Source organism: Kangiella taiwanensis (assembly GCF_020005165.1).
GTDB classification, from domain to species: Bacteria; Pseudomonadota; Gammaproteobacteria; order Enterobacterales; family Kangiellaceae; genus Kangiella; species Kangiella taiwanensis.
This window is the reverse complement of sequence record NZ_JAHCLT010000003.1, coordinates 519,042-576,712: the sequence shown is the minus strand read 5'-3', so window position 1 is coordinate 576,712 and position 57,671 is coordinate 519,042. Positions and strand designations below refer to the sequence as shown.

39 protein-coding genes, 3 tRNA genes and 1 riboswitch (2 of these 43 cut by a window edge) are annotated in these 57,671 nt (G+C 44.5%); of the genes, 33 read left to right on the top strand and 9 right to left on the bottom strand.

The genetic code is table 11. From position 1 onward, the window contains the following. From KFK88_RS11735 to KFK88_RS11715, 5 genes are all read left to right on the top strand, one after another. Positions 1-457 carry the 3' portion of a restriction endonuclease subunit S gene (locus KFK88_RS11735; protein WP_223579958.1) on the top strand. It extends 734 nt beyond the left edge of the window, so 457 of the gene's 1,191 nt are visible here — the last part of the coding sequence; its start codon lies beyond the left edge, outside the window; its stop codon occupies positions 455-457. Positions 458-466: 9 nt separating this feature from the next. After that, positions 467-2,257, top strand: coding sequence for an anti-phage dCTP deaminase (locus tag KFK88_RS11730; RefSeq protein WP_223579957.1), 1,791 nt, complete (start codon positions 467-469; stop codon positions 2,255-2,257). After that, positions 2,257-5,517: a type I restriction endonuclease subunit R gene (locus tag KFK88_RS11725; RefSeq protein ID WP_223579956.1), complete on the top strand. Its 3,261-nt coding sequence runs from the start codon at positions 2,257-2,259 to the stop codon at positions 5,515-5,517. The genes KFK88_RS11730 and KFK88_RS11725 overlap by 1 nt, the downstream gene beginning before the upstream one ends. Before the next feature lie 11 nt (positions 5,518-5,528). Then, entirely contained in the window at positions 5,529-6,260 is a 732-nt protein-coding gene (locus KFK88_RS11720) for a M48 family metallopeptidase (RefSeq protein ID WP_223579955.1), read from the top strand. A gap of 139 nt (positions 6,261-6,399) precedes the next feature. Continuing rightward, positions 6,400-7,728 carry a M24 family metallopeptidase gene (locus KFK88_RS11715; RefSeq protein ID WP_396326659.1) on the top strand — a complete coding sequence of 443 codons (1,329 nt, stop codon included), beginning with the start codon at positions 6,400-6,402 and terminating at the stop codon, positions 7,726-7,728. Between the two features lie 73 nt (positions 7,729-7,801). On the opposite strand, the gene KFK88_RS11710 is transcribed toward KFK88_RS11715, so the two are convergent. The 3 genes from KFK88_RS11710 to KFK88_RS11700 form a co-directional block, all read right to left on the bottom strand. Further along, positions 7,802-8,278 carry a hypothetical protein gene (locus KFK88_RS11710; protein WP_223579949.1) on the bottom strand — a complete coding sequence of 159 codons (477 nt, stop codon included), beginning with the start codon at positions 8,276-8,278 and terminating at the stop codon, positions 7,802-7,804. Next, positions 8,250-11,105 carry a dienelactone hydrolase family protein gene (locus tag KFK88_RS11705; protein ID WP_223579946.1) on the bottom strand — a complete coding sequence of 952 codons (2,856 nt, stop codon included), beginning with the start codon at positions 11,103-11,105 and terminating at the stop codon, positions 8,250-8,252. The genes KFK88_RS11710 and KFK88_RS11705 overlap by 29 nt, the downstream gene beginning before the upstream one ends. Before the next feature lie 466 nt (positions 11,106-11,571). Further along, the gene (locus tag KFK88_RS11700) at positions 11,572-12,087 is read right to left on the bottom strand and encodes a type VI secretion protein (protein ID WP_223579943.1); all 516 of its coding nucleotides are present in this window, start codon (positions 12,085-12,087) and stop codon (positions 11,572-11,574) included. A gap of 116 nt (positions 12,088-12,203) precedes the next feature. Here KFK88_RS11700 and uvrY point away from each other — a divergent pair, with 116 nt between their 5' ends. From uvrY to KFK88_RS11635, 13 genes are all read left to right on the top strand, one after another. Then, complete coding sequence (uvrY, locus tag KFK88_RS11695) at positions 12,204-12,842, top strand: UvrY/SirA/GacA family response regulator transcription factor (protein ID WP_223579941.1); 639 nt, start codon at positions 12,204-12,206, stop codon at positions 12,840-12,842. A gap of 15 nt (positions 12,843-12,857) precedes the next feature. Beyond that, positions 12,858-14,693 (top strand): excinuclease ABC subunit UvrC, encoded by a 1,836-nt coding sequence (gene uvrC / locus KFK88_RS11690; RefSeq protein ID WP_223579938.1) that lies wholly within the window; start codon positions 12,858-12,860, stop codon positions 14,691-14,693. Positions 14,694-14,767: 74 nt separating this feature from the next. Next, positions 14,768-15,334 (top strand): CDP-diacylglycerol--glycerol-3-phosphate 3-phosphatidyltransferase, encoded by a 567-nt coding sequence (pgsA, locus tag KFK88_RS11685; protein ID WP_223579936.1) that lies wholly within the window; start codon positions 14,768-14,770, stop codon positions 15,332-15,334. 150 nt (positions 15,335-15,484) lie between these two features. Further along, positions 15,485-15,560: transfer RNA gene (locus tag KFK88_RS11680), tRNA-Gly, on the top strand. 62 nt (positions 15,561-15,622) lie between these two features. Then, positions 15,623-15,696, top strand: a tRNA-Cys gene (locus tag KFK88_RS11675). 25 nt (positions 15,697-15,721) lie between these two features. Then, positions 15,722-15,808: transfer RNA gene (locus tag KFK88_RS11670), tRNA-Leu, on the top strand. Positions 15,809-16,244: 436 nt separating this feature from the next. Then, the gene (locus tag KFK88_RS11665; RefSeq protein WP_223579933.1) at positions 16,245-19,958 is read left to right on the top strand and encodes a S8 family peptidase; all 3,714 of its coding nucleotides are present in this window, start codon (positions 16,245-16,247) and stop codon (positions 19,956-19,958) included. A 135-nt stretch (positions 19,959-20,093) separates the two neighbouring features. Then, a complete protein-coding gene (locus tag KFK88_RS11660) occupies positions 20,094-23,285 on the top strand; it encodes a ligand-binding sensor domain-containing protein (RefSeq protein WP_223579931.1) in 3,192 nt (1,063 codons plus the stop codon). Next, positions 23,282-23,938 carry a response regulator gene (locus KFK88_RS11655; protein WP_223579927.1) on the top strand — a complete coding sequence of 219 codons (657 nt, stop codon included), beginning with the start codon at positions 23,282-23,284 and terminating at the stop codon, positions 23,936-23,938. The genes KFK88_RS11660 and KFK88_RS11655 overlap by 4 nt, the downstream gene beginning before the upstream one ends. 238 nt (positions 23,939-24,176) lie before the next feature. After that, on the top strand, positions 24,177-24,722 hold the full coding sequence (locus KFK88_RS11650) for a hypothetical protein (RefSeq protein WP_223579925.1): 546 nt from the start codon (positions 24,177-24,179) through the stop codon (positions 24,720-24,722). 104 nt (positions 24,723-24,826) lie between these two features. Further along, entirely contained in the window at positions 24,827-25,543 is a 717-nt protein-coding gene (locus KFK88_RS11645) for a response regulator transcription factor (protein ID WP_223579922.1), read from the top strand. 50 nt (positions 25,544-25,593) lie between these two features. Beyond that, positions 25,594-27,786: a tetratricopeptide repeat protein gene (locus tag KFK88_RS11640; RefSeq protein ID WP_223579919.1), complete on the top strand. Its 2,193-nt coding sequence runs from the start codon at positions 25,594-25,596 to the stop codon at positions 27,784-27,786. Between the two features lie 290 nt (positions 27,787-28,076). Next, positions 28,077-31,550 carry a S8 family serine peptidase gene (locus tag KFK88_RS11635; RefSeq protein ID WP_223579916.1) on the top strand — a complete coding sequence of 1,158 codons (3,474 nt, stop codon included), beginning with the start codon at positions 28,077-28,079 and terminating at the stop codon, positions 31,548-31,550. A gap of 59 nt (positions 31,551-31,609) precedes the next feature. Here the strand turns inward: KFK88_RS11635 and KFK88_RS11630 are convergent, their stop codons facing one another. After that, on the bottom strand, positions 31,610-31,900 hold the full coding sequence (locus KFK88_RS11630; RefSeq protein ID WP_223579913.1) for a hypothetical protein: 291 nt from the start codon (positions 31,898-31,900) through the stop codon (positions 31,610-31,612). A 21-nt stretch (positions 31,901-31,921) separates the two neighbouring features. After that, complete coding sequence (gene metH / locus KFK88_RS11625) at positions 31,922-35,617, bottom strand: methionine synthase (RefSeq protein WP_223579911.1); 3,696 nt, start codon at positions 35,615-35,617, stop codon at positions 31,922-31,924. Positions 35,618-35,819: 202 nt separating this feature from the next. Next, positions 35,820-36,013, top strand: a riboswitch (cobalamin riboswitch). 72 nt (positions 36,014-36,085) lie between these two features. Between metH and KFK88_RS11620 the strand changes: the two genes are divergently transcribed. The 3 genes from KFK88_RS11620 to KFK88_RS11610 are packed head-to-tail and all read left to right on the top strand — an operon-like array spanning position 36,086 to position 39,222. Beyond that, positions 36,086-38,077, top strand: a complete 1,992-nt coding sequence (locus KFK88_RS11620; protein WP_223579908.1) for a TonB-dependent receptor — start codon at positions 36,086-36,088, stop codon at positions 38,075-38,077. 19 nt (positions 38,078-38,096) lie between these two features. Further along, the gene (locus KFK88_RS11615; RefSeq protein ID WP_223579905.1) at positions 38,097-38,663 is read left to right on the top strand and encodes a cob(I)yrinic acid a,c-diamide adenosyltransferase; all 567 of its coding nucleotides are present in this window, start codon (positions 38,097-38,099) and stop codon (positions 38,661-38,663) included. Positions 38,664-38,682: 19 nt separating this feature from the next. After that, positions 38,683-39,222, top strand: a complete 540-nt coding sequence (locus KFK88_RS11610; RefSeq protein WP_223579902.1) for a DUF6580 family putative transport protein — start codon at positions 38,683-38,685, stop codon at positions 39,220-39,222. Position 39,223: 1 nt separating this feature from the next. Here the strand turns inward: KFK88_RS11610 and KFK88_RS11605 are convergent, their stop codons facing one another. Then, positions 39,224-39,616 carry a hypothetical protein gene (locus KFK88_RS11605; RefSeq protein ID WP_223579899.1) on the bottom strand — a complete coding sequence of 131 codons (393 nt, stop codon included), beginning with the start codon at positions 39,614-39,616 and terminating at the stop codon, positions 39,224-39,226. Between the two features lie 99 nt (positions 39,617-39,715). Between KFK88_RS11605 and KFK88_RS11600 the strand changes: the two genes are divergently transcribed. Genes KFK88_RS11600 through KFK88_RS11590 form a run of 3 tightly spaced genes read left to right on the top strand, consistent with a single transcriptional unit; the run spans position 39,716 to position 45,916 of the window. Further along, a complete protein-coding gene (locus KFK88_RS11600; RefSeq protein ID WP_223579896.1) occupies positions 39,716-41,554 on the top strand; it encodes a M61 family metallopeptidase in 1,839 nt (612 codons plus the stop codon). A gap of 3 nt (positions 41,555-41,557) precedes the next feature. Further along, positions 41,558-42,376 carry an exodeoxyribonuclease III gene (gene xthA, locus KFK88_RS11595; RefSeq protein WP_223579893.1) on the top strand — a complete coding sequence of 273 codons (819 nt, stop codon included), beginning with the start codon at positions 41,558-41,560 and terminating at the stop codon, positions 42,374-42,376. Between the two features lie 9 nt (positions 42,377-42,385). Further along, on the top strand, positions 42,386-45,916 hold the full coding sequence (locus KFK88_RS11590; RefSeq protein WP_223579891.1) for an AsmA family protein: 3,531 nt from the start codon (positions 42,386-42,388) through the stop codon (positions 45,914-45,916). On the opposite strand, the gene KFK88_RS11585 is transcribed toward KFK88_RS11590, so the two are convergent. Next, positions 45,913-46,764 carry a 6-pyruvoyl trahydropterin synthase family protein gene (locus KFK88_RS11585; protein WP_223579888.1) on the bottom strand — a complete coding sequence of 284 codons (852 nt, stop codon included), beginning with the start codon at positions 46,762-46,764 and terminating at the stop codon, positions 45,913-45,915. The two genes, KFK88_RS11590 and KFK88_RS11585, sit on opposite strands and share 4 nt — an antisense overlap. Before the next feature lie 83 nt (positions 46,765-46,847). On the opposite strand from KFK88_RS11585, the gene KFK88_RS11580 reads away from it, so the two are divergent. The 9 genes from KFK88_RS11580 (at position 46,848) to KFK88_RS11540 (ending at position 55,631) form a co-directional block, all read left to right on the top strand. Next, positions 46,848-47,858, top strand: a complete 1,011-nt coding sequence (locus tag KFK88_RS11580) for an adenosine kinase (RefSeq protein ID WP_223579885.1) — start codon at positions 46,848-46,850, stop codon at positions 47,856-47,858. A gap of 18 nt (positions 47,859-47,876) precedes the next feature. Then, a complete protein-coding gene (locus KFK88_RS11575; RefSeq protein WP_223579882.1) occupies positions 47,877-48,356 on the top strand; it encodes a SixA phosphatase family protein in 480 nt (159 codons plus the stop codon). A gap of 68 nt (positions 48,357-48,424) precedes the next feature. Continuing rightward, positions 48,425-49,222 (top strand): lysophospholipid acyltransferase family protein, encoded by a 798-nt coding sequence (locus KFK88_RS11570; RefSeq protein WP_223579879.1) that lies wholly within the window; start codon positions 48,425-48,427, stop codon positions 49,220-49,222. Further along, complete coding sequence (gene prmB / locus KFK88_RS11565; protein WP_223579875.1) at positions 49,219-50,133, top strand: 50S ribosomal protein L3 N(5)-glutamine methyltransferase; 915 nt, start codon at positions 49,219-49,221, stop codon at positions 50,131-50,133. The genes KFK88_RS11570 and prmB overlap by 4 nt, the downstream gene beginning before the upstream one ends. 3 nt (positions 50,134-50,136) lie before the next feature. Beyond that, positions 50,137-50,715 carry an elongation factor P hydroxylase gene (locus KFK88_RS11560; RefSeq protein ID WP_223579872.1) on the top strand — a complete coding sequence of 193 codons (579 nt, stop codon included), beginning with the start codon at positions 50,137-50,139 and terminating at the stop codon, positions 50,713-50,715. Next, a complete protein-coding gene (locus tag KFK88_RS11555; protein ID WP_223579869.1) occupies positions 50,703-51,854 on the top strand; it encodes an ATP-NAD kinase family protein in 1,152 nt (383 codons plus the stop codon). Before KFK88_RS11560 ends, KFK88_RS11555 begins: the two co-directional genes overlap by 13 nt. Before the next feature lie 561 nt (positions 51,855-52,415). Next, positions 52,416-52,997 carry an NAD(P)H-dependent oxidoreductase gene (locus KFK88_RS11550; protein WP_223579866.1) on the top strand — a complete coding sequence of 194 codons (582 nt, stop codon included), beginning with the start codon at positions 52,416-52,418 and terminating at the stop codon, positions 52,995-52,997. A 1-nt stretch (position 52,998) separates the two neighbouring features. Beyond that, positions 52,999-54,915, top strand: coding sequence for a monovalent cation:proton antiporter-2 (CPA2) family protein (locus KFK88_RS11545; protein WP_223579863.1), 1,917 nt, complete (start codon positions 52,999-53,001; stop codon positions 54,913-54,915). Between the two features lie 2 nt (positions 54,916-54,917). Continuing rightward, positions 54,918-55,631 carry an ABC transporter permease gene (locus KFK88_RS11540; RefSeq protein WP_223579860.1) on the top strand — a complete coding sequence of 238 codons (714 nt, stop codon included), beginning with the start codon at positions 54,918-54,920 and terminating at the stop codon, positions 55,629-55,631. Here the strand turns inward: KFK88_RS11540 and mnmD are convergent. Beyond that, on the bottom strand, positions 55,628-57,526 hold the full coding sequence (gene mnmD, locus KFK88_RS11535; protein WP_223579857.1) for a tRNA (5-methylaminomethyl-2-thiouridine)(34)-methyltransferase MnmD: 1,899 nt from the start codon (positions 57,524-57,526) through the stop codon (positions 55,628-55,630). The two genes, KFK88_RS11540 and mnmD, sit on opposite strands and share 4 nt — an antisense overlap. Before the next feature lie 6 nt (positions 57,527-57,532). Beyond that, positions 57,533-57,671 carry the final stretch of a GTP cyclohydrolase I FolE gene (gene folE, locus KFK88_RS11530; RefSeq protein ID WP_223579854.1) on the bottom strand. It continues 419 nt past the right edge of the window, so the window shows 139 of its 558 coding nt (coding positions 420-558); its start codon lies off the right edge, out of view — the gene reads right to left on this strand; the stop codon is at positions 57,533-57,535.

The following is a 57,671-nucleotide window of genomic DNA, read 5'->3' as shown; positions in this document are numbered from 1 at the left end:
ATATGTATATGAAACAAAGAGGAAAATTACCGAACTAGGGGTAAAGTTCAGCTCAGCCAAATTGCTACCAAAAGGTAGTCTGTTGATCTGCACAAGGGCCACAATTGGAGCGATGGCTATTTCTAAGAATGAAATAACCACTAATCAGGGTTTTAAGAACTTGATACCTAATGAAATGTTTATTGTAGAGTTTTTATACTATTTGTTTACGTTTAAAGTAAATGAGTTTAAGAGAAAAGCATCAGGATCAACTTTCCTAGAGCTTTCTATGAAAGACTTCGATAAAACAGAGTTCTTTTGTCCTGAAATTAGAGAGCAAGTAGCTATTGGCAAGGCGCTATCCGCAACAGATAAAGAGTTGGAGTTTTTGAATAATAAAATCAAGCACTTGAAACAAGAGAAAAAAGCGCTAATGCAACAGCTTTTAACTGGAAAAAGAAGAGTAAAAATAGATTAAGGAGGGAACATGAGTTTGAAATTTACTGGAAATTTTGAAGAGTTACAGGAAAAGCTAAGCAAGTTATCTGGTGAGTGGGATGGGAGCCAGCCTAACAAAAAAGTTCTAAAGCTTGATGGAGGTATTCTTAACTGGTACCAATCCACTGGAACTATACAGTTTCAAGGAAAAGATCCAGGAAAACAGAGGTTATCTAAAGAAGTGCCTATTCTATTGTACCCACAGGAAGTAGAGGATCAGCCTGAAAAGTTAGAAGAATCAGAATACATCCAAGAAGAAAAAGAATGTTTGAGAAGTAATATCAATAGTGCTGAGTCTATTGAGAAAAAGCTTCTTACTACTGGTGTAAATGAGAGTGAGCTAGTTTTAGGGGTAGTAAGTGCTGTAGGAACAGAGGTAAATAGAGTTACTGAACCATTAAAGGATAGGTTAAAGGGATTTGGGTATCACGTTGAAGAAATTAGGGTCTCATCGATTCTTACGCCTTTAAGTGGAACCGATGAGTATGAGCGTATAAGGCATTATATGTCTGAGGGTGACTCCTCTCGAGAAACTAGTGGTGATAATGCAATATTAGCAGCTGGTGTTTCAAAAGAAATTTCAAAGAGTCGCAATCCAGACAGGGGCAAAACGGCTTACATTGTCAATTCATTAAAGCATCCAAGGGAAGTTGAGTTCCTTAGGAAAATTTATGGGAATGGGTTTTATTTAATTGGTATTCATGCAGATGAAAAGAGAAGGCACAAGTTTCTTACTGAAGATAAAGGATGTACCCAAGAACAGGCTCAAGAGCTCATTATAATTGATGAAGATGAAAGTTTACCTCATGGTCAAAAAACAAGAGATACCTATCACCTAGCTGATTTCTTTTTAAACTTAGGAAGTAATAATGATCATGTTAAATATGGATTACAAAGATTCCTTGAATTAATATTTTCACACCCTTACAAAAATCCAACCTTTGACGAGTTTGCGATGTTTATGGCTTTTAATAGTTCCGTAAGATCTGGAGACTTATCAAGACAGGTAGGAGCTGTAATAAGCAAAGAAAAGCAAATAATAGCTACAGGTGCAAACGATGTACCTAAATCAGGAGGTGGCTTATATTGGGCAGAAGCCGATGAAGAAAGTGGTGAGGTAAAAGACCACCCTGATGGTAAAGACTATACAAGGGAGGCTGATTCAAATAAGCAGGCTCAGTCTGAAATCATAGATGGAATTGTTCAAAAACTTACTCACAACAAATTAGTCAGCGATGAAAATAAAGATGAACTAAGAAAGCTGCTATTGGATAGTAAAATATCTGACTTAACGGAGTTTGGGCGTATTGCCCATGCCGAGATGGATGCTCTGCTTTCTTGTAGTAGAGCTGGTATACCTACAGAGGGTACTACGTTGTATTGTACAACATTCCCTTGTCATAACTGCGCAAAGCATATTATAGCAAGTGGTGTAACTAGAGTTGTGTACGTCGAGCCATATCCTAAAAGCCGTGCGTTAGAGTTTCACTCCGAATCCATTGAGTTACGCTCCGAACTTGAATCTCTCTCACAAACTAATAATTTGGTTTCTTTTGAACCTTTTATTGGAATTGGGCCTAGACGATTTTTAGATCTATTTTCAATGAGCTTGGGTTCAGGCTCAAAGCTGCGTAGGAAAGAAAAGGATGGAAGTGTCGTAGAATGGAGCAAAGACAACGCACCAATTAGAACCCCATTAATTCCAAAATCCTATATAGATATAGAGAAGGCTGCTATTGAGTTATGGGAATCGTATAAAAATGATGGGAAGCCTTTCTAATGCTGAAACTCCAAGAAGAATACAGCGCTAAGATCCCTGCGCTAACATTGTTGGCAAACTTAGGCTGGACGTTTATAAGTCCAGAGGAAGCCCTTAGGCTTCGAGGTGGTAGCTATAACGAGGTGGTGTTAGTTGATGTGCTTCGGGAGGAGTTGAAGAAGCGTCAGTTTGAGTTTCATGGCGAGAAATACTTCCTCAGCGACAGTAGCGTAGATACTGTTATCGCTAATCTACAGCCTCAATTAAATGAGGGACTGGTTAAAGCGAACGAGAAGATTTATAACGCTTTAGTTTATGGGGTTTCTGTTACTGAGATTATCAAGGGCAAAAAAGCTCATCCAACGGTTTCAGTTATCGACTGGGATAACATAGATAATAATAGCTTTTTATTCACCGACGAATTTAGTGTCACGCGAAACGGTGGAGTTGGTACTAGAAGGCCCGATATTGTCTGTTTCGTTAATGGACTACCTTTAGTGGTAATTGAGGCTAAACGTCCTGATGGGCATGCGAGTAAAGGGCCTACGGTTAGAGAAGGTATTGAACAGTCCATTGGTAATCAGCATCCTGATGAAATTCCTCACTTATTCGCTTATAGCCAATTATTACTGAGTATTAGTGGTGTTGATGGACGTTATGGTACTTGCGGCACACCTTTCAAGTTCTGGGCGGCTTGGCGAGAGGAAGATTTTGCGGATGAACAGTTAGATTCGTTAAAAAATACAAAGCTCACTAAAAGTAGTCATAAAGCGATATTCGAATGTCGAGAAAAGCAATACCAGGATTGGTATGATGATTTAATTGCTGGTGGTGATTTGGCGGTCACCAAGCAAGATCGACTACTCATCAGTTTGTTAACGCCAGAGCGTTTATTAGAACTAACTCGTTACTTTGTCTTGTTCGATAGCAAAATCGGTAAAATCGTTGCACGTTATCAGCAGTTCTTTGGCACTAAAAAGCTAATGGAGCGAGTCGAGCAGAAAAACGACGATGGTTCACGTCGCGGTGGTGTTATTTGGCACACCACAGGTTCGGGTAAGTCCTTAACCATGGTGTTCTTGTCGAAAGCGTTACTTCTCAATGAACGCCTGAAGAAATGCCGGGTAGTTGTTATAACCGATAGAAAAGATCTTGAAACCCAGTTAAGCAATACCTTCTCTTCGAGTGGTGAGGTCGATAGCAAAAAAGATAAGAAAGATTCGCTGGCGACTTCTGGCAGAATGTTGGCAAAACAGATTGGGCAAGGTACGCAGCGAATTATCTTCTCGCTGATTCAGAAGTTTAACTCTGCTGCCAAATTACCTGAATGTCATAACGACAGCTCGGATATTATCGTTCTCATCGACGAGGGACACCGAAGTCAAGATGGTGAAAACCATATTCGTATGCGCCAAGCGCTTCCAAGCGCTTCCTTCATTGCCTTTACTGGTACACCGCTGCTAAAAGACGATAAGACGACCAGTAAGTTTGGTTCCATTATCCATGCTTATACCATGCAGCGTGCCGTTGAGGATAAAACAGTTACGCCGCTACTTTATGAAGAGCGTGTGCCTGATTTAGACGTCAACGAGCGGGCGATTGATGCTTGGTTTGAACGCTTAACGGGTGGGCTGAATGAAGAAGAAGTTGCTGACTTAAAGCGTAAGTACGCCAAGAAAGGTGAAGTTTATCGTTCAGAAGACCGCATAAAGCTGATTGCGGCAGATATTGCGGTGCATTTGACGCAGAACCTTGAGGACGATCAAAAAGCTCAGCTTGCTTGCGACAGTAAGGATTCAGCCGTTAAGTATAAAAAGTACCTCGATGAGTTGGGTTTGTTTGAAAGTGCGATTGTAATGTCGGCGCCCGATATGCGTGAGGGGCATAAAAATATTGAGGATGTCCCGGAAGTTATACAGTGGTGGAAAGATAACATCGGCAATCAGGATGAAGAGAAGTACACCAAGGATATTGTTAAGCGTTTTGATGAAGACCCTGCGCTAAAGCTACTCATTGTGGTGGATAAGCTACTAACCGGCTTTGATGAGCCTAAAAATACGGTGCTTTATATTGATAAGCCTTTAAAAGAGCATAACCTCATTCAGGCCATTGCTCGTGTAAATCGCCTGCATCCTAGTAAAAAGCATGGGTACTTGATTGATTATAGAGGCATTCTCGCTGAGTTGGATACAGCTATCGGTAAATATCAGGATTTAGCAGCTCGAACTCAGGGCGGTTATGATATTAACGATATCGAGGGGCTCTATTCCCACATGAATACCGAGTACCGAAAGTTGCCACAGTTGCATAAAAAAGTCTGGAGCTTCTTCGACTCAGTTAAGAATCGCGGTGATACAGAGCAATTCCGACAAGTATTATTGCCCAAAACAAAAGAAGTCAATGGTGAACTTGTTGATAGCAACCAGCGAGTTCGTGACGAGTTCTTTGATGCATTAAAAGAGTTCTCATCATGTTTAAAAGTCGCTTTACAGTCTGCAAACTTCTTTGAAGACAAGAGTTTTAGCGATGAAGATCGCCAAGAATATAAGAAAACCCTTAAAACTATGACAGGCATTCGCCAATCCGTACAAAATGCGATTGGTGAAAGTGTCGACTATAGTGAGTATGCGGACAGTATTCGTAAGTTAATGGATAAACACGTTGTTGGTGTAGAAGTTCGAGAGTCTGAAGGAGTTTATGAAGTTGGCAAGATGGGGCTCGGCGAGAAGGTCGACGATTGGTCAGAGGAAAAGACTCGAAACGAAACTGATATTATTAAAACTCGTGTTACTAAAACCATTGAACAGGATTTAAGAGACGATCCGTACGCTCAGGAAGCCTTCTCTAAGCTTCTAAGAGAATTGATTGAGCAGACAGAAAGCCAGTTTGATCATCCTATGAAACAATACATGCTTTTTAAAGAGTTTGAGGAAAAGGTTGAGGAGCGTGATGTTGAGGGAATACCTAGTGAGCTTAAAGATCATAAACAAGCTCAAGCTTTCTTTGGTGTATTTAAGAAAGAGCTCCCAGAAACCTTTAGAACGATCCATGAAGACGACTTACAGTCTTGGATAGACTTTGCCTTCGAGTGCGATAAAGCTGTAGACACAGCGGTTCACGAAAACTCCTTGAACCCACAAGATATGGAAAGTGCTATCCAGAAGAAGCTACTGCCTTCGACAATGAAAATGTGTAAAGAGGCTGGTGCTGGGTTTGATCACGCAAAAGCTATCGTTAGCTCTATCCAGCATATAGTTAGAGATGGAACGGGTCAGGGGTAATGGGTATTGCTGTGAGTAAAAAAGTTCTGAGCTTTTATTATGGTGAAGAAGCTATAGTCTTTGAGCGGTTGGAAAAGCAAAAGCCAAGCCCTAAGGTAAGCATTAAAGTGGACTCAGACTGTAAGGTGCGAGTATATGCAGCCAAGGACGTTTCTGATAGTGATGTTATCCACGCCACCAAGAAGCGCGGTAAGTGGATTCATAGCAAGTTAAAGGAGTTTAAAGCACTTGATAAAGAACACAGCCCAAGAGAGTACGTGAGTGGAGAATCGCACTTCTACTTAGGTCGTAGGTATATGCTCAAGGTACATCAAGATAAAAACTATCAACCGAGAGTTAGGTTATTCAGAGGAACCTTAGAGGTCTTTTGCAAAGATAAGTCGCCTGAAAATGTGAAAGCACTAGTCGATAACTGGTACAAAGAAAAAGCCAAACAAGTGTTTGCAGAACAAATAAGCCGAGTAGTACAAAAAACACCGTGGGTCACCGAACCAACACCATTTACTGTTAGAGCCATGAAGAAACAGTGGGGAAGTTGTAGCCCCAAAGGTCGACTGCTACTCAATACCCACCTCGTCAAAGCATCCAAAGAGTGCATCGACTACGTTATTCTCCATGAACTCTGCCACTTAGTAGAGCACAACCACAGCAAACGGTTCTACAAGCTGATGGAGCAAGTGATGCCGAATTGGAAAATTAATAAAAAATCTTTGGATATGGCGTCTTTTTTGGGTACCTTGTAGAGTAGAGTGTGCAAGTTTGCTTAGAAAAGCAAACTCAGCAGGCCACTACTACTTTTCATATTTTCTTTATGTTGTGAGTAGTTTATTGCGAGATTTAATCTTTTCGCGGCGTGATTTATCATATCAATAACAAGAGAACATTATGATTCAGCGATTGGTTTTATTCTGTAGTTTCATTTTTAGTGCGCTAGTTTTTGCTCAGGCGTCTGCTGTGGCAGAGGAGGCTGTTAATCCGTGGCCAGAGGTTCGCAAGGAGCGGATCAATATGTTATTGCCTCGTGCGTTGGAGGCGGCGGATGTTGATGCGTGGGTGATTTTGTGTCGTGAGAACAATAATGATCCTTTAGCGGATCATGTTGGGTGTGAGAATGCTGGGGCGCCTGCGGCTTATGTGTTTTATCGTTTAAGCGATGAGAAAGGTGGCAGCGAGTTCCATTCGTTGGTGTTTTCGCCGTCGAGCGAGGCTACGGCGCTTGCTGAGTTAGAGATTCATGACAAGGTTGTGTCTGTACCGCGAGGTGAGTCTGCGTTAAAGCAGGCGGCTGAGTTTATTCAGGAGCATGATTTTCAGCGTATTGCAGTGAACTCATCGGTGAATAATGCGCAGGCAGACGGGTTGAGTTATACGCAGCGCTTGGCGCTAAAAGATGCTTTGGGAGATAAGTTTGCGCAACGTCTAGTGTCTTCAGAAGAGTTGGTATACGAGTGGTTAGCGATTAAGTTGCCGCAGGAAGTGGACATTATACGCGAGGCGGCTCGTTTGACTGCTGAGTGGCAAATCGAGGCATATAAACAGGTAGTTCCGGGCAAGACGACGGATGCTGATGTGGCGCGCTTTTTGAAAGCTAAGATGGAGGAGCATGGCGTGACCGACGCTTGGGCGCCGGATCAAAACCCGAACGTGAACTCTGGTCCCGATCGTGGGCACTCACACGCGACCGATAAAGTGATTATGCCGGGTGACGTGATTCAGACGGACTTTGGGATTAAGGTTCATGGTCGCTGGGTCAGCGATATTCAGCGTTTTGCCTATGTGCTGAAGCCGGGCGAAACAAAGCCTCCAGAGGATATTCAGCATTATTGGGAAAGTGCTCGCGCTGGTGGTCGTGCTGCTTTTGAAGCTATGAAACCAGGGGTTCGTGGGATCGATGTGGATGCGGCGCAAAGCGTATTAATGAAGCAGAATGGCTCTGAACACGTAATGTGGAGTACAGGGCATCCTGTGGGTTATGTGGCACATGACACTGGGCCTAACCTAGGTGGTTCACGTGGTGCGACAGTACGTCCAGCAGCGAAGAAGACATTGAAAGCGGGGATGGTGTTCGCCTTTGACGGCTTTCATGCGTGGAAGCGTGATGATGGAACCACTAAAACGATTTCAGTGGAGGAGATGGCGGTGATTACTGAAGATGGTGCTGAATACCTGATACCACCTCAAGAAGAGCTGATTCTAATTCCAAGTGAATAACGTTTTTTATCCTTTATCGTATCTGCAAAAAAAAGCCCGCGAACTGCGGGCTTTTTAGTGGTTGCTTGTTTGCCTACTTTTTAAGTTCTAGCTGATAGGCGTGGCGCATTTTTTCGGCTTTTGCGCTTTTGGGCTTATCCGGCCAGATCATGTCGATTGAGTTTGTGCCTTTTTGTAGTGCACCTTTGTCTACGAAGGCGTAGAAAGTGGTGTCTTGATGTGGCTCAAACTTGGTCAGTACGGCTTTGCCGTTGACGGTAATCGTCGGTGAGCTGGAGAGTGATAAGTTTACTGGGTTTTGGGTCACCACTTTTATCACGACTTGGTCCTGCTCTAGGCTTTTCAGCGAGCTTTTGCCGAAGATACTGGCTTGCTGTTTGCTGTTCAGCGTTACTATTTCAGCTGTTTTAACATCAATAGTATGTTTGCCTTGGGTTGCCATTTTGTTGTACTCGACGTTGCTACCAGCAGCGAAGCTAGTGGCACCTACTAAGCTTAGGGCAACCCCCGCGATTAAGCTTTTAGCGTGAGAATTCAATATCGTCCACATAGATTTCTCCTTGTGATGGATGGTTAAATTTGAATCGAATAAGGTCGATGTCAGTTAGGTCGACATTCGAGTTATTCACGATAAACGAGTGTAGTGGAATTCTGACCGTAGTCATGACGTTATGGTCGGTTCCTGGGCGATCATAAGGTACAGGTATTTGGTCGAAATTCGCGGCGTGTGTTGAGCGCTGGTTTGAGCCACTGACGAGTTCTACACGGAAGTCTTGTGTTCCTGATACTGGGTTTGAGCCTGCATTGGTCATGCCGACACGGAACGATAGGACTTCATAGCCTGAGACGTCTTGTTGTGCAGCTGGAATGGCGTATTCCATGGTTGCGGAGCTTGAGCCCCAGCCAACTTGTAGCGCTTGTGTGCTGTGAACCGATGGTCCGTTTACCGACGCCTTGCTGACTGCTGTGGAACTTGTGGTGTTGTCTGAACCATCTTCAACCTTTTGGTGAATTTTTTCATGGTGGAAATGGTAGTTGTTAACACCTGCGGTTGATGGGAAGGTTAGGTTCCCGCGCAACATATCTTGGTAAACCGATTCGCCTTTTAGGTGGATCAGGTTAAAGGCGGCTAAATAGGCTTCGCCAATACGCTGTTGCTGTGCAGCAGGTATAAACTGTGGTCTCGATGGCGAGGCATCATCGCCATGTGAAGCCCAAACCGTATTGAAGAAGTTATGGTTTGCACCATACAGATGGAAACCACTTTTTACGGTGTTATCGCTAATCGTACTGCCTGCGCGATCATAAATGCGCTGGCCCCGAATATCCGAAACATCACCGTCGGCAGCTGGTAACATTACAAAGTAAGGAACATCGCCTAATGTGTACAGTGGGTTGCCTGGGTCGTATTGATCCGTTGGCGCGATTGAAGACACGGCGACAATATTGAAGCCTGTGTTTTGCACGTAGGCCGAAACCGAGGCTTCACCACCACGCGAATGACCACTGACGGCAATTTTCGTCATGTCTACATGGTTGCTGAACAAACCTGTGCTTGGATCGGGATAACCGGGGAAGGTTGCTGCATCGTCCATGTGCGACCACAGCTCAATGTGACGTAAGATTAACTCACCGCGCTCAGGAATCCATTGAGGTACCCATCCGCTTAAATCAAAAGCGTCGATAGAGACTGCAATGACGCCATTACTGGCCAGGGTTTCGAGTAAGCGCATGTAACCTTCGTGGTTTGGAGTGCGCTGTCCGACTGGGCAGTTGACGTGATGAGGGTGCGCTACCGATACTTCACAGACCCGGTGGTTACCGTGCTGAATAAAGAAGATCGGGTGCTGGCCTGCGGCAACGGGAGTGTTGGTTCCAGCGACGGTCGCTGGGTAGCGAACGATTGCGCGTAAGTCGACGTCTGAAGCGCCGCCCATAGTGGCGAAGTAATCATCGAAGCTGTATTCGAACTCACCGATAGCGTAGCTGCCAAGATCATAGGGATCGTCTGCAACCACAAAGCCCACTTGTGTCGAGCCGTCTAAGAAGTCGGTGCTGCTGTCGTAGTTGTTGTCGGTGACAAAGTCTCCTGGATTCATGGCGACAGTTGAGCCAAAATCCACCACGACATCATATTCACCCTCGTTCAGTGGCGCGTGCCAGATGATGGTGTCAGTGCCGTTGATACAGCCCGATTTAACACGCATGATTTCAATGCCGCCAGACACATCCACTAAATTGGTTGAGCCACCCATGCCGGGATCCCACTGTGGCGTTGTTCTATGGTCAACCACGTAATAGGCTGCATAATTACCGCCAGCGTGACTCGGTTGTACGTAAGTCGGATCGACGGCACCCCAGACGTCATCGTTTTCATCGGCAAACGAATCGGCAAATTCAAAGTAGGGGAAACCGCTATTGAGTTTACGGCCTGCGATGTCCATCAATGGGCCACCCGGAGGGTAGTAAAGATATAGGACAAAAGCGGTATCTTGACCATAAGAAATACGGTCGCGGATATCCAACCGATCGTAATCTAGCTCACGATCTTCGCGCTGAACCACGATATCGTAAGCGCCACGACGCTGTAGCTCGCGATCCCAGCTGCGTACGGTAAAGCGGCCGTTGCTATCAGCTTCAACCCACTCAGCGGCTGCTGCGCTGAATTCGCCCGTAATATCATTAACTTGATCGCCAACTGTCCAGCGACGCTGGTTCGGCACTAGCGATACGCGAAGCTTTTCGCCTGGCTCGAAGTTTCTGCCTGAAATATACAGATCTTCTTTTTGGCTGTGCATACTGTTGTGTAGGCAGGCTTCTCCGTCAGAAGGGTAAACAGTAGGGTGTTTCGCTTTGACGATAGGAAGCTGCATGGTTTGAATCGGCTTGCTCACGCCCAGTTTCATTGGTGGTACGCGGCCCGACTCGTCGCGTTCAACTTCGTGCAAACTTACCGCCAAGCGACGTCCCGCTAAGCGTTCTTGTGCTTCGTCGAAACTGCGGAAGGCGTAAGGTTGTTCAAGTTCTTGTTTAGAGCGGTATGAGCAACCGATAACACCGCTGTGGTACCACAAAATGAAGTTAGGGATTTCACCGCGAGCGTTGGTGCTGACGCGGGCGAAACTGACCGCTTCTTCATAGTTTTCGACATATTCGGTATCGATACCGAGTCGAACTTCATAGATGCGGTTTTTCTCTAAACCTGAAGCGGCGAGGGTGAGTGAAGAACCTGTTTCTAGGTATTCTTGGACATTGCCGTTATCATCGACCGGCGCTAGGCCATCATATTGTCGATGGGGGTACTTTTCTGCGGCTTGTAGGCCACCAGCGAAAAGTGCCACGCATAAGGGCATTACCCACTTGCTATATAGTGACATCGTTAAAACTCCTTCTTAATGTTTTCCATGTTTTCCTTCCATGTGTTCTCTACATAGAAGTCAGACGTATACTCTTCAAAGCATAGGCCTTCGCTTTAGATTACTCCTTTGTGGATTTGGTGCTATAGGTAAATAAGGATATTTCTGTGCGAAAAATCTGCAAATACGATGCAAATTTGCAATTCGAGCAGATGTTCAAGCAAACAAATGAGTTATCGATGTTGCTCTAGCAGAGACAATTTGTCGGATACAGCAAAGTGTCGGATACCGATAGTGGGATCTTACGATTATAGTCAAGAGTATATTTCTTTATTGGTTATGTTTGCCTGCTCTTGGGCGAAACGTTTATCTTGGTTAGGAGATCGATTCAAGGTGATTAAAGCAGTTTTGCATTGATGTTCGAGCGCAACAGTATTTAGAGAATAAAAAAAGCCCGCGAATTGCGGGCTTTTGCGTCTAAAAGACATTATTTTTTGCGTTTTACGCGGAATGTCTTATTGAGGTCTTCGACCCCAAGGCGATAACCGCCAAAAATGTTCTTTTCGATAGTGATTTCAGGGTCTTCAATCATATGGTAAGCACTACGGTAATCAATAATTTCCCAAACTTGACCGTTTTCTAGCGTTACCGGAACGCCTTTTTCCCAAACTTTATAGAGGCCAATCGCGCGAGAACGGATTTTATCTACTTTCTCTTTTTCTTGGTATGGCTTATTTTTCAGCTGCTCTGAACCAAACTTTTCCTCAGCAGTAGGCTCAGGCGTTTCGGCCACAGTGGGTTCTGTCTCCTGAGGGGCTGGTTTAGCAGGTTTTGGTGTTTCTTGAGAGCGTTGTTCTTTTTGCTTTTTGAGGAAGTTGTCATAACACTCAAGACGCTTGTTATTATCAGTAATGGCAGCACAGTCTTCGGCTGTAGAAGCGGCTTGTAAATGTGAACTAATAATTAAAAGTGAGCTGAGTAACATTATGCGTTTAATAATCATACAATCTTCCAAACTTATCTTGATCTTGCTTGCTATCTTAACCTAATTTCATAATAATTGAACCGCTAAATTGAAGTTCTATCTAGGATTTTTTTGATAAAGAGTAGGGGGGTTGTGTGATAAAAGTTTTGCTAGTCGATGATCATGATTTAGTTCGTACGGGACTGAGTCGTCTTCTGTCAGATGCAGAAGGTATTGAAGTAGTCGGCGATGCAAAATCAGGTGAAGAAGCTATCACACAGCAAAAAGAACATCAGCCACACGTGGTGTTGATGGATGCTAATATGCCGGGAATTGGTGGCCTAGAAGCCACTCGCCGTATGTTGCGCTTTGATCCTGATCTCAAAGTTATCGCCCTCACGGTGCATGGTGACGAGCCTTATCCGAGCCAGTTTATTAGTGCTGGAGCCATGGGTTACTTAACTAAGGGCACCGACATTGAGGAAATGGTAAAAGCCATTCACTCGGTTAACCGCGGTAAGTTGTATTTGGCGGCTGAGGTCGCGCAGCAAATGGCGATCAGTCAGTTCAAAAATCACGATGATAATCCTTTTTCTAAGCTTTCTGAGCGTGAGATGCAGATCATGCTCATGATCACTCGCGGTGAGAAGGTTCAAAATATTTCAGACACTCTGCACCTTAGCCCAAAGACGGTTAACAGTTACCGCTACCGCTTGTTTGAGAAGTTGGGCGTTGAGAATGATGTTGGTTTGACCCACTTAGCATTACGCTATAAAGTCATCGAGTCTCAGTAACTCTTCACTGTATTCATGTCGGAAAAAGACTCCGCAAGCACTATAAAGCCTCAGATTAAACAAATACTGGCTCACCTCAGCAAAAAGCCTGGGGTGTATCAAATGTTGGATAAAGAGGGTGAGACGCTGTATGTCGGTAAAGCTAAAAATCTCAGCAATCGCGTCAAAAGCTACTTTACCAAGCAGCATCAATCGCCCAAGACAGAGCTACTAGTCACCTATATTGAAGACATCCATACGACGGTAACCGAAACGGAAACCGAAGCTCTATTACTCGAAAACAACCTTATTAAGAAGTATAAACCTCGGTTTAATGTGATTTTCCGCGACGATAAGTCGTACCCGTTTGTATTTCTTTCGTCTGGTGATTATCCTCGCTTGGCTTATCATCGAGGCGCAAAAAAAGAGAAAGGCGATTATTTTGGGCCATTCCCAAGTACCTCCGCGGTACGCCAAAGTTTATCGTTGATGCAGAAAGTATTCCAGATTCGGCAGTGTGAAGACAGTTATTTCGCTAACCGCTCCAGACCTTGCTTACAGTATCAGATCAAACGTTGTACCGCGCCTTGTGTGAACTATATATCGAAAGAAGACTACGCTAAAGACGTCGAGAATATTCGTCTGTTCTATCGCGGAAAGAGCGATCAGGTGATCAGTCGTTTACAAAAGAAGATGGACAAGGCGAGCGAAAACTTGGAGTTTGAGTTAGCCGCGCGTTACCGGGATCAGATCAAGCAGATGCGTCACGTCATGCAGCAGCAGGTCATTAGTGGTACCGCATCAGACTTGGATATGGTGGGTGTGGCTTATGCCTCTGGCACTTGCTGCATACTGTTGGTGTTTATTCGAAATGGCATGATTGTTGGCAATAAAACCTATTACCCCAAAGTTCCCAAGCACAGTGACTTAGATGAAATCATCAGCTCTTTCCTGACCTTCTATTACTTATCGGGCGCAGAAGTCCCGAAGCAGGTATTCCTTGAGAAAATGCCGGAAGATAGTAAGGCCATCAGCGAGGCTTTGTCACAGCATAAACAATCCAAAGTCAGTCTCAAGGTGGCGAGCCGAGGGCAGACGAAAGAGTGGCAAGAGTTTGCTAATAAGAACGCTCAGCACTCGTTAAGAGCAAAACTCAACAGCAAATCGAATTTCACAAAGCGTTTGTTGGAACTGCAAAAAGCCCTTCAGCTTGAGTCAATGCCAAAGCATGTGGAATGCTTTGATATTAGTCATACTCAAGGTAATCAAACCGTGGGTTCTTGCGTGGTATTTGACGAAAATGGCCCTAAAAAGTCAGATTATCGTATATTCAATATTTCTGGCGTTGAGCCGGGCGATGATTATGCCGCGATGGAGCAGGTGCTGACACGTCGATATAAGCGCTTAAAAGACGAAGAAAAGTCATTGCCGGACTTGGTGATTGTTGACGGTGGTAAAGGGCAACTGGCGAAGGCTGAAGATGTTTTTAATCAGCTTGATATTACGAATGTACCGTTAATTGGAGTGTCGAAAGGTTCGGATCGTAAAGTGGGCATGGAGCAGATATGGTTTCCTGGCCAACACCGCCCTTTGTTATTGGATGAAGATTCGAAAGCGTTGCACTTTATTCAGCATATTCGTGATGAATCACACCGTTTTGCGATCACCAAACACCGCCATCAGCGTAAGAAGTCTGGTACTAAGTCGCTACTCGAAGAAATTCCGGGCGTGGGTGCAAAACGCCGTCAGTCATTATTAAGACACTTTGGTGGTTGGCAGGAGATAGAGAAGGCTAGCGCTAAAGATATCGCTAAAGCTCCGGGTATTAGCTTGTCGATAGCGCAGAAAATCTACGATTATTTACACAGTTAGCAACATTTTTATAATTTCTTAGGGTACAATGATTGCCATCTAAAGAGCCTAAGAATAACCGTACTGGGAACTCTATGTGGAACATACCCAACATCATTACCTTTTTTAGAATTTTACTGATACCACTTTTTGTCATTTTCTTCTTTATAGATGGTGTGGCCGCACGCTGGATCACGCTAGCCATTTTCTGCACGGCCGCATGGACCGACTGGTTAGATGGCTTTCTGGCGCGGAAAATGAAGATTGAATCGCCTTTTGGCGCATTCCTTGATCCGGTCGCAGACAAACTGATGGTCGCTATCACCTTGATTTTACTAATAGGACGTGAAGGCTCTCCATGGCTAGCGATTCCAGGCATGATTATCATCGGTCGCGAGATTACCGTCTCGGCCTTGAGAGAGTGGATGGCTGAGTTGGGTAACAGAGCGGTAGTCGGTGTATCAGTTATTGGCAAAATTAAGACCATGTGCCAATTATTGGCGATTTTCTTGCTACTGATTGCTTCTCCAGCGATATTCGGGCTACCTAAAGTATTTGGCTATGTCTTTATGTGGGTTGCTGCATTATTAACCCTGTGGTCAATGCTGGTGTATCTCAAGGCGGCTTGGCCGTACTTGACAAGTGAGAAGAATGACGCATAATAACCCTCTCTTACGGATAGCACCTTGATTTTGGTCGAAAAAACGACACTTTGTTTAAGCCTTAATCAATCGTAAGAAAAGTGCAAAAAAAGTGATTTTTATTGTTGACACAAAATGAATTCACAGTAAAATGCACGCCATCAAAACGACGCGGGAATAGCTCAGCTGGTAGAGCACAACCTTGCCAAGGTTGGGGTCGCGAGTTCGAATCTCGTTTCCCGCTCCAAATTCTTAAAAACCTCGGTGCTAAATTAGTCCGAGGTTTTTTATATCAGAGAAGTCGGTTTTGGCTGAGTGGTAGAGTGGCTATACAGCGGATTGCAAATCCGTGGACGTCGGTTCGACTCCGGCCTCAGCCTCCATAATTTCTCTCTGATACAGTCATCTGCCCAGGTGGCGAAATTGGTAGACGCAAGGGACTTAAAATCCCTCGGTGGCGACACCGTGCCGGTTCGATTCCGGCCCTGGGCACCATTCTTTAATCTTCTTTAAAAAGACTCTAAAGAATCCTAAAGCCTTGCTTCTGCAAGGCTTTTTTCGTTGTAGGGCCTGTAATTACGTTTAGTGAGTTCTAAAAAGACGGAACCCCTCCAGTTCGTGCAGCTGTCCATAATTTTTACAAAAGCATGAAGGCCTGATGACGTTCTGATGAAATATCAGGGTTTTCCCTATAGTTTGAAATTCTTGCTCTGTGCTACTTTGCTTGGTATGAGAAAAGCTAATACGAATTCATCTAGATTATTAGCAATAGAGATTGAAGCTTTTCCATAAGTCACAAGGTAATGATGCGTCATTGTAAGCTTTGGCATGTTGGTTTACTACAAAAACATAATCAGGGCCAACACTAGCCTAATACAGCTGATGAACTTCATTACCTAGGTAGGTTTTCAAGTGAGAGTAGGAATCGTTTATGAAATTAAGATCATTTTTGCCCAGCGTTACTGCGGTAACTCTGGCTGTATCGATGAGTTATACAGCCACTTCACAAGCTGTGGTACAAAGCGGACCAAATGGTGAGCCGGTTAACACGGTTGATGCGACGGTCGGTGCGAAAGCGCTAGCCTTTACATTAATCACAGGCGATGTTGCGCATGCAACCGTGAATAATCGTGGCGAGATGCTAGGTGCTCGTTTGGCCAAGGCTGACGGCACAGAGGTTGTGTCGAGTACACTACAAGTTGGCCCGAATTTATACCTTATTCCAGCAGAAGCACAACCTTTAGTTGATGCTGGAAAATTGGATAAAGAGTTGTTCAATTTAACACGTTTGTACCAAAGTGGTTATGACGACGAGCGTGCCGAGCAACTTTCTGTCATCGTTGAATATGAAGACGGCGTTGCGCCTGTTCAACTTAGAAACTCTCGCATGACACACCGTTTTGATGTGATTGATAGTGCCACCATGTCGATTGATAAGGACGGTATTGGTGAATCATACAGTGACTTGACTAGTGACAATCGCATCAAGTCTGTATGGCTTGATAAGGTTTATCAGTCTATGGATGTCGGTTTACCTTCACCAACGGTTCCTTTAACGGGAGCGCTCTCTGCATATCAGGCGGGTTTTGATGGCACTGGCGTAACAGTCGCGGTGTTGGATACTGGTTATGACTTTGCTCACCCTGATTTGAATGGTCAAGTTATTGATGTTCAATCTTTTGTCTGGGGTTCTGAAGGTCAAGATTTGGATGGTCACGGCACACACGTAGCGGGCTCGATCGCTGGTACTGGTGTTGCTTCTGAAGGTATGTACACCGGTGTTGCACCAGGCGCAAAGCTACTGGTGGGTAAAGTATTAAACGACAATGGCTCTGGCTCAATGAGTGGTATTCTGCAGGGTATGATCTGGGCTGTAGAAAGTGGCGCTAACGTTGTGAACATGTCTCTCGGAGCCTCTGGTGGTTCTGATTGTGTTGGGCCTACTGTCGATATGTTAGAAGTATTGAGTGAGCAAGCGTTATTTGTGGTGGCCGCAGGCAATAGTTACGTTCGCCAAACCGTGTCCACTCCTGGGTGTTCACCAAAGGCTTTGACCGTTGGCGCTATTGACCGAAATGGTAATACCGCTGAATTTTCAAGTCGTGGTCCGTCGATAGATGGTAAAACTGCAAAGCCTGATATTGCATCTCAAGGCGTTGACGTAGTGTCTGCTTCTACGGGTGGTATCAGTGGTAATGAGTACCGTTTATTGTCAGGTACTTCAATGGCTACACCTCATGTTGCAGGTGGCGCAGCCGTGGTTCTACAGGCAAATCCTGAGCTATCACCAGCAGAGCTCAAGGCAATGTTAACATCCTCAGTATTTGATACTGATGCACCAATTATGGAGCAGGGTGCTGGTCCAATGGATGTTGCACGTGCCGTTTCGCAAAACATTATTGGTCAGCCTAATTTAAGCTTGGGTAATTTTTATAGCCCTTACGAATATGATGTTGTGGAAAAGCAGATAACGCTTAGCAATATTAGTGATAGCGATATCACCTTGCATCTAAAGTTGAAAATGATAGGCGATGACGGTGATACGAATGTTCCTGCTAAGTTGGTTAAACTGAACACCAGAAAAGTTGTGGTGCCAGCCCACGGAGAAGCTAATGTTCCTGTTACGGTAGATGCCTCTGCTGCGCTTCGTAATAGTGCATATGGAACGATTACAGGTCGTCTGGTGGGTACATCAAACCAAGGCGATAAAGTTACGGTTCCTGTATCGGTTTGGTTTGAAGAGCCGAAGTCTGAGTTAACCATTACAGCTTTTGACCGCTTTGGTAATCCAGCTGAGTCGCCATCAACCGTGACGTTGCTTAATCATGAAGACCAAGTTGTGAACCGCTTTGGCTACACTAACGGGGAAGTTCGCTTAAATGTGCCTTCTGGTCGTTTTAGCATCGTATCAAGCATCATGACGCGTGATGAGCCAACCAATCAAGGTTTGGTTGAGTCGGTATCGTTCATGGCAGACTTAGATCGTAAAATTGATGGCAGTACTGAGGTTGTGCTTGATGCTCGTAATGCCAGTGAGATCGAGTTTGAGGCTGGCAACCCGATTGATATGCAAGGTTTCAGTGGTGGTTTCACTTACGATATGAGTGCAAATGATAGGCTTAAAGCTGGAGCGTTCGATTACGCGCCAAAATATGTTGAGGCCGTTTATGGCTGGTCTCATGGTTACGATGAAAACTTCAATTTTGCTGTAACCACTCGCGCGACCACTCCGATGCCAGAGTTAGCGACCAGTAACGGTACTGCTATCGAATATTTGTCGCCAAGTTTAGCTCGGATGTTTAATGGCGAAGGCAGCCTTGAGGTTGTTTATGCTGGAGACGGAAGCTCGCAAGCGTTCAGTGAAGTGGATGTAGAGGGCAAAATTGCGCTAATCGACATTAGCACTTTGTTGGGCCAACAAGCTGTATATGCTAGGAATGCTGGTGTTGCCGGTTTGATTGCTAACTTCCCTAACTCGGTGGGCCGACATAACTCTAGCTCCAGTAGCTATGATTTCCCTATCATTACGGTTACTGCGGATGTGGGCGAAGTTCTAAAGCAAGAAATGTCAGAAGGACCACTGGAGTTGCATTGGTCAGGTACTGCACCTGAAAGCTCTCCATACGCTTACTCATTAGCGCATCAGTCGAGTGGCAAAATCAAAACTGGTAAAGTAAAAGTTGATGAAAGCGATTTAGCTTCTATCACTGCCCAGTATTTCTCACAGGGTGATGAGCGCATTATTTATGCTGACGTTTACGCTCACGTGCCAGGCGCATCAGGTTTCTATTCGACAGGTACTTCACAAACTATTTTGGCACCTATCGAGCGTGTTGAGTACTTCACGCCTGAGACATTGGGTTGGACCAACAAAGTTATGCCAATGCGTGTTAATGGTGGCGGTAGCTTTGATGGCCCAAGAGTGTTTAGTCGTGGACAATCCGAAGAAACTACTTGGTATAAAGGTCCGTTTGGTTCAAGCCAGTTGACGAATAATACTGTGCTGGCAAATCGTTTTAACAACGAGATGAAGTTCAGTATTCCACACTTTGGTGATGCTGCTGGTCATGATAGTGTTGCTGCAAGTGGATTACGTGACCGTATTCTTAGCCGTATTCATGTCAATGGTGAAAGAGTTTCACCACAAGCAAACGGTATGGTGGCGCTACCTGATGCTCCTGCGCTTGTGACCATTGACTCTGGTTTTACAAGAATGGCGGAAGTTGGGACGGCTAATCAGCGTATTGGTGTTGCCCATGTCACGACATGGAACTTCATGACTGACAGCTCTATGCAAGGTCCTCAACCTGTTATCGTACCGAGCATTGATATTCCTTTAGACATGGATAACACAGTAGCGGCGGGCGAGCCTATAACATTCTCAATTGAAGGTTTGGTTGATGGTCTTGGCAGTGTGCCGCTATCATCTGTACACGTTGAGTATGGGTACGGAACTCACCGCAATACAAATTGGCCACGTATCGAGTGGCAGTCAGTAGATGCTACTCAGTCTGGTGACAATTGGTCTGTAACGATTCCAAACGATTCAGAAGCAGGTCAGTATGTTCACTTGCGTGTAATTCTGTCGGATTACAATGGCTCAACAGTGGATCAAACAATGGTTCGAGCCTATTTACTTAAATAATACCGGTATTTTGATATCGATATGAAAGGCGGCCCCAAGGCCGCCTTTTTTGCGTTGTAGCATAATCTCTGGACTTAATTGATTTTATGCAGTGACTTCACTTATATTCAAAGTAACCCCTTTTTGCGAGAAACCATGATTAAGATCCTGCGCATATCTGCTATGACTACCGTTGCTCTAGTGTATCTTTGTATTAATACACTGAGAGCAGAAGTCACTTACTACCCCTTGGGGCAGGGCCGTGGCTTGGAGGCGGAAGTCGTCTCGAGTTTATTAGTTGATACACAAGGTTTCTTGTGGGTGGGCTCAAGAGAGGGGGTATTTCGCTACGATGGTTACTCTGCTACCCACTTCAAACCTGACATTCATACCCCGAATACCATCAGCGATACAGATATTCGAAACCTTTATGAGGATAGTAAAGGTAATATTTGGGTATCGACGAATACCGCGGGTTTAAATTATTACAACCCTAACACTAGACAGTTCAAAACATATCGCCACACCTCTAATGATCCGTCTACGCTGAGTAACGATAGCGTTTATGACATTGTTGAAATGGATGATGGCAGCTACTGGGTTGGCACCGATATTGGTCTTAATCAATTACACTTTTCTAGCGGAGACTTTGACCGCCACTACTTTGTAAAGGGGCAACCTAACACCATAAGTAACGACTATATCTACAACCTCTTTATTGATAGAGACCATAATTTATGGATCACCACGGTCGGTGGTGGAATTAATGTCAAAGAAAAAGACTCCGATACCTTTGTTCGTCACCGCCTCAGCGGGCTTACAGGGGATAGTTTCAATGATGAAGTGTTTGCAATTAAGCAGGCTAAAGATGGTAGCTTTTGGTTAGGCACGCGCAGAGGTTTAATAAATTACAACCCTAGCACGCGCGAAGCAAGAATGGTCGGTTTAAGAGAAGGTGAAGAGCATCCTGCTATTGTTTCATTAGAGTGGACTGCTCGCGGAGAGTTATTAATAGGGACCATGAGCCGAGGTGTGTTGCGCTATAACCCAGAGTCAAACCGTTATGATGCTTTTAACTCAAACCCGTTAGGAAGCAGCGGCCAGCTACCGACTTTACCCGTGTTGGCGCTGGAGTACCATAAAGGAAAGCTATTTGTCGGTACTTGGGGGGGCGGTGTTTATGTCGCACGCTTGGGGCAGCTTCCTTTTCACTTTCTGGGGAATGGTGACAGCGATGATTACCGATTGAGTAATCATAATGTGACTGCTTTGTACTCCGATAACTCACATCAGATGGTTGGCACTTTTGGTGGTGGTGCTCAAATGTTGGATGTCGAAACAGGGTTGGTATCAAAGCAACTAGCTTCCAATCAAATCTTTGCAGCTGAAGGTATATTGTCTATTACCAAGCATAAAGACTGGGTTTATGCAGGGTCATCAACAGGGTTATGGCAAATTCAAAAGGATGGTGTCGGTCGTTATTATCAACACTCGGTTGAAGACGAAACGAGTATTGGTAAAGGCTATATTAATAGTTTAGTTGCTACTGATGATGGTGTTTGGATCGGAACAGGCGCTGAAGGCCTCTATTGGAAAGAGCATACCCAAGATGCCTTTAAGTCGTACAGTCACAGGACAGATGACCCCAATTCATTGAGTGGTTATTACATTACAACGATCTTAAAAACCGATGATAACATCTTGTGGGTTGGCACTCGCTCTAGTGGACTCAACCGGTGCCAAATCTCTCCTTGGAGTTGTCAACGCTTTGGTCGTCACAATAAAGAACAGCACGGGTTATTGAGCGATAACATCACGCACCTCTATCAAGGACATGATGGCGATCTCTGGGTTGCAACAAATGGCGGTGGGGCGTATCAACTAATCGATGAGCATAGTGTAAAGTTTAAAGGATGGGGAGAGGCTGATGGACTAGCATCTAACGTCATCATGAGTATCCAGCAAGACATCAACGGGTTGTATTGGCTAGCCAGCCGTGAAGGGATTAGCCAGCTCGATAGTCGAACTGGTGACGTCAGAAACTATAAAGCTGAATCAGGCCTTTTGATTACTCACTTTAACCGAACCACGGCGTCGCAAAATCAACAGTATTTGTTTTTCGGTGGGATAGGTGGAGTCCTTGCGATACCCAAAGGTACGCCATTTATCATGCCGCCTGAGCCAACAGTAAAAATTACCAGTGTAGACACCTTGCGAAGTAGTGCTGACAGTGGGCAGTCTGACACATTGTTATCCCATCGCTTGGATAAGCAGGAGGTTGATTACGGGGATGTATTCTCAGTTGAGTTTACAGTTTTAGATTACTCCGAAAAGCCGCATAACTATAAGTACCGCATGAACGCTGAAGAAGACTGGATTGATCTTGGTGGGCGACGCGAAGTGACATTCTATAACTTAGCTCCCGGCAGTTATGAGCTTCAGGTGAGAGGGCAGGATGTATTTGGCGTATGGGGAGAAACTGAACCTCTTAAGATTGATGTCATACCGCCTTTTTGGATGGAGAATTGGTTTAAGTTATTGGTTCTAGCTGTAGTGACTGTATTTATTATTAGTATGCATCGCTTAAGGCTAAATAAATTAAAGGCTCGGAACCGTGAGTTGGTCGCGCTACAGGTACAGAAAGAAAAGGCATTACAGGATATACGTGAAAAAGAGCACGAGTTAAAGATTGCATTTAAAGGCTTGAGGAACCTGACCAACCGTATTGAAACCGCCAAAGAAGAAGAGCGGCAACATATTTCTCGTGAGTTGCATGATGAACTCGGACAAACGTTAACGGCGACAAAGATTAACCTACAAGTCATTGACACTCTGCAGGATCAAGCGGCTATAAAAGAGCGGCTTGAGCAAAGCATTTCAGTCGTTGATAGCATGATTGAGCAGGTAAGGAATGTGTCTTTGTCATTAAGGCCACCTTTGTTGGATGAGGCTGGGCTTGTACCAGCACTGGAGTATTACTTGGAAGTCATAGCGGAGCGTACTGGGCTTACGATTAAGCTTGATGCCGCGCAGGATGTTTCTGGTAACTCGCATGATGTTCGAGTGGTAGTTTTTCGGATTATTCAGGAAGCGATCAGTAATGTGCTACGCCATGCAAATGCTTCTGTACTGCATATCAAGTTAGCAATAGCAAACGAGCATATTTGTGTGTACATCAAGGATGACGGAAAGGGTTATGATATTGATGCAGTTAATGAGCGAATTAAACACGGTGAGCACTTGGGCTTACTTGGTATGATGGAGCGAGTAAAGGGAGCTAAGGGGGAAATTAAGCTCTACTCTGAGTTAGGGAAGGGCAGCACAATTGAAGCGAGAATTCCACGGTGAAGCAAATAGAAAAATTAATACTGGCAGACGACCACACCTTAGTAAGAGAAGGCATTAAAACGCTAGTGCAGGCAATGCCTGAAGTGGGTGAAATTTTTGAAACGGGTGATGGTCTTGACGTGGTGAACTTAGCTAGACAGTTATCACCAACATTAATCGTGTTAGACATTACGTTGCCTAGTTTAAATGGCCTTGAAGTCGTAGAGCGAGTTAAGCAACAAAATAACGATATAAAAATTTTAATGCTGTCGATGCATGCTGGCCCAGAGTATGTTGCACGAGCCTGGAAGGCTGGTGCTGATGGGTATTTAATTAAAGACTCTGCATTCGAAGAGCTGGCAACAGCGATTAAGGCAGTGATGAATAATGTGCGTTACTTGAGCCAAGGTATTGATGACGAAGTTGTTCAACGCTTTATTAAGGAAAAAGCTGGCTTACACAACGAGCTGGATGTGTTAACACCTCGCCAGCGACAAATATTACAGCTGATCGCAGAAGGAAGCAGCACCAAAGACATTGCAGATAAATTGTGTGTCAGTGTGAAAACTGTAGAAAGTCACCGAGCTCAATTAATGGATCGGCTTGGGATTCACGATGTACCAGGGTTGGTTCGCTTTGCCATTCGGATTGGCTTGATTCATAACGAAAGCTAGCGTCTTGTTTATCAAGATTTTCTGCTAATATCTTCAAAAATCAGGGAAACCCTGATTTAGTCTAGTGCAAGCCCTACCTATAATGACTCAATGTTGGATGACACTGGTGGCTACTGCAGAGCGTATGAACAATAAGAAAACAAAAGCTCGATGTCTGTGCGTTTCCAAATTCTTTTCTCTTACCATGTTGCTTCTTTTGCTGTCAGTAATAAATGCTGTTGAGGCCAGTCAGTTTAGAATGCAGAGTCTCAAACAATTGATTGAGCAGGCCCATATTATTATCTACGGGACAGTTGAGTCAGTAACCGATGGTATTTCAAGTAATGGCACCCCTTTTACAGAAATCACGGTCAGGATGAATAGTAGCGTTACCGATAATGTCAGCATGCTTCCAAAATATTCATTCCGCCAGTTCGGTTTTATTAATCCGCGTAAAAAATCAGGTGAACATAGCCTGTTTGCAATTGAGCCGCAGGGGTTACCTCGATGGTATCAGGGCGAAACGGTTATCGCCTTTTTGTACTCTCCAGACCCTAAAACAGGATTTCAGGCAACGGTTGGGCAAGAGCAAGGGAAAATGTTAGTCGTGGAAGGTAAGTTACAGGCTAATATCACCATGACGTCTTTGTTGGACAATGTCAGCATGGATTCCACCAAGTTTACCCTAAACGATAGTGCGACATTTGACTCGAGAGGCTCTTTGGATGCGGAAGTCTTTATGCGGATGATTCGACGTTTTGTTTCAAAGAGCGGGGTTAAAGAAGGTGGGCAAGGCAAGCTGTGAAATAGTCGAAATATTAAGGTAATGTGAGATTATTGTATTTTTCGTACTTGTAATTATACATTATGATACAATCAGTGCTGTTTAGGACAAACATGTAGTGATTTATGAAACTGAATGATTGGATCTTAATTGTTGATGATGACGTTGAGTTGACCGAATTACTCGCAGCATTCCTTGAGAAAAACGGCTTTACGGTTAAATCTGAATCGAATGGTGTGGATGCGGTTACTCGTATTATTGAAGAGCAGCCAAAGCTGGTGGTGTTGGATATCATGCTGCCTGATCTTGATGGCCTGTCAGTGTGCCGGGAAGTGCGAAATCACTATGAAGGGCCGATACTGATGTTAACAGCGCTTGAAGATGATGTCGACGAAGTCACTGGGCTTGAAATTGGTGCTGATGATTACCTAGCAAAGCCGGTCCGCTCAAGGGTGTTATTGGCTCGTGTTAGAGCTTTGTTGCGCCGATACAATCTTTTGTCAAAGTACCAAGAAGAGTCGGAGTCTGCAAACAATGATTACCGTCTCCAAGTCAACGGCTTAATGATTGATAAAGTCGCTCGCAGTGCAACGATTGATAATGCACCGCTAGAGTTGACCACTTCGGAATTTGAGTTGTTATGGATTTTGGCTGAAAACGCTGGTGACGTCGTCACGCGCGACTTTATTTCACAACAGTTTAAAGAAATGGGGTATGACAGCACGACGCGTACCATTGATTTGCGCATCTCGCACTTAAGGCGCAAGATAGGTGATGATCCCCGAGTGCCTAACTTAATTAAGACCATTAGAGGAAAAGGCTACCAGTTAGCTTTGAAGTGATGACGCGCCATACACGATATAACAGTAAGCTATTCACTAAGGTGAGATTGGTGTTATGTTGTTTGTTTACCTTCTTTTGTTTTCCCGCTTTTGCTTCTGAGCAAACTTCTCAAACGGATCAAGAATTACTGACTCAATTGGAACAAGCTAAGCCTCAAGACAAAGTTGAGGTTTTGCTTCAATTGGCTGTTAATAATCGCAGTCAAACCCCCCATGACACACTTCGATATGGCGAACAGGCTCTGGAGCTTTTAGAAAAGTACCCTCACCGAGATAATGAAATTTTGATTTTATCCAACATGGGTTGGTCCTACATGATTGTGGGGGATTACGATAAAGGCGTTGTGTTAGCCGAGCGTGCTGTGGAGTTAGCGGAAGGTGGGGGTGATGATAAAGCGCTGATAGTGCCCCTTAATATCGCGGGTTTACTGTACTGGAGGCAGGGACGATATGAGGAAGCGTTGCAGTTTTATTACCGAGCTTTGGATGTGATTAAGGGCAGTGACGATTTGAAGGGACAAGCCGCAACTCTGAATAATATCGGTTTGATACATATAGAGCAGGGCTCAAGCCCTAAAGCATTTGATTATTTTAATCAGGCTAAAGAGCTGTTTGAGAAGGCTGGTAAGCGCCACGCCATGACCACGGCAATGAATAATATTGCAGGGATACATTCCGCACAAAGTAATTACAGCCAAGCGTTGGAAGTTCAGCTTGAGGTTCTTAGAGTTAGGGAAGAACTGGGCGATGAGCCTGGCATCGCTGAAATGTTATTAAATATCGGTATTACATACGATCTCATCGGGGATTATGAAAAGGCGCATGATTACTTTTCTCGTGCAATACGATACTTCGAGCCCTTGGGGGATAGTCGAGCTATCGCCCAAACCTTGAATGCAACTGGGTTAGCCTACTTCCACCAAAAAGAGCATGAGAAGGCGGCTTGGCATTATGAAAAAGCGTTAAGCTATGCAAAGAGCACCAGTGACCGTTTAGTCGAAGCGGGAGTGCTCCTGTCTCTAGCTCAGCTTCACCTTGCCTTGGAAGAGGTTGCCCCCGCACAGTCTTATCTAGACCAAGCCCTAGAGCTAACAGAAGAATTAGGTTTAAGGCAGTCAGAAGCACAGGCTCGCTATCATCAAGCTGAGATTTACTTGTTGCAGGGACTCTACGAAGAGGCGCTAAGGGAAGTTCTGCAAAGCATACAAATCTCCGAGGAGACAAAAAATAAAGCAGAAGAAAGTAAGTCTTACGAATTGTTATCACGAATCTATCAAGCGAGGGAGCAGTATCAATTAGCATTACAAGCTTTCCGAAAACATAAAGCGATAAATGATCAGGTGTTCAGCGAAGAAACTAGGGATAAATTATTGCAAGCGCAAAGTTTGTTTGAAGCTGAAAAGCGGAATAAGCAGATAGAAATCCTCGAAAGAGATAAAGCGTTGCAGAAAACCAAAATTGAGCAACAGAGGTTTGAAAGGAATGTCTGGATAGCCAGCTTGTTGTTTACTCTAATTGTGATTTTGCTGTTATATAGCCGCTTCAGTCAACGTAAAGTCAATAAAGCATTATCGAATCATCTCGGCATACAACGTAGTTTGATGCAGGCTATAGCGCATGAATTTCGAGCGCCTCTGGCTAAGGTGCAGCTTGCGGCAGACATGCTGGAAGAAAGTGATGATGTTAATGATAAGAAGTTGTTTAGCACTATTCATAAAGGAACCTCACAGCTGGACTCCCTTTTGAAGGAAATCATCGAGCTCTTGAAAATGGAAAGCCTCAAAGAGTTGGAGCCGGTAGAGCCGACTCTGTTGGATGATCTTATTCATGATCAAGTGCTTGCTTACCAGCCCTTGTATCCTGAAAAATCCATAAAACTCCTATCAAGTGGGGGAGAGCAACAGTTTGAACTCCCGCAAAAACACTTCACATGGATATTAAGTAACTTGCTCAGTAACGCAGCCCATTACAGTTTGTCACAAGTTGAAATTCATTACAGCAGTTCACACTCCGTCTTAAAAGTATCAGTGGATGATGATGGCATAGGCATTCCTAAAAATGACCGTGATAAAGTCTTCGAACCTTTCGTTCGCTTAGATCCTAGCCGAACACGTTCAACTGGCGGCACTGGTTTAGGTTTGGCGATTGTTCAACGATTAGCCCATCTGTATAACGCCAAAGTTTCTATTTCAGACAGCCCCCTAGGTGGCTCTCGTTTCACCTTACAGTGGCCACTCAAGTAGTTTTGTAAAATTAAAAATACAATAAGTTCTTTTCATTATCCTTGAATAAAAACAAAGTCTAATATAAGCAGGATGCAAGATAAGTTATTGTTTTTGAATATTTATTTAATGGCTTTTATCGATCTTCATAGCTTTTCTCTGATCAGTTTAACTCATGTTTTGTATGTTTTAGTATTAATTATATTTTACAAAACCATGCAAATATGTTTTATTAGTTACAAATGTATAAAAATATATACATTTGTAACTTGATAAATGGGGTAAACATCGCATTGCGCGAGGAGTTAACTATGAAATTTAAACCAAATAAGGTGGTTGCCGCCTTACTTTCTACAACGTTAATCACTGGATTATCCGTAGAAACTGCTGAAGCAGCAAAAGCAAAAAGTAAACAATTACCTGAGTACGATCCAAGTTCGATTATTGTGAAGTTTAAGTCGAATGTTGATCAAAAAAGCAGAAAACAGCTTAGCCAAGCTTTTGGCGCGAGCTTTAAAGATAAAAACGGCGACGGCGTTGATGATCGTTTCCGTCATATTGCCAAAGGTCGTCTGTCAAAGTTTAACTTGAAAGATGGCCAAGATCCTGTGGCGATGATTGAGCAGCTAAAGCATCACCCAGATGTAGAGTATGCAGAATTAAACCAGATTTATTATCCATCAGTACTACCTAACGACCCTCAGTACAGCAGTCTATGGGGCATGCAGAAGATCAGTGCTGAACAAGGTTGGGAAATGGAGATGGGCTCAAAAGATATCGTTGTGGGCGTTATCGATACGGGCTTTGACTATAACCACCCTGATTTACAAGCAAACATCTGGGTTAACCCAAATGAAATTGCCGGTAACGGTGTTGATGATGATGGTAACGGTTACATTGACGACGTTCATGGTATTTCGGCCATTAACGACAACGGTGATCCACAAGATACTGGCTTGCACGGAACACACGTCGCAGGAACGATTGGCGCCGTGGGTAATAATGGTGTCGGTGTAACAGGCGTTAGCTGGAATACCAGTATGGTCGGTTGCTCTTTCCTTGGTTCGCAAGGCGGGACACTAGCTGATGGGATTCAATGTATTGACTACATGGTTGATTTAAAAACTCGCGGCGTCAACATTCGAGTATTAAATAATTCATGGGGTGGTGGTGGTTTTAACCAATCCTTAAAAGACGCAATTACTTCAGCGGATAACGCTGGCATGTTGTTTATTGCTGCTGCGGGTAATGACGCGCGTGATAATGACACGTCTGATTCTTTCCCATCAAACTATGACGTTCCGAATGTGATGTCGATTGCTTCAACAACAAGCACCGATGAACTATCGAGCTTTTCTCAATGGGGCGCTAATAATGTTGATATGGGCGCGCCAGGTTCTAGCATTCTTTCAACTGTCCCAGGTGGCTACGATACGTTGAGCGGTACTTCGATGGCGACACCTCATGTTTCTGGAGCGGCAGCCTTAGTACTTTCAGCGGATCCGTCGTTAACCACGGCTCAAGTCAAAGATATGTTGATGACATCGGGCGATCCTTTGCCTGCGCTTGATGGTATTACTGTCTCAGGTAAGCGCTTGAATGTTGAGAGCGCTTTGAACATGGCAGGAGCCGGTGGCCCTGGATATTACATGGTACCTACGCCAAGTAGCCGTACGGTCAATCAAGGTTCTCCAACTAGCTTTGATATTGACGTCAATCCAGTGGGTGGTCATCAAGGTAACGTAACCATGTCAGCGAGCTCTGCTAACTTAGTTGCGGACATTACTTTCTCGGCAAACACGATTCCAAGCACTGGTTCGACAGTCATGACCGTACAAACCAGCGCGCAGACACAGCCTGGCGAGTACACCATTACGGTTACAGCCGTTGACGGAAGTATCAGTAAGAGTACCGATGTACAGCTACAGGTTTACCCTGAAGGTACTTACAGTACGACGTATGAAAATAATACGCCAGTTGCTATCCCTGATAACAGCAGCGCAGGTGTTGATAGTGTGATCAATGTTCCTATCGGTTTAACCATTACGGATCTGACTGCAAATATTGATATTAGCCACACTTACATCAGTGATCTGATTGTGACGTTAACCTCTCCAAGCGGTACAACTGTGACGTTACATAACCGCGAAGGTGGTAGCTCAGATAATATCGTTGCGAGTTATCCGCTGGATAATTATGACTTTGAAGATGCCATGGGTGACTGGGTCTTGAATGTTAGCGATAACGTTGGCGTAGACACAGGTACGTTAAATAACTGGAGTTTAGACGTTACGGGTGGTTCATCTGCAGGTACAAATCTTCCTCCAACAGTGACCGTAAACGATCCAATGGAAAACGCTTTGTATTTACCTGGTGATATGGTGAACTTTCTTGCAGATGCAGTTGATGCTGAAGATGGTGACGTTCGCTCTTCATTAGTTTGGACGTCGAGTCTTGATGGTGTCATTGGTACTGGTGCTAGCTTTAGCCGCTCGGATCTAACTCAGGGCTCTCACATTATTAGTGTTACAGCGAATGATAGCGAAGGCTTGCAGAGCGTCAAAGAGTTTAACTTATACATTGTGACTGACGGTACGATAGTGTCGTATGAAGATACGCAGCGTTACCCAATTCCTTCTCTGGAAACTGTGATCGCCGAAATCGATGTGCCGCTTGGAGTTAAAATAGGAGAAATGAACCTATTCGTCGATATCCAACACAGTTTTGCCAATGACATGCTGATTCATTTAGTGTCACCGAATGGTACAACTGTAGAGATATTCGATCAAAAAGAGCAAGGCGAGTACTACCGAGATCTACAGAAAACATTTTATCCTATTGAGTTCAACGGTGAAAATGCAGCGGGTACGTGGCAGCTACGCATTGCTGATGAATATACCAATAACTCAGGTAACTTATATCGTTGGGTATTAACTTTCACCCATGATGGCAGTGGCAATGGTAATCCTGGTAACGAAGCGCCAACGGTAGCGATTATCTCTCCAGTAGGTGGTAGCGAATTCACCGAGGGTGATACGGTAACTTTTACAGGCTCTGCGAACGATGCTGAAGACGGTGACCTAACTGGCTCTCTGGTCTGGAGTTCTGACTTAGATGGCGCCATCGGTTCTGGTAGCAGCGTGACGACAAATACGTTAAGCGTGGGTACTCATATCGTGACGGCAAGCGCGTCTGATAGTGCAAGTGCAACTGGCGAAGCTCAAGTGTCGTTAGTAGTTAACCCAGCGCCAGTGAATGAAGTGCCAACGAGTGACTTCAACTATACGGTAAACCACCTAGATGTTGCTTTCTCTGACATGAGTGGTGATACCGATGGTTCTGTTGTTGCTTGGGATTGGAACTTTGGCGATGGTGTTAGTTCTAGCCTAGCGAACCCAGCACACACATACAGCGCATCGGGTACTTATTCAGTAACGTTAACAGTAACTGACGACCAAGATGCAACGCACACGGTGACTAAGTCGGTAACGGTGAGTGCTGCAATTGATTTGTCAGCTATCTCTACGACTCGTAACGGTAAGGTGACAACGGATCTAGTTTGGAATGGTGGTAAGACATCGAAAGTTGATATTTATCGTGATGGTGTAAAAATTAGAGAAGCGAGCAACAATGGTTCTTACACTGACCGTTTTAACTCTAGCGAAACCAACTTCAGTTACCAAGTGTGTGAGCAAGGCTCAACGACTTGTTCAGCAGTAGTGACCGTTGTAGCGCTTGAAGGACAAAAGCGCGGCAATGGTAACGCTAACGGTAAAAGCAAGTAGAAGCCAACTTTCCTACTTCTATACTTTTGGCCCCAGCCTTGAAAAGGCTTGGGGCTTTTTTATGAGCCGGCTAAAGGTGAACCAAAAATACCAACGGCAAGCTCCGCCCAAACTAATAAAAACACGGCAATCAATGCAAGCGTCATTAACGCTCTTTTTGTTGAAGACTTGAGTCTACGAATCCCAAATTCATAGGTAAAGCCAATGATTGCAAGTAATCCTCCGAATACTAAGAAATCACTAAGTGACCAGCTCACTTCTTCGGTAAACTGCATCGCAACCAGTGGAATGGCTAATATCAGGCATATGCCAGTTAACCACCAAGCGCCTCTTTTTGTATTGGTACTCATTTGTCAGCTCCTGAAAATACTTTAAGGATCGTAATTCAACGAAGGTGCCAGCCATTGTTCGGCTTTGTCTAGCGACCAACCTTTACGTTGAGCATAGTCCTCAACTTGATCTTTTTCAATTTTTCCTGTGCCAAAGTATTTTGATTGTGGGTGAGCAAAGTACCAACCAGAAACTGCGGCTGTTGGGTACATGGCAAAGTGTTCAGTGATATTTAGACCGATAGTTTCATCTGGTTTGAGCATCTCCCACAGTGTCCCTTTTTCGGTATGATCAGGGCAGGCTGGGTAGCCGGGGGCAGGGCGTATACCTTGGTATTCCTCAGAAATTAGTTGCTCATTGCCAAGCTTTTCATCTTTGGCATAACCCCAGTACTGTTTTCTAACAAGTTCATGCATTTTCTCAGCAAAAGCTTCAGCTAAACGATCCGCAAGCGACTTTAGTAGTATTGAGTTATAATCATCGTGAGCTTTTTCAAAGCGTTCAACATGCTCATCAATACCGATACCTGCAGTTACTGCAAACCCACCAATATAATCGCTAAGTTTACTGTGTTTGGGCGCAATAAAATCTGACAGGCAGTGGTTGAACTTGCCTTTGCGCGTTTGCTTCTGTTGGCGTAGGTGGTGAAGTGTATAGGTTTTGTTTTGACGCGTATCATCAGCATAAACTTCAATATCGTCACCAGTTGAGTTCGCTGGGAAGAAACCTATGACGCCACGAGCCGTTAACCATTTTTCGTCAATAATGGTTTTCAACATGGCCCTCGCATCGTGGTACAGTTTGGTCGCTGTTTCGCCAACCACTTCGTCATCTAAAATTTTGGGGAACTTACCAGCCAGCTGCCAAGAGCGGAAAAAAGGTGTCCAGTCGATTCGATCGAGTAGGTTCTCAAGCGGGTAGTCATCAAATACTTTTGTGCCCAAGAATGACGGCTTAACAATGTCTTCCTCTTTCCAGTCGATATCTGGTGCAAACTGTCTCGCGTCTTCAATCGACGTTAGCGTCTTTTTATTCATGCGCTGTTCGCGCTGAACCCGAAGCTTTTCGTATTCGTCTTTGTTTTCTTGAACAAAAGCGTTTTTGTCATCACCGAGTAGCTTACTGGCAACGCCAACGACGCGTGATGCATCGGCGACATATAAAGTTGCATGATCATATTGCGGCTCGATTTTAACCGCAGTGTGTATTTTTGAAGTGGTTGCACCACCAATTAATAACGGCAAATCCATACCGCGACGTTGCATTTCTTTGGCCACATTAACCATTTCTTCTAGTGATGGTGTGATTAAGCCAGACAACCCAATAATGTCACAGTTTTCGTTCACTGCCGTTTCTAGAATTTTATCGGTTGGTACCATGACGCCTAGGTCGATCACTTCATAACCATTACATTGCAATACTACGCCTACAATATTTTTCCCAATATCATGAACGTCGCCTTTTACAGTAGCCATAAGGATTTTACCCTTGGGCTTGTCTGCAAGGTTTAAACGTTTCTTTTCCTCTTCCATGAATGGGAAAAGGTAAGCCACTGCTTTTTTCATGACGCGAGCGGATTTGACCACTTGAGGCAGGAACATTTGTCCAGAGCCAAAAAGATCACCCACCACATTCATACCATCCATTAAAGGCCCTTCGATGACATGAAGTGGCCGCTCGAACCCTTGGCGTGACTCTTCAACATCTTCGTCAATAAATTCGGTAATACCTTTGACTAATGAATGCTGAAGACGTTTATTGACTTCCCAGGTTCGCCATTCAAGATCTTGCTTATTCTTCTCTTGGGCGCCATCTTGACGATACTCCTCAGCCAGTTCGAGCAGGATGTCGGTGGCATCATCTTTACGGTTGAGCACCACATCCTCAACCGCTTCACGAAGCTTTTCTGGTACTTCGCTATACACTTCGAGCTGACCTGCGTTAACGATACCCATGTCCATGCCAACGTTAATCGCATGGTATAAAAATACGGCGTGAATCGCTTCACGGACCTTGTCGTTTCCGCGGAAGGAGAATGAAACATTAGAGACGCCACCAGAAATCATGGCATGGGGTAGATTTTTTTTGATCCACTCCGTTGCTTCAATAAAGTCGACGGCGTAGTTGTTGTGCTCTTCAATACCCGTCGCGATAGCAAAAATATTAGGGTCGAAAATAATATCGCAAGGATCAAATCCAACCTGCTCAGTGAGTATTTTATAAGCTCTCGAGCAAATTTCTGTTTTACGCTCAAAGGTATCGGCCTGACCTTGTTCATCAAACGCCATGACAATAACTGCTGCGCCATAACGCTGGACTAATTTAGCTTGCTCAAGGAAGATCGCTTCGCCTTCTTTAAGCGATATAGAGTTGACTACACCTTTGCCTTGGATGCATTTCAAGCCTGCTTCGATCACTTCCCACTTTGATGAATCTAGCATGACGGGTACGCGACTAATATCAGGCTCGGAAGCAATGAGATTTAGAAAGCGTTGCATCGCTGCTTCGGAATCCAACATAGCTTCATCCATGTTGATATCGATAATTTGCGCACCGTTTTCTACCTGCTGTAGTGCGACTTCGATTGCTGTTTCGTAATCGTCTTCTTTAATTAAGCGCAGGAAGCGCTTTGACCCAGTAACGTTGGTTCGCTCGCCAACATTAATAAATAGGCTATCTTCATCGATCAATAAAGGCTCTAATCCCGACAGGCGACATTTTTTGTCTCGATTGGCTTGTGTACGAGGCTTTTTGTTTTTGACTAATTCTGCGAAATGAGCGATATGCTCGGGCGTAGTTCCACAACAACCGCCAATGATGTTAATCATGCCGTCATCGACCCACTGCATCATTTCATGCGCCATATCTTGTGGCGTTTCGTCGTAACCACCAAACTCGTTAGGTAAGCCAGCGTTGGGGTGAACTGATATATTAAATTCGCTAATGCGGTTTAGCTCGGTGACATAAGTGCGCAAATCTTTTGGCCCCAGAGCACAGTTTAAGCCTATGGAAATAGGGTTTGCGTGACGTACTGAGTTATAAAAGGCTTCAGTGGTCTGCCCGGTCAGCGTTCGCCCTGAGGCGTCAGTAATGGTTCCTGAGATCATGATCGGCAGCTCGATCTCATGATCATCAAAGTATTTTTTTACGGCATAAATTGCCGCTTTGGCGTTTAAGGTATCGAAAATGGTTTCAATTAAGATTAAATCAGCACCGCCACGATACAGCGCGTCAGTTGATTCGTAATAAGCATCCGCTAGCTGATCAAAGCTAACGTTTCGAAAGCCCGGATCGTTGACGTCGGGTGAAATGCTACAGGTGCGGTTTGTTGGGCCGAGCACACCTGCGACAAAACGTGGCTTTTCGGGCGTCGAATATTGGTTGGCGATAGCTTTGGCAAGGCGGGCCGACTCAAAGTTAATCTCAGCAGACAGCTCTTCCATGTCGTAATCGGCCATGGCAATACGAGTCGCGTTGAAGGTATTAGTTTCGATGATGTCCGAGCCAGCTTTAAGATATTCTTCGTGGATATCTTTAATGATTTGTGGCTGAGACAAGCTCAATAAATCATTATTACCTTTAACATCACAGTGCCAGTCCTTAAAGCGCTCACTGCGATAATCGTCTTCTTCTAGTGTGTATTGCTGAATCATGGTGCCCATGGCACCATCCAAAACAAGTATGCGTTCCCTAAGTAACTCTTTGATATTTAGATCATTTTCATTTTGAATTGTCATTGTCACTGCGAAACCTATAAAGCTGTTACCTGACTCGTTGTTAGAAGATGCCACCGAACTGGGTGAAATATGCAATTAACTAAAAGATGTATAGACGTCTAAATAGCTTGAAGCTATAATACCACCGAGTTGAAGAAGGGTGAACCTATTTATGGTTATTTATCAGCTAAAAACGATATAGCCTTTTAAAACAACATACGTCTTCATTATTGGCTAATAAGGTTCCATGTGATTAATCGGGAAACCAGTGTAGTTCTGGTACTGCCCCCGCAACGGTAATAAAGAGCGCTCTGACAATGGGCCACTGAGACTTAGTTTTAGTAAAAAATCGTCTTGGGAAGGTGAAAGAGTGGGATGCTTTTAAGTCCGGAGACCGGCCTTATTAGGTGCTGAGCAGAACGGTGGGCTCTTGCTTGGTAGACATTAATGAACTCAAATTTATGCCCGCTAGAATATAGAGATCTAGCAATGACACAAACTTCATTAGCGACTCAAAGGTTCGTCGCTATCGCCGTTACGGCAACGTTAAGCTTAAGCGCAACAGTTAAGGCAGCAGAGCAATCAGATTCACAAGAGGGAGTGTACGACGACAATACGGTTGTTATTATCGCTTCACGCTTCAAAGAGCGAAATGCTCGTTTGCCAACCAACATTACCATAATTTCAAAAGACGATATTGAGCGTAGCAACGCCACTCAAGTTGTCCAGTTATTAAAGCGTGTGGCTGGAGTTCAAGTATCCTCTGTCAGCGGTAAAACTACCGTCAGTATGCGTGGTATTTCTGCTGAACAGGCGGGTAACAATGTTTTGATTCAAGTGGATGGTCGTCGCCTGAATTATACGGATATCGCAGCGCCAGATTTAGAATCTGTGCTGGTCTCAGATATTGAGCGGATTGAAATTATTCAAGGAGCAGCCAGCACTTTGTACGGTGACCAAGCTGTAGCTGGCGTGATTAATATAGTCACGCGCTCAGGAAATAGTAAAGAATCGAATGCGAGCCTAATTGCTGGTAACTTCGGTACTGTGCAGGGCAATGTCAACTTGAACCATACACTAAATCAAGATTGGTCATTTTTGCTCAGTGCGAATTATTTAGAGACCGATAATTACCGTGATCACAACGAGCGTGACCAAAGCCAGTTGGCAGTTAAGTTTAATTATTTAACCGACACGTCAGACTGGTTATTTGAGGCGAATACCAACCGAGAAGACTTAGAAACACCAGGCGCTTTATTGGATTTTGATTTGAGTGAACCAATTCAGTCTCGCCCTGAGTTTGCGAATGATTATGTGGATAGCCAGCAGGATGTGTTGCGTGTGTTTGGCCAAGAAACTATTGATGAAAACTGGCAGTACGCGCTGGATGTGAACTACTTAGACTCAGATATCGAGAGCATCAACAGTTTTGTTGGGTTTCCAACCACGACGGTGAATACTACCGATAGAACTCAGTGGAGTATTTATCCACGAATTAAAGGTGAGTGGCAGGCTGGCAGTGGTTCGATTGATTGGATAAATGGTATTGATTATGACCATGCTGAGTATGACTTTTCGCTGCTCGGACGAAGCAATGAACAGGTGGTCAAAAGTTTATACTCACAACTTTTTATTCCGCTATCAAAGCGCACGGACATTGAGCTTGCTGCGCGATATGCAAGAGTTGAAGATGACTTAGTCGATCTAACCGCTTATCCAAGTGGCATTCGCTTAAAAAATTCAGCGACTGCGTATGACTTGGGTTTGAGTCACCAGTTCAGCGAGGATAGCAAAGGTTATGCGCGTTACAGCAATAACTACCGTTTTGCTAAAGTCGATGAGCAGTCGTATACCGCAGAAGGTGTGGTCGGCCTTGAGCCACAAACAGGCGATTCGTTTGAAGTTGGTTATGAGCAATCGTTTGAGCATGGCTATTTGAAGTTGTCGGCTTATCAATTAGTGTTGGATGATGAAATTTTCTTTGATCCAGCAGCAACACCGCCAGCGGGAGCATTTTTTCCGGGCGCTAACGTTAACGGTGGTGAATCCGAGCGTCTAGGCTTAATTGTAGATTACCAAACGGAGTTGTCTGAGGAATTGACCGCCGGTGCGAACTATCATTTTGTTGATGCTGACATTAAGCGCGGCGAGTCAGGGACTGCCGGAAACCGTATCCCAGGTGTGTCAGAACATACGGTTAATGCTTGGTTCGACTGGCAAATAGACAGTATTTCAAACTGGTATATTGAAGCGAATTATCGCAGTGACCGATACCAAGAGGGTGATGTGGCTAATGCACAGCCTAAAGTCGGTAGCCATGTGGTGCTGAACTCTGCGGTTAATTGGCAGTGGGAGCAGGTGACGTTGGGCATTCGGGTCGATAATTTACTGGATAAAGAATATATCGATTACGCACAGTTTGGTGGCTATTATCCAGCGAATGGCCGTTATGGTTATGTTAAACTGAGTTACCGCTTTTAATGGTCATGGTTCAATCCTTATGGCAAATCGACTAACTCAGATAACAACGGGCGCAGGAGACGGTGGCAACACGCGTTTGGCGGATGGTAAACGAGTCTCTAAGTCTTCACTTCGAATTGAGGCTATTGGTGCTGTTGATGAACTAAATGCTGCGATTGGAGTGTTTGTGGCTACTTTGAAGCAGAAAGAGTGTCAGGACTTTGCGGCGCGCGAAGATGTCGAAGCTCTTTGTTATCAGGTGCAGAATGAATTGTTTAATGTGGGTGGTGAGTTAGCGTCACCGAGTAACCATTTCATTTCAAGCGCCGCAACAGCTGATGTTGAGCATTTTATTGAGCGGATGAATGAAACGCTTCCTCCGCTCAAGGAGTTTGTCATACCTGGGCAGAACCTAACTTCAGCGTATGCTCATATGGCTCGTTGTGTTGCACGCCGAGCTGAGCGTGATGTTGTTAGGCTCAGTGAGCATGACACAGTGTCGACGGAATTATTAGTTTACTTAAATCGTTTGTCTGATGCTTTTTTTATTATGGCGCGACTGACAGGTCGAACGGTATCAACTGATGAACCCCAATGGCAGAAATAAATTATTAAGAGAGTGATTCATGAGTAAGTTATCCGTCAAAACAGCTACCTTAGTCATTATTATTTTGGCAATAGGCGCTTACCGCTTATTTCCACATCCGTTTAACGTTACACCTGTGATGGCCATGGGGTTGTTCGCTGGGACTTATTTTGACAGAAAGTGGTTGGGATTTGCCATACCGTTGCTGTCGATGTTTTTGGCGGATATTTTCTTAGGTTTCCATAACACCATGCTATTTGTCTATAGTGCCATTTTGATCGCTGTTTCGATTGGCTTTCTTCTGAGAAAGTCAGTGAGCCCTTTAAAGGTTATCGGTGCCTCTGTCGCAGGGTCGATTATCTTTTTTGTCATTACCAACTTCGGTGTGTGGGCTGTGAGTGATTATTACCCCAAAACATGGGAAGGCTTAGTAACTTGCTACACCATGGCGATACCGTTCTTTCAGCGAACCTTATTGGGCGACTTGTTCTTCAACGGGGTGTTATTTATCAGTTACTGGTATTTCGCTAAATCATTTGGCCATTACATTATTGATATTAGCCGAGTTTCTCAACGATAGATTATGATGACTCTGAGAAGAGTGGTTTAATTGAAAAGTGCTCAATCGCGAGAAACTCCCTGATGGTTTGCAAACGGATGGTAAGAACTAAATCCGCCGAATCTTCTGTTTTGAGTAGCCATTCTTCGGTTAGCGTTGAACCAATTAAAGCTGAGCTCTTTTGTTCAGAACTATTTATCGAGCCGTAACCTTCTTTTATCTTGTTGTGCATTTCTGCAAAGTGTGCAGCATCTATTTCAGCGCTAAGCTTCTGATCTAAGTAGCGCCAGATGAGCGAATAATTACCTAAATTTAAAGCTCTCACTAGATCATCTACGGTACCCTGTGTGATTTTTAACCGTTGTTCTGGGGTTAGCTCGGCTAAATTGAGGTCAGTAAATTCAAATTTTGACATAGCTTAACAGTCTTTTGCAGAATGCCCTGTAATTCAGATCTGAAATCTCTATAATTGATTCAACGAAATCTACAATGTGATTGGTCAAAAGTCTAGTTTATGATTTATTATGAGATCCATCCTGTAAACCCTGAAGCGCACTTATTTGAAGTAACTCTCCGGTTAGAGTCTGTTGGCGCTGAGGGGCACACGCTTTATATGCCAAACTGGATACCCGGAAGTTACATGATCCGTGACTTCTCTAAACATATCCAGTGGATCCGTGCCGAAAATAGCGAAGGCCCCATGAAGCTTGGACGTATTGATAAGTCGAGCTGGCATCTACCCGCATCGGACTCCTCGGTTGTTGTGACATACCAAGTCTATGCTTGGGATTTGTCGGTACGTGGGGCACACCTTGACCAGACTCATGGCTTCTTCAATGGCACCTGTGTCTTTTTGGCCGTTTCTGGTAGAGAAAAGGAAACTTGTACGGTAGATATTAACCGTCCCGATGGTGAAGAGTATGTACACTGGCGGTTAGCTACAGGTTTGAAGGCGATAGAAGATACAGCAGAATTTGGCTTTGGACGTTATCAGGCTTCTGATTATGACGAGTTAATTGACTGTCCTGTCGAAATGTCGGATTTTAACCTGATCAGCTTTGAGGCTTGCGGTATACCTCACCATATGGTTTTAACCGGTCGTCACAAAGTTGATGATGAGCGTTTGGCAACTGATCTCAAGAAAATTTGTGAGCATCACCTTCAATTCTTTGGCGAACCGGCTCCGATGGACCGGTACCTGTTTATGACGTATGTCTTAGGCAATGGCTTTGGTGGTCTAGAGCATCGTAATTCTACCGCGCTACATTGTAGTCGTGAGGACTTGCCGCTAGAAACAGATGACACCGATGGTGTTAAAGAAACGTATCAGACCTTTTTAGACCTTTGTTCACACGAATACTTCCACACATGGAATGTGAAACAAATTAAGCCTACTGAGTTTTTACCTTACGATACCCAACGCGAAAGCTATACTGAGCTATTATGGGCCTTTGAAGGCATTACCTCTTACTATGACAACTTAGCGTTGGCGCAAACAGAAACTCTTGATAAAGAAGAGTACCTGACCCGACTAGCAAAAACATTAACTGCCGTAAGACGTTCCAAAGGTCGATTCATTCAAACGGTTACCGACTCCAGTTTCGATGCCTGGACAAAATTTTATAAACAGGATGAAAATGCACCAAACGCAGTGGTGAGCTATTACACCAAGGGTGCAGAAATCGCTTTGTGCTTAGATTTGTTGATTCGTAAAAGCACCCACTGGCAAAAGTCTTTGAAAGATATTATGCGTCGCTTATGGTCCGAATACGGGTTAGCTAAAAAAGGTGTGGAAAACGACACGATTCAATCGATGGTGTTAGAAGAAACACCAGACAGTGCACACGAAGAGATACAAAGGTTTTTCCATTTAGCGCTGTATACAACGGATCCATTACCAACAGACTCATTATTGTCATCGGTAGGGCTATCATTGGCTTACCTGCCGCGTAGAGATCGTAATGACCGAGGTGGTTTTAAAGCATCTTTGCCCGAAGATAAGCAGTTATCGGACTTGGGTATTGAGTATAAGTCGAAAGCGGTCGGTGTCCTAGTCAAGAATGTCTACGCGGACTCTGTGGCTGCTGAAGCGGGCGTTTCTGCTGGCGATCACTTACTGGCAATAGATGGTCTGCGTATCAGTGGCTCTGATTTTGATAAACAAGTACAGCAAATATCGGTTGGGGAAACTGTAACCTTGGTAGCTTTTAGACGTGACGAATTGATGGAGTTTGAGGTAGCGCTAGAAGCAGCAGAATGTGATACTGCTTATATTACTTACGATGAAAAGGGTAGCGAAAAAGCCCAACAACAATTCGCACAATGGTTAAATTTAAAAGAATCTGGACAATAAACAATGAAAATAGTGACCTTTAACATTAATAGTATCCGAACGCGAGCTCATCAAATTGAGGCTCTGGTCGAAAAACATGACCCTGACATTATCTGTATTCAGGAAACTAAGGTTCATGACGACATGTTTCCTTTTGATTTATATGAGCACTTAGGCTATCACATGGAAATCCATGGCGGGAAAGCTCACTATGGTGTCGCCACGTTCAGTAAGAAAAAGCCAATTGCTGTCGAGAAGGGTTTTCCTAATGATCCTGAAGATGCTCAGCGTCGCATGATCATTACGACATTTGAATACGGTGACGAGACGATAAAAGTGTTGAATGGTTATTTCCCTCAAGGAGAAAACCGCGAACACCCAACTAAATTTCCCTATAAAGAGAAGTTCTATCAAGATCTACAGGATTATTTAGAAGCGCATGATATCGAGAATGTTAGGACAATCGTATTAGGTGATATTAACGTGTCACAGCTAGATATCGACATCGGAATCGGTGAACCAAATCGCAAACGTTGGTTAAGAGAGGGTAAGTGCAGTTTCTTACCTGAGGAACGTGAGTGGGTTCAGCGCATGTTAAGTGCGGGTTTGTATGATACTTACCGCACGATTAATCCGAATAAAGATGATAAGTTTAGCTGGTTTGATTATCGCAGCCGTGGTTTTGAACGCGATCCGAAGCGAGGTCTACGTATTGACTCTGTATTCGCTTGCGATTGGCTCAATCAGCGTGCGGTAGCCTCGGATATCGACTATGAAATACGCAGTATGGAGCGTCCATCTGATCACGCGCCAGTTTGGACGGAGTTTAACTTAGACAAGTAGTAATTATTTATGACGAAAAGCTGGAAATGGTTAAAAAGGATATTGTGGGTCCTGCTAGGGCTTTTTGTACTGTTGTTTTTAGCTGTTTCAGTTTTCGTCTATATTATTAACTCTGAGTCCTACCTTGAAGATTATTTAAAGGAAAATCTTGGCGTCGAGGCTACAATTGGTGAGTTGGATGTTTCATTACTGAGCGGAACGATTAAAGTTAGCTCCAGTATCATAGGCCCGAAAGATGATCCTTTTATCCAATTTGAACAGTTAGAAGGCGAGCTGGACTATAGTCACTTATGGTCAAGCCAGCTTACGGTTGAGCTACTGCAATTAAACAACGCAAAAGTGCGCTATCCTTTTGAGTTTAAGCTTAAAGAAAGCGAGCAAAGCGCCGAGGAAACATCGTTGCCGTTTGACTTTATTGATGTCGCGGCAATTGATGTAAACAATCTCGATTTCGAATACCGCGGCGAAGTTTCTCTGCTCGCAGAAGGCGCTGAAGTAAAAGTTCGAAACATCCCAGTCGCCGAAGATGGTTTCCTCCTATTCGAAGATCTACAACGGCTAGTCAAAGCAAGTAATACAACGCTAGAGGCGCGGTTAAAGAGCCTGAAGTCTGATAAAACACAACTAAATGACCTTAGCTTAAGTGCACATATCGATGGGCAGCGCTTGGTGATTGATGACATCCATTCGGGGCAGTCATCAATCAATATCAACTTGTTGGATCATTCTCAAGCATCGGCAGCAACAACTGAGACTGCTCAGACAGCGACAACTACAAACCCGCAAGCTAATGATTTAGAGTTACCTTTCGATGATATCGTGATAAAGAAAATCGACTTAGGTAAAACTGACCTTGCGATTCAAGACAAACAAGAATTGTCAATTAAGGCAATAGAAGCGGAATTTTCGGAATTACTGTTAGTTCAAAAAAAGAAAGCTTTATGGTTGGATTGGCCGAGCTTTTATATCGCACAAAACAGCCGTTTTAACCTTAGCTCTGAAGCCATGGCATCGGACATGGTCGACTTTGAAAGCCTAAAAATGTCTGGAGAGTTAAAACAAGGACAGTTTGTTATCCCACAGTTTGAGTTAGCAAAGCCAATCTTTAAGTTGAACGTTGGTAGCGATAGTTCGGGTGGTGGTGAGGTAGCAGAAGGAGCAGAACAATGGTTCTTGCCATTTAAAACAGTCAAGTTACTTAACGGAAGTATAGAGCAAGGAACGGTTCGTTACGCCCAAAGCGATGCGGAACACCAGTTATCCGACATAACTCTTGAGCTTAAAAATACTCCGTTAGTGGTAGATAACAAACCGGTGTTTGCGGTTGATACATTGAACGTTGGCTCAGAACAAGCAAGTGTTTCGCTTAAGAGTAGCGCTTATTCTGGAAGCTATGGTGATGTTGGGAGCCTGACATCTGAAGTGTTACTGGCTGATTCATCCGTTGAGATTAAAAGTGTTGGTATAGACAAAGCCAATGTTCGGTATCAATTAGACACCAAAGCATCAAAGTCGACTGATAAGTCTAGCCAGAGCGAATCTGAGGTGGCAGCAGTGAAGTCAATGCTGCCACTCGAAACGATTGCATTGAGTGAGTTAACGATAAACGATGGTGCAATCGAATTGCAACAGGATGAGCAAAACTACTCCGCTCAAGGCGTTACTCTTAAGCTCTCAAATGTACCTATTTATGCTGGTGGGGACTGGGTAGCGCTAAAACCGCAGAACTGGCAGCAGAAATCGTTGTTAAATCTTGAGACCGCGTCGTTCAAGATGCCACAAGGAGATATTAGTGGGTTAACAGTTAACTCGGAGTATCAAGACAATCGCGTCACGGTTAATGAGCTTGGTTTAGGTTCGGCAGATCTATCTATTGATGCAGCAGCTGACGATAAGAATCAAAACACGCCATCAAGCGAGTCACTTCCGATTGATTATGTGGAGCTTAACAATATTGATCTTCGTCAGATAAGTTTGCGCTACCGTAACGATGATGTTCAGTACCAAATGTCTGGTGGCAACCTAACATTAGATAGCTTTCCATTGGTGCGAAGCGGCCAGCTGGTTAGCGATCCGGTGCCACATTTTAGTAATGCTGCGAATTCGATTAACTTAAACATTGGCAAGCTCAGTGTGCCCGAAGGTAGTGTCGATGGTTTGCAGCTTCGCGGCACGCTTCGAAATAAAGACTTAATGCTAGATTATCTCAGGACGAGCTCGGCGGATCTCACTTTGACTCAAGCTGGAGAAGCCCAAACTGAGCAAGAAGATGATAAAGATGCTAAGGAGAAACAACAAAGCGAACCTGAGAAGTTTGCCCTGCGGACTCTTAAAATAGGTGATTTAAAACTGAGCGGTGTCAATGCTCAAATCAAACAAGGCCCAGGCGAAGAGCAAGAGGACGAGGCTGAAGTCATTTCAGTTGAGAACTTGTACTTAGGAGCTACAGAGTTAGTTTTAGCAAAAAATCACCAGACCATTGACCAGTGGTACGGCTCTCAACTTGAGAATGCTTTTACCTTGGTAGCGCTGAAAGTCGGCAAAATAGCGCAGAAGCAAACGGACATTAATGATCTGACGGTAACCGCGATTCAAAACAATCAGACTATCACTATTCAGCCGTTAAGGATGACCATAAACGAAGCACCGTTAAGTGCCAAGTGGGTCATTGATCTCACCCAGCAACCGTATCGTTCTACTTATATTTCTGAATTCAATAACTTACTCCTCGAAAAATTGGTTGAGCCAGAAACCGAAGACGGCATTGCAATGTCAGGAAGCCTGCAGGGTGATATTGACGTTGAGTTCTATGGGTTGGAAGCAGAAACCATAGCGGATACGTTACAAGGAAAAATTTTAGTTCGTAATCAAACGCCGGTGACGCTGCATCGACTCAATGTGAATAAAGTTTTGAGAAGCTTCTTAGACAGTCAAAAATTCGGGTTGCTTGATGTTGGTGGTTTCTTACTAGCTGGGCCGTTAGGGCTATTGGCATCACAAGGTGTGAGTATACAAGACACATTAAGCCAGCTGGGAGCAGACCAAGGGGATACGCATTTCTCTCACCTTAACGTGGATATGGATATTGCCAAGGGCGTCATGACCACCAAAGATGTCGCTGCTGCAACGCTTAAGTACCGCTTTGCATTTAATGGTCAAATTAATTTAGCAGAACAGCAGTTTAACGATTTTGAGTTCGATATCATTAATGAGAAGGGCTGTAGCGAATATGGGCAGACCTTAAATGGTAGTTTAGCCTCGCCTGAGATTGAAACCTTTACTGCTGCTTTTGACGCTGTGACAGGTTCCATCACAGGGCTGTTTAAGCAAGGCGTTGGTCTAATTACGGGAGGAGCCTGCTCGGCTATCTATGAAGGCGTGGTACCACACCCTGAAGACGGTGCTGAGATTATTCCTAAAGAGCAACAGCGTACGATTGATCCTAATGCCGAACCGAGTGCTACCGAAGGAGGCACTGCTGAAGAAGACGCAGTTGACGAGCCTTCGGTAAATGAGACCGCAGGTGAGGGTGATAACTAAGCGTTAGCGATAGCGCCTTTGTTAACACCTTCAAACGCTTTCACTTGAAGCGTGGCATGTGGCTCTATGATTTTCAGCTGTTTTGCAATATGACTGGCGATAAGCTCTACGGTTGAATCACTCTTCATCAAGTGACATCGTGCTTTAGGCAGTTCTAGTGAAAAGTATCCTTGCTCACTGGTGTAGGCGAAGCGGTAATAGTCAGCGCTGCTCTCAACTTCAGGCTCAACCAAGTCTTCTTCCGTACCAATATAAATATCTTCCCACTTTTCACACCACAATGCTTCGAGCTCTTTATTGCGTTGGCCGTTATCATAAATATGAATCTGTGAGCGGTGGCCGTGCGCAATTCGCTGGCAGTCGCCTAAGTGCTTTTTTAGGCCATGGGCGTAATGGTAATAATCGCCTTGGATATCTTCGGTGCTCAACGACAGGTGAACCTTGGCAACGTTCCCCGGGACGACGTCTAGGCAGGCCTTATTTAAGACCTTTATCACAGCTTCCATACTGACCTCTTCTGCATCCAGCAGAACTATTGCCTGTTCGGGTGACTGGTGATAATAACGATGGTTCGAGGTATCGCTTAAAGTCAGTTTAACGCCTTGCTCATTGGTTTCACTGTTGACGTGATGACTTCCCGCGGGCACGACAAATTTATGATCAACGGTGGCGTCAATTGCTTGCTTGATTCGCTTTTTGACATCACCGAAGTCGAAAACCATACCTTGATCGTCAAGTTCACCCTCTAAAACAAGGTCAACGATCCAGCTCTCGCCGACGATTCCACGGTGAATATCGAAAAAAGCAAAGTCTATAACAGTGAGTTGGTCAACAAAGAGTGCGGGCATAGCCAAAACCAAGAGCGGGTTAACGTTTAATATTGAGGTGAATTATAGCATAATCACTGCAAACTCTAATGAAGATTTTAACGATGACAAAAAAATATGACTTGTATGCGCTAGGTAATGCATTGGTTGATGTGGAAATTGAAGTCAATGAGACAGAGCTAGAGCGATTGGGCGTTGAAAAAGGCGTCATGACCTTGGTTGACGAAGAACGCCACGATTATTTACTGGGGCACTTAGAAGGTAATATACACCAACGAGCTTCAGGTGGTTCTGCAGCGAATAGCGTTATCGCTTTAGCACAGCTTGGTGGCAAAGCGTTCCACTCGTGCAAAGTAGCGAAGGACGAAGCCGGTGTTTTTTATTCGGATGACCTAGACGAAGCGGGCGTGACTAATACGCTGAGCAAGCTTGAAGATAATCACGGTACAACAGGTAAGTGTTTGGTGATGATCACGCCTGATGCCGATCGCACCATGAATACCTTCTTAGGCATCAGCAGTGAATTGAAGGAACAAGATATTAACTATGAAGCGCTTGCCGATAGTCAGTATTTATACATCGAAGGCTATCTCGTAAGCTCGCCGGACGCGCATCTCGCCGCGATAAAAGCTCGTGATTTTGCGCGAGAGAACGGCGTTAAAGTGGCGACGACTTTGTCTGATCCGAATATGGTTCGCTTTTTCAAGCCAGAAATAGAGCAGATCCTTGATGGCGGTGTTGATCTGTTATTCTGTAATGACGATGAAGCACTTGAATATACAGGCGTTGATACGGTCGAGAAAGCTTTAACCATTTTGTCACAGCAGGCCAAGCAAGTTGTGATTACACTGGGTAAGAAAGGATCGCTATTCTTTGATGGTGAAAGCGTGCAAACCATTGAGCCTTTTGAAGTAAAAGCGGTTGATACCAATGGTGCAGGCGACATGTTCGCAGGTGCATTTATGTACGGTATCACTAACGGTTTGAGTTGGGCTGATGCCGGTAAGTTGGCAAGTTTCGCTTCGGCACATTTAGTCACTCAGTTCGGCCCTCGCTTAAAACCTGGAGCAGTGAAAGAGCTGCAACAGTTTGTTGAGAAAGAGTTTAATCTCTAGGCATCGCCTCTGTTTATTATGACTCGACACATCAGTATCATGCGGCATGGCGACGCTCCCTACATCAATGGCGAGCGTCAGATTTCCGAGTTAGGCCATCAGCAGATCAAGCTGATGGCTCACTGGTACGCGGATTATTTGCTTGAGCATGGCCTAGAGCTTGAGACTCTGTTAGTGAGCCCAATATTGCGAGCCCAGCAAACGGCAGATACTTTTGAGGAAGCATTCAGGCAACAGGTGAATTATTCGTGGCAGCGTGACACAGAAGCGTTGCTTAAGTCTGAAGCGAACCCGGAGATAACCATTCCCTACGTGGAAGAGGTGACGACCGGCACAACCCTATTAATCAGTCACATGCCACTGGTTTCACACCTATGGGCGGGCTGGCTAAATGGTGAGTCACAATATTTTCCGACATCGTCTATCGGTTGCCTGACATTATCTTCTGATAACAAGCATAACCGCACTCAAAAAGTCGTTTTTAGAAGTCCTGAATAGATGGTTCCCAATAATAAACTGGAAGTCCTTGCTAAAAATAGCTAGCATTGCGGTTCTATGACATTTGTGTGACATCGGCTTTGAACCAACAACAACCTAAAAAAGCAAACTTATTAAGAGCCTGGTGGGTCATTCTGGCTTCTATCGCGGCAACTGGTAAATACAGTCTGCTCACGTTAACGACTGCCTTAATGAATCGTAGCGAAGCCGCGAAACAACACGTTAGGCCAAAGATTGACCGCATTATTTACCGCTGGGGAACTAGCCTGGTCAAAGCGGTCAGGTTGCGCTGGACGCTCGAAGGTGACTTGGAGGCAGAGGCTGAGCCTGGTAGACGCGTTATTATCGTGGCCAATCACTCTAGTGCTTATGATATTCCGCTTATTTTTGCAGCGCTCCCCGGCAGTATCCGCATGATTTCTAAGAAAGAATTGTTCAAGATACCCTTACTGTCGAGAGCCATGAAAACGGCGGAAATCTTGTCAATTGATCGCCAAAACCGTCAACAGGCGATTAAAGATCTGTCGATTGCTAAAGATAAAATGGAAAGTGGCATCAGAATTTGCATGTTCCCAGAAGGAACACGTTCCAGCGATGGGAAGCTTTATCCGCTAAAAAAAGGCGCGATACGTTTAGCGATTGATACCAATGCGCTGATTATCCCAGTGGCGATTGAAGATATTTATAAGGTGTTGCCAAATAAAAAGTGGTTACAAATGCGACTTAATCAAAGCGTTACTGTTAAAGTTGGAAAAGCGATTGATTGTCGTGACTTTGGGGTAGCCGATCGCAACGAATTGACAGAATTAGTATATAATTCCTTATACAGCATGTTACGCCAGCAGCAGGACGAGGTAGCACCATGAGTGAGCAAGATATTTATCAGCAGGCTGAGCTTGAATTAAGCAGTATTGCTGACTTCGTACGCTTTGCCGCGACTCAATTCCATCAAGCAGACCTTTATTTCGGTCATGGAACTGATAATCCGTGGGACGAAGCTGTTGCAGTTGTGTTGCAAATGCTTGATTTACCATCAGATTACCCGCAAAGCATGCTTGGCGCGAAGGTTCTGCCTGAAGAGAAAAAGCATTTAATTCATGCTATCAAAACTCGAGTGACACAGCGAAAACCATTGGCATTCATTACTAATAAGGCGTACTTCGCTGGGTTGGAGTTCTTTGTCGATGAGCGTGTGTTGGTACCTCGCTCGCCGATTGCTGAGCTTATCCATAATGATTTTTACCCTTGGCTAGAAGCTGATAATCCTAAAATATTGGATTTATGTTGTGGCAGCGGCTGTATCGGTTTGGCAATTGCAGCTTTTATCGATGACGCAGAGGTGGTGATGTCAGACATCTCTGAAGATGCACTAACCGTTGCCGAAATTAATATTGAACGATTAGGCTTGTACCACAAAGCCAGAGCGGTTCAGTCTGATTTGTTTGATGGTTTGGAAGGTGAGCAGTTTGACCTTATCGTCTCTAATCCACCCTACGTTGATGCTGAAGACCTAGCAGACATGCCGCAAGAATATCATCACGAACCAGAAATTGGCTTAGGCTCAGGTAATGATGGGCTGGATATTACGCGTCAGATTTTAGAAACGGCGAGCCACTATCTCACAGAACAAGGTGTGTTGATTGTCGAAGTCGGCAATAGTTGGCCTGCATTAGAAGAAACATTCCCTGAAGTGGACTTCCACTGGATAGAGTTTGAGCAGGGTGGCGACGGCGTTTTTGTATTGACGAAAAAGCAACTATTGGAACATTTTAGTTAGTTCATGTTATTTGAGCGCGCGCCTTTACAAACATCAAAGACTCCCGTTCACTGTGTTCAGCACTTAGCTGAGTGCTTCAATCAGGCTTTTGCTGAATATCATACGATACTCAAGCCAGGCGCTGATGAACCTTTTTATCAGGCGAGCCAAGACGGTAACCCTGCGACCATATTCTCAACGCATGACTATTTCTCTAGCGCACTTCATGAAATTGCTCACTGGTGTATTGCTGGGGAAAAGCGACGAAAACTTAATGACTATGGCTATTGGTATGAGCCCGATGGTCGCTCTTTGCAGCAACAAGCCTTGTTTTTTGAAGTCGAGGCTAAGCCACAAGCGTTAGAATGGGCGTTCAGTTTGGCGGCTGGAATTCCATTCCGCATCAGTGTTGATAATCTTGACGGAGGCGTAGAAGCTCGCCATGATGCTGAGAACTTCCGAGATCGCGTCCATCAGCAGTTAGTCGCTTACATCTCGCTTGGATTTCCTTTGCGAGCATTAGGTATGATTCAGATGTTAAGCTGTATGTACCGTAATCACCAACCCATTCAAACTCCACACAAAAGCACATGTTTACTTTAGGTTTCATTATTAACCCTTTTGCTGGGATCGGCGGCAAAGTCGGTCTGAAAGGTAGTGATGGCGAAGCGATTCGCACTGAAGCATTTGCCCGAGGCGCTAAACCTCAAGCCGTTGAGCGAGCTCGCGTGGCTTTAGAAAGCTTGGAGCCATATCGCTCTGAGTTAAGGATCTTAACGGCTTCTGGAGACATGGGTGAGAACCTATTACAAGAGATGGGCTTTCAGTTCGACGTGGTACATCAAAGCCAAGAGCCTTCAACTCATGAGGATACGATTGCCGCAGCGCGCAGTATGTTGAGGCAAGATCAAAAGCATAATGGTGATAGTAGCATTGATGTTCTGTTGTTTGCCGGTGGTGACGGTACGGCAAGGAACATTTATGAGGCAGTTGATGGTGCTGTGCCTGTGTTAGGAATTCCTGCAGGTGTCAAAATCCACTCAGGTGTTTATGCTGTGACACCGCATGCAGCGGGGCTGGTGATCGAAAAAATGATCAACAAAGAGTTGGTCAGTCTGCTTGAAACCTCGGTCATGGATATTGATGAAGAGGCTTTCCGAGAAGGAGTGGTTCGGGCAAAGCAATACGGTGAAATGCAGGTACCGGCTGAGCACCGCTATATTCAAGCCACCAAGTCTGGTGGTCGTGAAGTAGAGGAGTTGGTGCTGCAAGATATCGCGGATTACATTGTTGATAACATGGAGCAGGACGATTATTACTTAATTGGTTCTGGCTCTACTTGCGCTTTTTTGATGGAGACTCTGGGGCTAGAGAACACGCTACTGGGTATCGATTGTGTGCATGGTGGTGAGGTTATCGCTAATGACATGACTGAGGCAGATATTTTAGAGTTGCAGTCTCGGCATCAAGGGAAGGTTAAACTAGTCATTACGGTCATCGGCGGTCAAGGCCACATTATCGGTCGAGGCAACCAGCAAATCAGTGCGAAAGTGCTGTCTCAACTCGATAAGGACGATATTTTCATTATTGCCACTAAAACCAAACTCAAAGAGTTGGATGGTAAGCCGTTGATAGTCGATAGCGATGATAGTGAGCAAAACCAACGTTTGGCCGGTGTGATCCGTGTTATAACGGGTTATGAAGACTTCGTTTTATATCCTGTTGGCATCGAGAGTTCGTAAAAACTAAGTCATTTGCCCATTGTTTTGTGCGAGATCTCGCACAAGGGCTTGAGCATATTCTGAAAAGACCCAGCGATTTAACCTGTATTTTTAATGCTTATTTTGTAAGCTGTTGATATGAAATGTTTTTTTGTGGTTTCTCAGGCGGTAGTTTCTTTTCCCTCATGAATTTGTCCATTGTTCCTATTAAAGTTTTTGTTAAAGTATCTTCCGTGTTCAGGGAGAACACACTATCTACAAATCGACTATCTAACGATAGATTAAGGAATAATAATTTAGGACTTATTAAACGGACGTATCATCCAAGGTTGGATAACGGAAAACTGTGGGACGGACTCATCCTATATTGAAAGCGGCTTTAGCCGCTTTTATTTTGCCTGCTATTTTTAGCTTGTAGAGATTTTAACTAGGCCTCTCTGTTCAGCCTTTTCCCATATCATTCATCAAGTTAACCTTAAATCTTAATTTCTTTTTTAATACGAACTTGTGTAGACTCAATAATTATGTGAATACAACTCTTCAGTTTGTTGTTCGATACTATAACGAAAACGTTGGGATTCAATGAGCACACAAGTTTTACTGAATTTAGTTCATCCAATTTTTGAGAAGTCTTGGGCCAACCAAGCAATGCTTGAGGCTATAAAAGATCTGGATTACGTTAAAGTCAACGATCTGTATGAAGAGTATCCAGACTATTTCGTCGATATTAAACGTGAACAAAAGCTTTTATTAGAGCATTCTTTGGTGATTTTCCAGCACCCATTCTATTGGTATAGCTCACCCTCATTACTTAAAGAGTGGCAGGATTTAGTCCTCGCTGAAGGTTTTGCTTATGGGGAAGGTGGTTATCAACTTGCGGGGCGTCACTGGCTTAATGCAATTACGGCAGGAGCAGCAAAGGAGAGTTATACACCGCATGGTTTTAATAATTTCTCTACCACTGAACTTCTGAGACCCTTTGAACAAACCGCTGATTTCTGCGGTATGAACTTTGTCGAACCATTTATCATGTATGAGGCTGAAACTATCAGTCACAGTGCTGTAGAAAAAGAAGCCCAGCGCTACCGTGATTATGTTGACTCTGTTGTGCAGTCGCTTGGTTTACTCGAAGTCGAGCAAGACGACCAGGATAAGGAGGCTTAGCATGGAAGAAGCGGGGTTTCTCTATCAAGCTTTCGTCTTTTTACTAGCAGCCGTTGTTGGTGTTCCAATCGCTAAGCAGTTGGGCTTGGGCTCGGTTTTAGGGTATTTAATTGCGGGCATTATCATTGGTCCTTTTGCTCTGGGGTTGGTTGGCCAAGACGTTACTGACATCATGCATTTCGCTGAATTCGGTGTGGTTATGATGTTATTTTTGATTGGCCTCGAACTTCAGCCTAAAAAGCTGTGGAATATGCGAATGCCTATTCTGGGCTTAGGTGGTTTGCAAGTCGTTATTACCATGATTTTACTAACGCTATTGGCCTTGGCGTTTGATTTGCATTGGAAAATGGCTTTGGCTATCGGCATGATTCTAGCTTTGTCTTCAACCGCCATCGTATTACAAACCTTGTCAGAAAAGGATTTGCTCAGAACGGATGCTGGAAAATCCGCATTCTCGGTGCTGTTGTTTCAAGATATCGCCGTGATCCCAATGTTAACGCTATTGCCTTTATTGGCAACGCTTCCGGTGGAGAGCTCACAGTCCGTTGGGCACACTGAACTCGAAGCATGGCAACAGGCGGCATTGGTTTTCGCCGTCATCAGTGGAATTATTCTAATTGGACGTTACCTCGTGCGCCCAATCTTTAACTGGATTGCCCGAACGGGTCTTCGTGAAATTTTTATCGCGACGTCACTGCTACTGGTTTTGAGTATTACCATAGCTATGCAAAAAGTCGGCTTATCGCCTGCGTTGGGCGCTTTTTTAGCGGGTGTGGTCTTAGCTGAAAGTGAGTACCGCCATGAGCTTGAGGTCGGGCTGGTAACGTTTAAAAGTTTACTTTTAGGGCTGTTTTTTATCACGGTAGGTGCCAGTATTAATTTGGAAGTATTGATGCAGTCGCCGTGGTTGATTTTGTTCTTACTGGTGGCTTTAATTGCGATAAAAATCATTGTCTTGATGATTTTGGCGAAGCAATTCAAGATGTCTCTCATTGAGAACATGCTGTTTTCTTTTGCGCTAGCACAAGGCGGTGAGTTCGCTTTTGTATTGTTTAGCTTTGCTTCTCAGAATGGAGTGTTGAGTAACGACATTATTTCTTTATTAACGGTTGTGGTTGCTCTCTCAATGGCTCTGACGCCTGTGTTGCTGATTGTTTGTGAAAAGCTGATCATTCCTCGTCTATCGTTTGGTAAAGAGCGCCGAGAGTTCGACAAAGTGGATGACGGTGAAACTCCAGTGATCGTTGCAGGCTATGGTCGTTTTGGTCAGATTGTATCGCGCATTTTGCGTTCTCAAGGCTTCGATACGACGTTATTGGAGTACGATGCTGTGCAAATTGATCTAGTTAAAAAGTTTGGCACTAAAGCCTACTATGGTGACGTGACTAACGAAGAAGTCTTACGAGCCGCTGGTGCAGATGATGCCAAGATGATGGTCATCGCTGTGGGTAATCAAGAGAAAACTTTGAAAGTGATTGATCTGTGCCACAAACATTTCCCTCACTTAAAAATTTATTCGCGAGCTAAAGGTCGCCGTGAAGCTTATGAACAAAAGCGTGCTGGCGCTGACTTTGTGATGCGGGAAACATTGGGTTCGGCTGTGATTTTAGGACGAGAAGCGTTGATGGGGCTTGGCTATCGAAAGTATCAAGCTCACCGTACTGCTACAGCGTTTTATCATTATGACTCGCAGCACCTAGAAGAACTGGCCGAGTTGTGGGGCGACAAGCAGTACGTGATTAAGGCTGCTGAGCGAGCTGAAATGCTGGAAGCGGTATTAAAAGCCGATCAGAGAGATTCCAAGGCAATGCGCCGAGCTTGGAATACGCCAGTATCGCTTGAAGAGGAAGAAAACGACGAGAAAGAAGATGTGCGAGAAGGTTCTTCTAGCGCAATCACTAACAAAGAGAGCTCATAGTTTTGACGTTACCAGATATTGGCTATTTAGAGCTTGTAGTAACTTGTTTGCCGGTAATTTTAGTCGCCATTATTTTTTACCGCTGGAAAGCCAATAGCAAGGAACTGATCATCGCCACTCTGCGCATGATTGGGCAATTAATTGCGATTGGTTTTGTTCTAGTATACTTATTTAAAGAAACATCCAGTTGGTTAGGCCTGTTAGTCATGACCGTTATGTTGGTGGCTGCTGGTTGGATTGCGATGCGTCCGCTGAAGGATAAAAGCTGGCACCATATCGGCCAACTTGCTTTATCCCTATTAATAGGCTGCGGATCGATATTAGCGATTATCATTGTTTTCGTACTAGATTTATCACCTTGGTACCAACCTCGGTTTGTGATTCCTTTAGCTGGAATGCTCCTAGCCAATACCATGAATAGCTTGAGTTTGTCAGGTGAGCGTTTCGAGACTGAGGTGAGTAGTGGCTCTGATGGTGAAGCTGCGAGAAACAAAGCATTTTACACGGCCATGATCCCACAAATTAACGGTTTGTTTGCTGTCGGTCTAGTGGCGCTACCAGGCATGATGACGGGGCAAATATTATCAGGCGTTAGTCCTTTAGTCGCGGTGCGCTATCAAATTGTGATTATGATTGCGATTTTGTGTTCTTCGGCATTTTCAACCGCTTGGTATTTACTGTCGCGATATAAACAAAGCTTAGCTTTAAAGAGCTAAGCTACTCGTAGTGGAGATATCCGGCTGAGCAATGTTTTCGGCAGTGGCGACGGGCGGTTAAGCATGGCACTTACGATGACGTCGGCGCATAATATTGAAAAGCACAGCCCACGAGCCCCAAATCCATAGTTCAGCCACAGCGTTTGTTCACCTGCCTGTTCGAAGTACCCACAAAACGGAAAGCGATCATAGCTGGTCGCCCGTATGCCAGGATGTTCCGCAGCAATATCTTTCTCCGTAAATTCAAACCCAAAGCGTTGATTCACTTTTTGAATATTGTGTCGTGAGTTTTCTCGTTGGATAGAATCGTCGTCACTCGTTTCAAAAGTTGCTCCGATGACGAGCTGGTTATTATAGTGAGCAATATGCCCATCATGGTTGATTGGAGTGCGGTGGTGGATTGGGTTCTTTAACGTCGTTAGTTGGCCACGCATAGGCGCTGTGTGTGGCAGAGATCTTGTATTAACTGAAAAGTGAGCACTTTGATAACCGTTAGCGATAATAACATGATCGAAGTCACTTAAAGAGTCAAGGCTTTCGACTTCTGTGTTGAGGTGTAACTGATCTTTAGGAAGCTCTTGGACGAGCTGCTGGCAAAAGGCTTTACCGTTTACTTGAAGGGCAGGAACCTTGAGTCCTGTAATGTCAGTGTCACCAACTGTGAGTGACTCAAACTGGAACCATGCTTCGTCTTGCTCCCACGTTTGTGCCGAATAAACCTCTTGATACTGTTCGAGGTGATGTTGGGAGTACTTTTGGTTATGAAGCTGATGAGCTAGTTCGCTATAAGTTAGCTCATGATACTGGCTTAGATAGTTTTTTAAGTGCTGAAACCCATGAAATGTTAGTTGGCTGTAAGCGTTATGATCAATGGACATAACGGGCAACGCGACCAGCGATGGCATATTAGAGGCGCCAGCGCATACACCTTTGCTGTCGAAAAGGTGTGCCTCTATACCTTCTTGGTGTAGCTTGTGCGCTAACGAGCAGCCAGACAACCCTGCGCCTATGATCGCAACTTTTGTGGGGTGCTTTCGTGGTTTGATGTAGTCGCTGGCTAAAGTGGGTTTGGGTGTCGAGAGCTCTTTGTCAGTAAAGCGAGCGGTTAACATTTCGCGTTTACGACCAAACCCGGGACGTTTCTGAATCTCAAACCCATAATGCGGGAGAGGTTTTCTCAATGCTGCAGCTACGGTAAACGTTGATAAAGTCGTGTCTCTATCACTGTGCAGCGCCATAAAATGCAGCAGCCCTTTGACCCACATATCAGGGTTTTTGCTCGGTGCGAAGCCATCTAAGAACCAGGCATTAAAACTAAAGTTGTCCGGCAGTGCTAGTTCTTTGAGCGCTTTGTCTAACGCGTAAAACACTAAGTGGAGTGTGATGTTGTCGCCTATTTGAACTTTATGAACACCGGGAAGTGCATCCGGGTAATGCCTTATAACTGACTGAGAAACGTCTGATTCCACCCCTAGAACCCTATAAATTTGCTTTAGGTCATTGGGGTTAATGGGGAATTGTTCGACCGACCAGTAGTGGAGGTGAGCCTGTGAATCCTTCGAAACGGTTTGCTGCCAAAGTTGGGCTGTCAGTAAAAAGTTTAAACCCGTGCCGAACCCTGTTTCAAAGATATTGAAATCAATATGTTTAGAATCTTGTTCAATGCGACTAAAACGTTGCTTGAGGTCGTTACCCTCAAGAAAAACATGGGTGCTTTCAGCTATGCCGTCTTGAGGGTTGAAGTAGATATCATCGAATGCTGGGGAGTAGGGTGCTATTTGGCTAGTTTTCGACTGAAGCTGTTCTTTTGGGGCCTCCAGCCATTGATGCTTTTCTGAGTCGTATTGACGCCACTCGATAACAGCGGGTTTTACGCCCAGAAAAGCATTATGCATAGGAGGTTATTTCTTTTCGATAAGCGTTAGGAACTCGTTACGCGTATTTTGTGAAGAGCGGAACTGACCGAGCATAGTAGAACTGGTCATTACCGAGTTTTGTTTCTCTACGCCGCGCATCATCATGCACATATGCTTCGCTTCA

What these genes read in the sequence shown, in the direction of transcription:
- metH (WP_223579911.1), bottom strand. Translation starts at nt 35,617, where the DNA reads ATGACAATTCAAAATGAAAATGATCTAAATATCAAAGAGTTACTTAGG.
- KFK88_RS11575 (WP_223579882.1), top strand. Translation starts at nt 47,877, where the DNA reads ATGACTCGACACATCAGTATCATGCGGCATGGCGACGCTCCCTACATC.
- KFK88_RS11545 (WP_223579863.1), top strand. Translation starts at nt 52,999, where the DNA reads ATGGAAGAAGCGGGGTTTCTCTATCAAGCTTTCGTCTTTTTACTAGCA.
- KFK88_RS11705 (WP_223579946.1), bottom strand. Translation starts at nt 11,105, where the DNA reads ATGTCACTATATAGCAAGTGGGTAATGCCCTTATGCGTGGCACTTTTC.
- KFK88_RS11560 (WP_223579872.1), top strand. Translation starts at nt 50,137, where the DNA reads ATGTTATTTGAGCGCGCGCCTTTACAAACATCAAAGACTCCCGTTCAC.
- KFK88_RS11550 (WP_223579866.1), top strand. Translation starts at nt 52,416, where the DNA reads ATGAGCACACAAGTTTTACTGAATTTAGTTCATCCAATTTTTGAGAAG.
- KFK88_RS11610 (WP_223579902.1), top strand. Translation starts at nt 38,683, where the DNA reads ATGAGTAAGTTATCCGTCAAAACAGCTACCTTAGTCATTATTATTTTG.
- mnmD (WP_223579857.1), bottom strand. Translation starts at nt 57,526, where the DNA reads ATGCATAATGCTTTTCTGGGCGTAAAACCCGCTGTTATCGAGTGGCGT.
- xthA (WP_223579893.1), top strand. Translation starts at nt 41,558, where the DNA reads ATGAAAATAGTGACCTTTAACATTAATAGTATCCGAACGCGAGCTCAT.
- uvrC (WP_223579938.1), top strand. Translation starts at nt 12,858, where the DNA reads ATGTCGGAAAAAGACTCCGCAAGCACTATAAAGCCTCAGATTAAACAA.
- KFK88_RS11725 (WP_223579956.1), top strand. Translation starts at nt 2,257, where the DNA reads ATGCTGAAACTCCAAGAAGAATACAGCGCTAAGATCCCTGCGCTAACA.
- KFK88_RS11590 (WP_223579891.1), top strand. Translation starts at nt 42,386, where the DNA reads ATGACGAAAAGCTGGAAATGGTTAAAAAGGATATTGTGGGTCCTGCTA.
- KFK88_RS11645 (WP_223579922.1), top strand. Translation starts at nt 24,827, where the DNA reads ATGAAACTGAATGATTGGATCTTAATTGTTGATGATGACGTTGAGTTG.
- KFK88_RS11700 (WP_223579943.1), bottom strand. Translation starts at nt 12,087, where the DNA reads ATGATTATTAAACGCATAATGTTACTCAGCTCACTTTTAATTATTAGT.
- KFK88_RS11580 (WP_223579885.1), top strand. Translation starts at nt 46,848, where the DNA reads ATGACAAAAAAATATGACTTGTATGCGCTAGGTAATGCATTGGTTGAT.
- KFK88_RS11635 (WP_223579916.1), top strand. Translation starts at nt 28,077, where the DNA reads ATGAAATTTAAACCAAATAAGGTGGTTGCCGCCTTACTTTCTACAACG.
- KFK88_RS11630 (WP_223579913.1), bottom strand. Translation starts at nt 31,900, where the DNA reads ATGAGTACCAATACAAAAAGAGGCGCTTGGTGGTTAACTGGCATATGC.
- prmB (WP_223579875.1), top strand. Translation starts at nt 49,219, where the DNA reads ATGAGTGAGCAAGATATTTATCAGCAGGCTGAGCTTGAATTAAGCAGT.
- KFK88_RS11650 (WP_223579925.1), top strand. Translation starts at nt 24,177, where the DNA reads ATGCAGAGTCTCAAACAATTGATTGAGCAGGCCCATATTATTATCTAC.
- KFK88_RS11665 (WP_223579933.1), top strand. Translation starts at nt 16,245, where the DNA reads ATGAAATTAAGATCATTTTTGCCCAGCGTTACTGCGGTAACTCTGGCT.
- KFK88_RS11605 (WP_223579899.1), bottom strand. Translation starts at nt 39,616, where the DNA reads ATGTCAAAATTTGAATTTACTGACCTCAATTTAGCCGAGCTAACCCCA.
- KFK88_RS11620 (WP_223579908.1), top strand. Translation starts at nt 36,086, where the DNA reads ATGACACAAACTTCATTAGCGACTCAAAGGTTCGTCGCTATCGCCGTT.
- KFK88_RS11660 (WP_223579931.1), top strand. Translation starts at nt 20,094, where the DNA reads ATGATTAAGATCCTGCGCATATCTGCTATGACTACCGTTGCTCTAGTG.
- pgsA (WP_223579936.1), top strand. Translation starts at nt 14,768, where the DNA reads ATGTGGAACATACCCAACATCATTACCTTTTTTAGAATTTTACTGATA.
- KFK88_RS11710 (WP_223579949.1), bottom strand. Translation starts at nt 8,278, where the DNA reads ATGTGGACGATATTGAATTCTCACGCTAAAAGCTTAATCGCGGGGGTT.
- KFK88_RS11730 (WP_223579957.1), top strand. Translation starts at nt 467, where the DNA reads ATGAGTTTGAAATTTACTGGAAATTTTGAAGAGTTACAGGAAAAGCTA.
- KFK88_RS11555 (WP_223579869.1), top strand. Translation starts at nt 50,703, where the DNA reads ATGTTTACTTTAGGTTTCATTATTAACCCTTTTGCTGGGATCGGCGGC.
- KFK88_RS11615 (WP_223579905.1), top strand. Translation starts at nt 38,097, where the DNA reads ATGGCAAATCGACTAACTCAGATAACAACGGGCGCAGGAGACGGTGGC.
- KFK88_RS11600 (WP_223579896.1), top strand. Translation starts at nt 39,716, where the DNA reads ATGATTTATTATGAGATCCATCCTGTAAACCCTGAAGCGCACTTATTT.
- KFK88_RS11585 (WP_223579888.1), bottom strand. Translation starts at nt 46,764, where the DNA reads ATGCCCGCACTCTTTGTTGACCAACTCACTGTTATAGACTTTGCTTTT.